Consider the following 57671-nt stretch of genomic DNA (forward strand, 5'->3'; position numbering starts at 1 on the left):
AGGCTGGGCGGCGGCGCCAGGGTCAGGATGTGCGGGTTCGGCGCCTGCAGCAGGTGCGGCAGGCAGGCCTGCGCGCACAGGAAGCTGCCGCGTGAATTCACCTGCTGCATCAGGTCGAACCGCTTCATCGGTGTGTCCAGCGTGCCGCGCAGCCAGATCGCGCTGGCGTTGTTGACCAGGATGTCGATGCCGCCAAACGTGTCCACGGTGGCCGCCACCGCGGCACGCACCTGGTCTTCCTCGCGGATGTCGCACTTCAGCGCCAGGCCCTGGCCGCCGGCAGCGGTCACCGCCTCGGCCGCACTGTGGATGGTGCCCGGCAGCTTCGGGTTCGGCACCGCCGACTTCGCCGCGATGGCCACGTTGGCACCGTCACGGGCCGCGCGCAGCGCAATGGCCAGGCCGATGCCGCGCGAGGCACCGGTAATGAACAGGGTTTTCCCTTGCAGACTGGCCATGTCGATCACTCCCGCGAATTCATGATTCGCCCAGTATGCCGCGCCTACGCGCAATTAACTGCCCCTTGACGATAGTGACACCCTGGTTACCGCTGCGAGGTCCCTGCCATGCGCCGTTCCCTGCGTCTGCTGCCCGTCCTGGGCCTATTTACTCTCGTTACCGCCTGCCAACGCAACACTGCTGAACCTGCGGACGCGCCGGCTGCGGCAGCCGCAGCGGATGCGCCTGCCCCATCGGCAGCCGCCAATGCCAACCTGCGCTGGAGCAATGCCGTGGTGTGGAGCGGCGACCTCAACAGCTGCCGCCAGGGCGAGGCCGCGGCCACCCGCGAATGCCTGATCGCCGCGATGCGCAGTGCCGGCGCGAATGCAGACGCCATCGCCGCCGCCGAGCAGCTCTCCAGCGGCGGCGAACTGGCCTACGCCAGTGCCTGGCACGACCAGGACGGCATCGGCGTCGCCACCGTGACCTATCCGTTCCGCGCCAATACCAACGAAGGCACCCGCCTGATCGATGCCAGCGGCAAGCGCATCGACGTGGACAACGTGCAGCTGGATGACACGCTGCGTGCGGACCCCGGCATACAGGCGCTGCTGGCCACCGACCCGCAGGCCATGCCGTTCGCGCCGGCGCAGGCGGCGGCGAGTACACCCCTGGACGGCGGCGGCGTTCGCCTGCTGTACCGCACGCCCCTGCGCGAATGCCACGCCTGCGCCGATGTCGGCACCGTGCAGATCGGCTACGACTTCGATGCGGAGCGTAATTTCATCGGACAGCAGGTGGTGCCGGCGACGCCGTAACCACGTTCAGAACCCAAACAGCGAATCGCGGAATTCCTTCCACCATTGCAGGGCCCGGCCACGTGCATCGCGCCCTGCGATGGCGAAGGCGGTCGCCACCACCGCGCCGATCAACAGCACCGCCGCGACAATCAGCGACAGGATGAAGATCACGGTTTTGGCCCCTGCCCTTCGTTGTCTTCCCAGTGCAGGATTTTGCGGGTGACCACGCGGTAGACCGGCTTGCCGGTGCGGAACCACAGGTCGCGCACCCACGAGTGGCGCTTGAGCACGCGCTTTTCCACCGGGGTCAGCGATTCGCGGCAGTACATGCGCTTGTGCTTGAGCAGGTGGCGCAGGTCTTCGCGGGCCAGCAGGCGCATCCAGCGCGAGCGCGGGTTGCCGATCACCGCCAGCTGGAAATCGATCAGCGCCGGGCTGCCGTCTTCGCGCACCAGCCAGTTGGCTTCCTTGGCCAGGTCGTTGTGGGCGATGCCGTGGCGGTGCACCTTCTGCAGCAGGCGGCGCGCGGCGCGGAAGTAGGCGATGTCGCCACGCGGCGGGCGCTGGTACATGGCGTCGCCGGCCATGAAGCTGCGGTCCAGCCAGCGGCCGTTCCAGGCCAGCAGCGCCGGGGTGTCGGGCATGCCGTCCAGGTGCGCCAGCGCGCGCGCTTCGCGCCGGGCCAGCCACCAGGCCGGCAGGCGCAGCCACCACGGCGTGGCGCCCAGGTCGCGACGGACGAAACGCTGGCCGCCCTGTTCCATCAACAGGATGCGGCCAAAGCTGTCGGCCTTGAGGGCGTGTGACGCGGGCGGGAGCGGACGGTTCATGCCGGCCATTCTAGGCGGGGGACCGCGTTCTTTGCCGACAACGGACGCATCCGGAGCGGACCTGTCGGGCAGTCAGTCACGTTGCCGCCTCTATAATCGGCCGATGGACTCGTCATGGATCGATGCCACGCTTGCGTGGATATCAGCTCACCCGGTGCTCGCCGGCGCGGTCATCTTCCTCATCGCCTTCTGCGATGCGGTGATCGTGCTGGGCGCCATCGTGCCCGCCCTGCCGCTGCTGTTCGCGGTGGGCGTCTTCATTGGTCTGGGCCAGATCTCCGGACCGTACGCGGTGGCGTGCGCGGCGCTGGGCGCCTTCGCCGGTGATGGCATCAGCTATTGGATAGGCCGGCGATGGGGCGACCGGCTGCGCGGGGTGTGGCCGTTCAGCCGTTACCCGCAGCTGCTCGACCGTGGCGAAACGATGTTCCGCCGCAATGCCTTCAAGAGCATCCTGGTGGCCCGCTACGTGGGCGCGATCCGCCCGTTCGTGCCGGCCATCGCCGGGATGATGAACATGCCGGCGATGCGTTACGTACAGGCCAGCGGCATCGCCAGCATTTCCTGGGCGGTGCTGTTCCTGGCGCCGGGCTGGGTGCTGGGCGAAGCCTACGACGCGGTCGCGGCGGTGGCCGGGCGGCTGGTGATGGTGCTGGCGCTGGTCGGCGTGGTGATGGGCGTGGTCTGGGCGATCGTGCTGTACGGCTACCGCTGGTCGGCCGCGCGCATGGACAGCTGGCTGGCCAGCCTGCTGCAGTGGTCGCAGCGCCATCCCACCCTGGGCCGCTATTCGGTCTCCGTGTTCGACCCGCAACGGCGCGAGTCGGTGCCGCTGGCGATGCTGGCGCTGATGCTGCTGTTGCTGGGCTGGGGCTGGTTCGCGCTGTTGATGGCGGTGGTCGCGCATGGCGAACCGCTGAGCCTGGACCTCGCCGTGCACCAGGCGATGCTGGCGCTGCGCAACCCGCTGGCCGATTACCCGATGGCCGCGCTGGCCTCGCTCGGCGCCTGGCAGGTGCTGCTGCCGCCGACCGTGCTGACCATGGGCTACCTGATCTGGCGCCGCCGCTGGATGGCCGCCGCGCATTGGCTGGCCGCACTGGCCTTCGGCCTGGCCCTGACTCGGCTGCTGGGCGCCACGGTGGACGTGGTACGACCGCCGGACGCGAGCAGCGGCTTCGGCTTCCCGTCGGTGTCGGTGACCATGGCCACCATCACCTTCGGCTTCTTCGCGGTGCTGATCGCACGCGAGCTGCCCGGCCGCACGCGGGTGTGGCCGTACCTGCTGTCGGGCATCATCGTCAGCCTGATCGGGTTCGCGCGGCTGTACCTGGGCGCGCACTGGCTGAGCGACGTGATCGGCGGCATGTTGTTCGGCACGTTCTGGCTGCTGGTGCTGGGCATTGCCTACCGTCGCCGCTTCAACCGCTCGTTCTGGGTCAAGCCGGTGTCGTGGCTGTTCTATGGCACCTTCGCGGTGGCCGCGCTGTGGTACGCGCCGCGCAACGTCGACCTGAAGCTGCAGCGCTTCGAACCGGCCCAGCCGGCGCCCGCCAGGCTGGTGGCACAGGCCTGGTGGGGCGGCCAATGGCGCAGCCTGCCGTCGCGCCGCAATGAGTTCGACGACGACCAGCGCTGGCCGCTGGACGTGCAGGTGGCCGGGCCGCTGGAACCGCTGCGCGAGCGGCTGGAAAGCCAGGGCTGGCGCGTGCAGCCGCAGGCCGGCTGGGAGCAGGCGCTGCTGATGCTGGACAAGTCCGCCACCCAGGACGAAGTGCCGGTGCTGCCGGCTACGCTGGACACCGAGGTGGAATCGCTGCTGATGCTGCGCCCGGGCAACGCGCCCAACGAGATATTCGCGTTGCGCCTGTGGCCGGCGCCGGTGCAGCTGCAGCCGGGCGACCAGCCGCTGTGGCTGGGCAGTGCGCAGACCCTTCACTACCAGCAGCACTTCAAGCTGATCGGGATGTGGCGGCCGATGCGCGGCATCGACCCGTCGCTGACGGCGGTGCGTGAAGCGCTGGAAGGACTGCCGCAGGACGTGGGCAACCATCCGGATACGGGCATGCCGGTGCTGCGGGTCAGGACGTATTGAAGGAATCACGGCGGAGTGCTGTGTCAGAAGCGACCGCCGTGATTTACACCTACCAGTTTTCGTCGAGCACGGTGGCGTTGGGCGGCATCCAGCGCAGCAGCGCGTCCAGGCGCTGGTGCGGGTCGTCCATCTGCAGCAGCTGCAGGCGCTGGGCTTCTTCCAGCGGCATCAGTTCGGCCAGCCGCCAGCCGACCCAGGCCGACTGATCCAGCAGGGCCGGATGGCTCGGCTCGAAGGCGCTGCCGGCCTGTTCGATGATGTGGGCCAGCACGGTGGATAGCAGCGCGTGTTCCGGGCGCAGTTCGTCGTCCGGATCAGGCGCGCTCCATTCGACCTCGGCCACGATCAGGCCGTTGTCGCGGATGCGCGGCGGGCGCGCGTGGAAACGCCGGTGGCCGCGCAGGCGCAGCACCAGGACGCCGTCGGCGCCCATGTCGAAGTCTTCGATGCGTGCTTCCACGCCATGCGCGGCCGGGGTGGCCGGGGCGCCGACCTCCTCGCCTTCGAGGATCAGGCAGATCCCGAACGGGGTGTCGTTGCGGCTGCATTCGCGCAGCATGTCCAGGTAGCGGCGCTCGAATACGCGCAGGCCCAGCGCGGCGCCCGGCAAGAGGGCCGAATGCAGCGGAAACAACGGCAGGGTGGTGGTGTCGGTCATCGCAGCACGCTTACTGTGCCTGCAACTGGGCCAGGAAGCGTCGCGGCGCGCCGTCGAAGCCTCCGTTCGACATGAACACCACGTGGTCGCCGGGCTGCACGATGTCACCGAGCTGGGCCAGCAGCGCGTCGGTGTCGGGTACCGCATGCGCCTGGCCGCGCACGGCGGCGATCACGCTGGCGGCGTCCCAAGCCAGTTCCGGGCGGTGCAGGAACACCACCGCGTCGGCCAGCGCCAGCGACGGTGCCAGTGCCTCGGCATGCGCGCCGAGCCGCATCGAATTGCTGCGCGGCTCCATCGCGACCACGATGCGGCGAGCGCCCACCTTGGCGCGCAACCCTTCCAGCGTGGTGTGGATGGCGGTGGGGTGATGGGCGAAATCGTCGTAGACGGTAATGCCGTCCGCGTCGCCGATCACTTCCATGCGCCGCTTGACGCTGCGGAAGTTCGCCAGCGCGGGGATCACCGTGGCCGGCGCGACGCCGACCGCATGCGCGGCCGCCAGTGCCGCCAGGCCATTGAGCACGTTGTGGCGGCCGAGCAGCGACCAGCGCACTTCGCCCAGCGCCACGCCACGGTGGTGCACGATGAAGGCGCTGCCATCGGCGTTGACCAGCTCGGCATGCCATTCCAGGCCGGGGTCGAAGCCGAAGCGTTCCACCGGGGTCCAGCAGCCCATCGCCAGCACTTCAGCCAGGTAGGCGTCCTCGCCGTTGACGATCAACCGCCCGCGCGCGGGCACGGTGCGCACCAGGTGGTGGAACTGGCGCTGGATCGCGGCCACGTCCGGGAAGATGTCGGCGTGGTCGTACTCGAGGTTGTTGAGGATGGCCACGAGCGGGCGGTAGTGCACGAACTTGCTGCGCTTGTCGAAGAACGCGGTGTCGTACTCGTCCGCTTCGACCACGAACTCGCGGCCCTGCCCGACCCGCGCGGAGACACCAAAGTCTTCGGCCACGCCGCCGATCAGGAAGCCCGGCTCGCGGCCGGCCGCCTGCAGCAGCCAGGTCAGGATGGTGGTGGTGGTGGTCTTGCCGTGGGTGCCGGCCACGGCCAGGGTATCGCGGCCCGGCAGCACCTGCTCGGACAGCCACTGCGCGCCTGAAATGTAGCGCTGGCCGGCATCGAGGACGGCTTCGACCGCGGGATTGCCGCGCGACAGCGCATTGCCGACCACGACGTCGTCGCAGTCGCTGGCGACGCTGTCGGTGCGATAGCCCGGGTCGAGGGCGATGCCCAGCTGTTCGAGCTGGGTGGACATCGGCGGGTAGATCGCCTGGTCGCTGCCACGGACCGTATGGCCCAGTTCCCGCGCCAGCGCGGCCACGCCGCCCATGAAGGTGCCGGCAATACCAAGAATGTGGATCGTGCTCATGGTTCGATTGTCGCCTATCGCCCGTCGAGATGCGCGTGGCGGCATCGCGAGGAGCCGGCCGGCGGCCGGCACTACAGCACGCATGCGTTTGCGTGCTGTAGGGGAATCCCTGATAGCGACGTACTGTGAATACGGACACAATTCATCGCGCCAGCCGCAGTACTCCCGATGGTCCTACTCCCCAAGAGGCCGTCCCAAGGGGGGCTCATATTGTGAGGCTCTGAGCAGGCCTGATCGCTGGCGTTCTACACCGCACGCCCGGTTCCGATAGGACCGGGCGTGCGCGTGTAGGTTGTTCAGCCCTTGATGGCTGCGTGGATGCGGGCTTCCACGTCTTCGAGTTCGCCTACGCCGTCAACGCGCGCCAGGGTGCCGCGACCTGCATAGAAGTCCACCACCGGCGCGGTCTGGTCGGTATAGACCTGCAGGCGCTGGCGCACCGATTCCGGATTGTCATCGGCACGGCCCTGCTCGGCCGCACGGCCGGCAATGCGCTGCACCAGCAGTTCGCTGGCCACGTCCAGCTGCACCACGGCATCCAGCGGCTGGCCGATCTTGGCCAGCAGGACATCCAGCGCGTTGGCCTGGGCCACGTTGCGCGGGTAACCGTCGAGGATGAAGCCCTTGGCCACGTCCGGCTGGCCCAGGCGCGATTCGAGCATGCCCAGCAGGATGTCGTCGGACACCAGGTTGCCGGCATCCATCACCGCCTTGGCCTGCTTGCCCAGCTCGGTGCCGGCGGCCACTTCGGCGCGCAGCAGGTCGCCGGTGGAAATGTGGGCGATGCCCAGGTGTTCCTTCAGGCGCGTCGCCTGTGTCCCCTTGCCCGAACCGGGCGGTCCCAACAGAACCAATCGCATCAACCTGACTCCAACTTGGTAAAAAAACGGAAGGGCGCGCGCCCCGGGATTGTCCACAATCACGCTGCACCGCAATACACGCACTTTACCTCATACCGGTAATGTCCCTGCAATGTCCTTCCCCCGACCAAGGTCCGACCATGTCCAAAGGTACCCTGCTGTACGCCCAGTCAGGCGGCGTCACCGCCGTCATCAATGCCACCGCTTCGGCCGTGATCAGCACCGCCAGGGCCAAGGGAATCAAGGTCTTGGCCGCGCGCAACGGCATTTTGGGGGCGCTGCGCGAGGAGCTGATCGACACCTCGAAGGAGTCGGCGGCGGCCATTGCGGCGCTGGCCCACACCCCGGGCGGGGCGTTCGGCTCGTGCCGCTACAAGCTCAAGTCGCTGGAGGCCGACCGCGCCCGCTACGAGCGCCTGCTGGCGGTGCTGCGGGCCCATGACGTGCGCTGGTTCCTCTACAACGGCGGCAACGATTCGGCCGACACCGCCTGGAAGGTGTCGCAGCTGGCCAAGGCGTTCGATTACGACCTGACCTGCATCGGCGTGCCCAAGACCATCGACAACGACCTGGCGGTGACCGACACCTGCCCCGGCTTCGGCTCGGCGGCCAAGTACACGGCGGTGTCGGTGCGCGAAGCGGCGCTGGACGTAGCGGCGATGGCCGAAACCTCGACCAAGGTGTTCTTGTACGAGGCCATGGGCCGGCACGCCGGCTGGCTGGCCGCAGCGGCGGGCCTGGCCGGCAACGGGCCGGATGAGGCGCCGCACATCATCCTGCTGCCCGAGCGCGCCTACGACGAGGCCGCGTTCCTGGCCAAGGTCAAGCAGGTGGTCGAGCGCGTGGGCCACTGCGTGGTGGTGGCGTCGGAAGGCATCCAGACCGCCGATGGCCGCTTCGTGGCCGACGCCGGTGGCGGCAAGGACTCGTTCGGGCACACCCAGCTGGGCGGCGTGGCCTCGCAGCTGGCCGCACGGGTCAAGGACGCGCTGGGCTACAAGGTGCACTGGACCCTGCCCGACTACCTGCAGCGCTCGGCGCGGCACATTGCCTCGAAGACCGACTGGGAGCAGGCGCAGGCGGTGGGCAAGGCCGCGGTGCAGTACGCGCTGAAGGGCCAGAATGCGGTGATGCCGGTGATCGTGCGCAGCAGCGACGCGCCCTACCGCTGGAAGATCGAGCCGGCACCGCTGCACAAGGTGGCCAACCATGAAAAGAAGATGCCGGCCGGCTTCATCCGCCGTGATGGCTTCGGGATCACCGACAATGCCAGGGCCTACCTGTCGCCGCTGATCAAAGGTGAAGCCCCGTTGCCGTACGGCGCCGATGGTTTGCCGAAGTACGTAACGCTGAAGAACGTGGCAGTCAAAAAGAAATTGCCACCCTTCGAGGCGTGAAGAATCCTGCTGACGTGTCCGGATCTACGGCCGTTCGGGAGAATTCGTAGGTCCGGCCGTTGGCCGGACACCGCGCAGAGCGCGGCTCAAGCGTCCGGAGCCGTGCCTGTCATCGGTTGCGGCCATGCTTCCGCGTGTACACCCAACCGAAGCCGCCGTTTGCGACACCCTCCACCGCCCCCTACAATCCCCCAACGCCGGCAGGACACGTCGGCGTTCGCAACCGCGACCCACCCTCCGCGCCCTGCGGACGATGACAAGGACAGTACCCGACATGAAGTGCACACCCCTGTTTGCCGTGCTGCTGCTCGCTGCGGCCGCCCCGGCGTTTGCCGATACCTGTGAAAGCTCGTTCCAGAAGAAGGGCAACCCGTTCAAGGGGACCAACTTCACCGCCTCGGTCAGCCATCCCGGTTTGACCGTGCCGAGCGCGATCGGCCAGATGCGCGTGATCGCCAAGAACGCCAACATGGACGTGATCGACGAAGATGCCGCCAGTGGCTCGATGCTGATCGAAGAACCGCAGACCGGCCTGCACAAGAACCTGCCGCTGATCGTCAGCGCCTTCAATGAAGGCGGCACCGGCACTGTGGCCCTCTTGCTGAAGGTCAATCCTGGCGCCATTCCGAGCACCGAGGGTGTCAAGAAAGCCATGTGCGACCTGCTGACCCAGGTCAAGCCGGGCAAGGCCGGCGAGCAGCTGGCTGCGGCTACCCCGAAGGCGTCCGTGGTGAACACCACCGCCCGTGAATTCGGTTCGCGCCTGCGCTCGCAGCACAAGGACAACCCGGGCGCGATGGAAGCGCGTTACCAGGGCAAGGAATACGCGATCACCGGTCGCGTGATCACCGTGTTCAAGGACGGCAACGGGTACAACACCGGCTTCGATGTCGGCGGCAATCCCAGCGGCGGCATCGATTTCGACAGCGTCGCCATCTCCTGCCGCTTCGCGCCGAGCCAGACCGCATATGCCATGGCGCTGCGCCCGAAGGAAAACGTCACGCTCAAGGGTGTGATCGATCACTACGATCAGAACAACCGCGTGATGTGGTTGCGGGATTGCAAGGGCAACTGAGCCTGCGGTTCGCGCGATCGTGATACCAGAACCCGGACGGCCCCGCCGCCCGGGTTTTTTCATGCCGGTTACCGGCAGGCGTTTCCTTCCATCGTCATCTGCGCGGCGAACATCGGGATCTGCGCGATCTTGCCGGCCGCAGCCTGCTTCTTTGCTTCTTCCAGGTAGATGCGCGACTGGCCCTGGCCGTCAAGTTCGGTCTTCTGGTCTACCGGCAGACGCCAGACGCGCACCACCGCCTGCTGCGCCGGGCAGGCCGCGCTCGGTACGCGGATCACGTCGTTGAGCTTCCAGCCCTTGGCTTCGCTGGGCTGCGCCTTGGCGTAGTCGACGAAGCGGGCGCGAGGCTGGCACTGTTCGCTGGTGCGGACCACGGCGAATTTGTACGGATTCGCAGCGTCGCCAGTGAAGGCGCCCTCCAGGCGGGCGCAGGCTTCGGGGATCTGGCGCAGGGTGTGGACGGCGTTCACCGCTTGCGGGGCGCCGGTGGGACGTTGGAGCTCGGGGGTTTCTGCGGCGGTGGCGGCGACGGTGGGCAGCAGGGCTAGCAGGAGGAGGTGGCGTGGGGACATGGGGCGGCGCCTGTGGGGGATGCCAGTCAAGATGGCGCGCAGCGGATGAATGTTGCGCCAAGGGCCGGGCCGGGCAGAGCCCGGCTCTACCGGTGACGTTTGGGGCGTGGCGCATCGGTTGGCGCGTCGGCGTGGTCGCTTTGGGCGTTTTCCCTGCATAATCGGGGGGCACCAGGATTGCTGAACAAAGCCACACGCTTGACGACCGGGGACGGTCTGAACGGGTTGGTCCATCGTTGCAGCCCGTTGTGCCCCGCGTGGTGAGGTTCGTCCGTCGACTGGATGCCATCCATCACCCGGGAGGGGACATGCTGGAACGTTATGGGCTTTCACTTGCGCTGTTCTGCGCCATCCTTGCGATTCTCTACGGCATCGTGTCGGCACGCTGGATCCTCCGGCAACCGGCCGGCAATGCCCGCATGCAGGAAATCGCCGCCGCCATCCAGGAAGGCGCGCGCGCCTACCTCAACCGCCAATACCTGACCATCGGCATCGCCGGCATCGTGTTGTTCGTGCTGGTCGGGATCTTCCTCAGCTGGTACACCGCGATCGGCTTCGCGATCGGTGCGGTGCTGTCCGGCGCGGCCGGCTACATCGGCATGAACGTGTCCGTACGCGCCAACGTGCGCACCGCTGAAGCCGCGCGCAACGGGCTCAGCGCGGCCATGGACGTGGCGTTCCGCGGCGGTGCGATCACCGGCATGCTGGTGGTCGGGCTGGGCCTGCTGGGCGTGGCCGGTTACTACGCCCTGCTGCTGCGGCTGGGGCTGGACACCGGCGCGGCGCTGCATGCGCTGGTCGGGTTGGCGTTCGGTTCGTCGCTGATCTCGATCTTCGCGCGGCTCGGCGGCGGCATCTTCACCAAGGGCGCCGACGTCGGCGCGGACCTGGTCGGCAAGGTCGAAGCCGGCATTCCCGAAGACGACCCGCGCAACCCGGCGGTGATCGCCGACAACGTGGGCGACAACGTCGGCGACTGCGCCGGCATGGCCGCCGACCTGTTCGAGACCTATGCGGTCACGGTGATCGCCACCATGCTGCTGGGCAGCCTGATGATCGCCGAGGCCGGTCGCAACGCGATCCTGTATCCGCTGGTACTGGGCGGGGTGTCGATCATCGCTTCGATCATCGGCGCGCTGTTCGTCAAGGTGAAACCCGGCGGCTCGATCATGGGCGCGCTGTACAAGGGCGTGATCGTGTCCGGCGTGCTGGCGGCGATCGCGTTCTACCCGATCACCCGGCAGCTGATGCCCGACAACGCGCACGGGGCGATGAACCTGTACATCTGCGCGCTGATCGGCCTGATCCTCACCGGGTTGATCGTGTGGATCACCGAGTACTACACCGGCACCCAGTACAAGCCGGTGCAGCACGTGGCGCAGGCGTCGACCACCGGGCATGGCACCAACATCATCGCCGGGCTGGGCGTGTCGATGAAGTCGACCGCGCTGCCGGTGATCGCGGTATGCCTGGCGATCTGGCTGGCGCACCTGCATGGTGGGCTGTACGGGATCGCGATTGCCGCCACCTCGATGCTGTCGATGGCGGGCATGATCGTGGCGCTGGATGCTTACGGGCCGATCACCGACAACGCCGGTGGCATCGCCGAAATGGCCGAGCTGCCGCCGGAGATCCGCGACATCACCGACCCGCTGGATGCGGTGGGCAACACCACCAAGGCGGTGACCAAGGGGTATGCGATCGGGTCGGCGGCGCTGGCCGCACTGGTGCTGTTTGCCGATTACACCCACAACCTGCAGGCCGCGCATCCGGGTGAAGTGTTTGCGTTCGACCTGTCCGACCACACGGTGATCATCGGGTTGCTGATCGGTGGGTTGATTCCCTACCTGTTCGGCGCGATGGCGATGGAAGCGGTGGGCCGCGCGGCGGGAGCGGTGGTGGAGGAAGTGCGCCGCCAGTTCCGCGAAATCGCAGGGATCATGGAAGGTACCGGCAAGCCGCAGTACGACCGCGCGGTGGACATGCTGACCCGCTCGGCGATCCGCGAAATGATCGTGCCCTCGCTGCTGCCGGTGGCGGTGCCGGTGGTGGTCGGCCTCCTGCTGGGACCGCGTGCGCTGGGCGGGTTGCTGATCGGCACCATCGTGACCGGCCTGTTCGTGGCGATCTCGATGACCACCGGCGGCGGGGCCTGGGACAACGCGAAGAAGTACATCGAAGACGGGCACTTCGGCGGCAAGGGCAGTGAAGCGCACAAAGCCGCGGTGACCGGCGACACGGTGGGCGATCCGTACAAGGACACGGCGGGGCCGGCAATCAACCCGTTGATCAAGATCATCAACATCGTGGCGTTGTTGCTGGTGCCGTTGTTGTAAGTGGATTCGGGGCCGCGACGTCCTTGGGGGCGTCGCGGTACCGGGGGTTACGTGGGCGACGGCCTCGAGAGCACGTACGCCGCGCTCGCCAGGAAAAACACGGCCACCCCCAGCAACAACGGCCACGATGGCCGCGCGCCCCACAGAAACATCACGAACCCGAAGGCCATGCCGCCGGCTGCGAAGGCCTTGCCCTTGCGGCTGATCGCGCCCTGCTCGCGCCATGCGCGCAGCGAGGGCCCATAGCGCGGGTGTTCCAGCAACTTCCGCTCGAACTTCGGCGAGCTGCGCGCGAAGCAGCCTACCGCCAGGATCAGGAAGATGGTGGTCGGCATCACCGGCAGCAGCGCGCCGATCACGCCCAGCGCGACCATCACCCAGCCCAGGCAGAACCAGAGCCAGCGCATCAGGGTGACCGGGCGCGGCCGTCAGCGCTCATGCGAATTCCAGTTCGACATGGTCGTGCACGCTGCGGAACGCCGCGTCGGCGGCGTCGATCACCTGCTGTTCCTGCTCGGCGGTGAGCAGCACGGTGTCGAGCGCGGCGGTGAACGCGCGCCAATGACCTGCGGCGCCATCGGGATGGGCGGCCAGGTGGCGGGCGCCGAAGTCGGCGTCCAGGCCGAGCTGGCCGGCCATCTTGTACAGGATGGTGCCGCCCAGGTTGGAGCCTTCGGCCACGTACAGCCAGCCCAGTGCCGCCGGCAACGGCAGGTCAGGGCCCAGCCGCATCGGCACCGGGCCGGGCAGGACCTGTTCCAGGTCATGCAGGTCGCGGGTGACCTGAGGCAGCCGCCGGCGTTCGGCCAGGTCCGGCAGCAGCGCGTCCAGCGCGGCATTGGCGTACAGCGCATCGATGTCGCGGTGGAAGCGGTACTGCACGCGCAGGAACCGGGCGAAGCGGTCGCGGTCGGCGAAGATCTCGCCGGCCATGATGCGCTTGTCCAGCGCGCCGTGGCTGGCGCGGGTAGCGGCCTTCAGGCGTTGGCTGCGGGTGGCTTCAAGGGTCTCGGTGGCGTTCATGGCGTTCTGGCAGGAAAAGGTGGCAGTGCCGCGCAGCGCGCGTCACACGGGTAAGACGCCTGCCACGCAGACTACCCCAAGCCGGATTGCCGCGGCAGGCCCGCTCCCCCATTCCGGCGATGCCATCCTCACCCCGGGGTGTTGATAATGGCCCATTCTTCCGCCCACAAGGATTGCCATGATGGACACCACCGAATCGCGCATGACCAACCTGTTCGAGCAGTTGGGACTGGACTCCAGCAAGGAGGCCATTGCCCGATTCATCCTTGACCATCAGCTGCCGGCCGATGTGACCTTGGCCGAGGCGCCTTTCTGGAGTGACGCGCAGCGGCAGTTCCTGGGCGAAGAGCTGAAGGAAGATGCCGATTGGGCGATCGTGGTCGATGAGTTGAACGAAGCGTTGCACGCGGACGCGACCAAGGCGTGAACGGAAATGGGCGCGGCGAGTGCCGCGCCCATTCGATCAATACCGCCAGGTCACTGCCAGGCGCATGATCCGGCCCGGCGCCGGCATCACGCCCAGCGCCAGCGGGTCCAGATGATAGCGGTCGGTCAGGTTGTCGACGTTGAAGTCGAAGGCAAGCTGTTCGCTGGCCTGCCAGCTCGCGAACACGTCCACCACCGTCGCCGGCTGGTACAGCTGCTGGATCGCCGACAAGCCCACGTTCCATTCCTTGTCGAGCTTGCTGATCGGGCCGCTGTTGTGGATCACGCGGGTGCCGAAGCTCAGCCGCTGGTCGAACAGGCGCGAACCCAGGGTCAGGTTGACCGTGTAACGCGGCGGGTTCTGGGTGTTGCTGTAGGAACCCTCGAAGCCGCCGTCCACGCAGTCCGGCGTCGCAGCCAGCTCGGCAATCTTCCGCTGCACGCCATAGGCGCGGCGCTCGGCGGCGATGTCCGGCGCGCAGGTCTTGGCTTCGAAGTAATAGTGCGCCGACAGATCGGCGAATACCTTGCCGGCGTCGTAGCTGGACTGGAACTCCAGGCCCGAGACCTTGAAGCGGTCGATGTTGCGGATGTAGCCGGCCGACAGCGTGCGGTAGTCGCGGGTGATCAGGTCGTCGATGCGGGTGTTGAAGTAGGCCAGCTTGAACGCAGCCTGGTCGCCGTCGGCGAACAGGTCGTGCTTCACCGTGCTGGCCCCCACTTCCCAGGTTGCGGCGCGTTCGGGCTTGAGCTCACCGTCGATCGGCTTGGCCGCGGTGAACAGGCCCAGCGTACTCTCGAAGAGGCTCGGCAGCTTCACCCCTTCGGCGTACTTGATGTACAGCAGGGTGTCTTCGTCGGCATGCCAGGTCACGCTGGCGGTAGGCATGAACGCATTGTCGGTACGACGGATCGGCTGCGACCAGGTCCAGCTGGTGGGCACGACGAGGTCTTCGGTAGCGGTGACGTCGTGGAAGTTCCAGCCGGTGATGTCGGCCACCGTGCCCTTCTTGTACGGCGAGGCCAGCAGCGAGGCTTCGGTGAACTGGCCGTTCGCGTCCGGGTACCAGTTGAGCATCGCGATGCGCTGCGCGCGCCAGGCCGGCAGCGCCGGGTTGCCGTTGAGCAGCTGGGTGTAGCGGTACTGGCCGATCACCTCCTCGCCGTCCGGCGTGGCCAGGCGGTTGCGGTCATGGATGCTGACCCGGCTGAAGCGCCCACCGAGCAGCAGGTCCCAGCGCTCGCCCGGCTGCCACTTCATCGACGCGACTGCGCTGTATTCCTTCCGCGCCGCGTTGCGCAGGAAGCGGTTGTTGATCAGGTCGTCATGCTTGATCGGCGCGTTATCGCCCGGGCCCACGTCTTCGTCGCTGAAGGCCAGGCCGTAGTCGAAGGTGAACAGCCCCGCGCTGTCGGTCACCACCACCGTGGTGTTGGACACGTCCAGGCCGAACCGCTTCTGGGTCATGTCGTTGCGGTAGGCGTCCTTGTACCCCGGATCGGTGTTGAAGGTCGGGCCGTCGTACCACTCGGTGCGGCGGTCGAAGTACCACGGGGTGATGCCGGTCAGGCCGTTGTACATCAGGCTGTCGGCCTCGGTGTACCAGAGGTTGGCCTTGAGGTCGACGATGTCGTTACCCGGGTTGAAGCGGTAGCGCAGGTTGTACGCGTCCAGGTCGACGCTGCCGGGTTCCCACTGCGGCACACGGTCGCGGTCCACGCGGATGATCTGCGAGGCCATGATCTCGCCCTGGCGACCGCTGTAATGGCGGTAGCCGGCCTCCAGGGTCTGCACATCGTCGATCCGCCAGGTGCCCTTGAGCAGCACCGAGTTGGACTTGGACGAGGTGTTGAACACTTCGGTGTTGGGCGGGTTCAACGGCGCCAGGGTGCGCCGGGTCTGCGGGAAGTCGTCGTAGCCGTGCTTGCCCGAGTAGTAGTTGCCGGTGTCACGCCAGGCGTACGCCGCCACAAGGTCGAAACGGTCCCAGTGCTTGCCGCCGGCGATGTTGAAGAACTGGCCGCCAAGGCTGTTGCGGTCGGTGCGCGGGGCGGCGTTGTAGGCCGGCAGGTCGCGGGCGCTGCCGTTGGACACGCCGCTGCGCACCCGCAGGCCGGCGTCCTGCCCGTCGCGCAGCACGTCACCGATGTTCAGCGTTTCCATTTCCACCACGCCACCGATACCGCCGGACGCGTTCGCGCCCAGGCTGGGGCCCTTGGTCACGGTCAGGCTGGAGATCAGGTCCGGGTCGAGGTAGGTGCGCTGCGACTGGCCGGCGTAGCCACGGTAGGTGTCCATGGTCGACTGTCCGCCGTCGATGATGACCGGAATGCGGCTCTGGCCCTGGATGCCGCGGATGTTGAGGTCCAGCGCATTGGCGGTGCGCGGGTCGCCGGCGGTGACGCCAACCACGCCCTTGACGATGTCGGCGGTGGAGGTGCCGCGGAAGCGTTCGATGGTCGCGCGCGGTACGTACACGCTGGAGCCGCTGCTGCGGTAGACCTCGAGTGCGCGTTCGTTGTCGCCGCCTGCTGCGCTGGACGTGTCGCCGGCAACCCGCAGGGTGTCGGTGACGATCACGCCATCGGCGCGTTGGCCGCGGGTGGCGCGTTCCAGGCTGACCGCACCCGGGCCGAGCACGCGCGGGGCCAGCCCGCTGCCGTCCAGCAGCTGCGCCAGCGCGCGCTGCGCATCCAGCGTGCCGCGCACTGCCGTGGAGGTGGCACCTTCAGCCAGCGCCGCCGGATACGCCACTTGGACACCGGACTGGCGCATGTAGCTGCGCAGTGCATCGGCCAGCGGCTGCGCCGGAATGTCGAACGACTGCACGGCGGAGAGTGCGGCGCTGTCGGCGGACTGGGCCAGCGCCGGCGCTGCGGGTGCAGCGGCCAGGCCGCACGCCAGCAGGGCGATGCACAGGCGGGACGGGCGCGGCAACGCGCGCGGTCGGGAGTTGGAAAGCATGTTGAAACCTGTAGGTAGGGCGATGCCGTGCAGACGGCGTCCCCGCAGGGACTGCGGGCGCTGCGAAGTACGTGGCGGCGGCGGGTACGTTCGGGGGTAAGACGCGTGCGGGGCGTACATCCCCAAGATCGATTTCAGTGCGCCGCTTCGCGGCTCACGATCGCCACGCCCAGCGGCAGGCGGGTGACGCGCAGGCCGGCCGACATCGCCAGCGCGTCCAGCGCCTGCTCGGGCTGGTCGACGCGCAGCGCGGCGTTGACCGGCGACAACGCCGACAGGTCGCCGCGCACGAAGGTCGGCCCGGCGCGATACCGCGCGATCTGGTCGACCGCCGCGCCCACCGGCACCGCGTCCAGCAGCAGCTCGCCCTCGCGCCATGCCGCGATCCGGTCCGGCGCGAGGTCGGCCTGGCGCAGCACCTGGCCACCGCGCGCGAAGCCGGCGCGTTGCCCGGCCAGCAGGTAGGTCCAGCCGCTTTCCGGCGTCGCCGCCACGCGGATCTGTCCCTGCGACACTTCGGCGTCCACGCCGTGTCCGGTATCGGCCACCGCGAAGGCCGTGGCGATGTCTTCCACTACCCCACCCTGCGCGCGGACCCGGAAAGGCTGCGCGTGCCCGGGCGCGACTTCGAACCAGGCGCGGCCGCGCAGCAGGCGGATGCCGCGCTCGCTGTCGTCGTAGTCCACGGCGATCGCCGAGTCGGCATCGAGCACCGCCCGGCTGCCGTCTGGCAATGCCAGTGTCACCACCTCGCTGCCGCTGCGGTGGTCGGCGCGCAGGCGCAGCCACGCGTCCGGCGACACCCACAGCAGGGCGAGCACCGCTGCTGCCGCCAACGCGATGCGCGGCGCGCGCCTGCGGGGTGCACGGTGGGCGCGCACCGGGGGCTGCGCCACCGCCTGCCACAGCTGCCGTTCGTATTCGAACGCGCGGCGGTGGCCGGGTTGCTTCAACCACTGCTCGAAGGCCTGCATGCGCTCGGGTTCGACCGCGCCGGAGGCGAGCCATGCGATCCACGCCTGCGCCTGTTCGGCAAGCAGGTCGGGCGAGTCGGGTTGGGTCCGGTGGTCGGGCAGGTTCTGCGGGCTCATTGGCTGGCAAGGGGTGCGGTGGCAGCGCCGTTACCATCAAGACGTGTGGGAACGGCACTTCCCCAAGCCCGTGCGCCTTACCGCCCGCTGCGCGCCCAGGCGAGCCGCTGCAACGCGGCCCGCACATGGTTTTCCACGGTGGTGACCGACACGCCACGGCGCCGGGCAATCTCCGCCTGGGTCAGCCCCTGCAACCGGTTGAGGCGGAAGATCGTGCGGGTCGGTTCGGGAAGATGGTCGGCGGCGGCCAGCACGCGCTGCAGCTCGTCCTGGGCCATGGCCTGTTCTTCCGTGGACAGCACTTCATCCGGCCCCCACAGGTAGTGGTCGGCCAACAGCCGCGCCTGGCGGCTGCGTTCCCGGCCCTGGTCGGTGGCCAGGTTGGTGGCCAGACGGTACAGATAGGCCCGCGGGTTGTCGATGGCCACGCTGCCATCGACGCCGCGGGCCTTGAACCAGATGGCCTGGATCACATCTTCAGCGCTGCTGTCGCTGCCCAGGATGCGGCGCACCAGGCGCAGCAGCGCAGGGCGTTCGCGGATCAGCAGCTCGGTGAGGGTCGAGGCATTGGACGACATGGGCGCGGCATCTTACCCTCCAAATGAGAATGCGTCACGTTAAGCCCGTGGTCGCCGCACCACGCGAAGTTTGCCGCTGCGTCCGCCGCCGGCATAGAACAGGCCGGCACCGTCGGCTTCCAGGCCACTCACGTGCTGGCCTTCGGGCATCTCCAGCCGCTCCAGCACCTCGCCGCTGGCAGGGTCCACGCGGCGGATGTCGCTGCGCTCGCCGTCGTCGGTGCCATGCCAGAGCTCACCGTCGACCCAGGTCACGCCGGTGACGAAGCGGTCCGATTCGATCGTGCGGATCACGCGCCCGTTGTCGGGGTCGATCTGATGGATGCGACGGTCGCGGTACTGCCCAACCCAGAGACTGCCATCGGCCCAGGCCATGCCCGAGTCGTTGCCGCCGCCGGGAGCAGGAATGGAGCCCAGTACCTTGCCGGTCTGCGGGTCGATCCGGTCGATCCGGGCTTCGGCGATCTGGTACAGATGCGTGCCGTCGAAGGCAGTACCGGCGTCGCAGGGCACGGGGAGCGAACGCACGGTCTGGCCGGTGTCCGGATCGATCGCGAGCAGGGCCGCGCCGGTGGCGGCCCAGACGTGGCGGCCGTCGAAACTGACCCCATGCACGGCGTCGGCGCCGGCAAACGGGCCGAATTCGCGGGTGACTTCAGCAGTTGCAGTGTTCATTGCAGCATCTCCTGGCACGTCGGAAGGGGTGCCTGGCCATGACACTAGTCGCCTGGCAGCGAGGCAGGGAGTAACAAGATCGTCGTGAATCCGGCCAGCGGCGCGCCCAGCCAGCGCTGCGCGCGCCCACGTCCATGGCTGCGCACCGCGCCTTCGGCTTCCAGCGCGGCCAGTTCGCGCTGCACGGTGCGCTGGCTGGCGCCCACCGCCAGCGCCAGTGCCGAGGTGGACCAGGCCGCGCCGTCGGCCAGCAGCGCTTCCAGTGCCGCCGGCTCGCCATCGCGCGGGGGCACCAGCACGGCCACGTCGATACCGGCCGGTGCGCGCAACCGGTACCCGGTGTCGGTTGCCTCGATCTCCAGCAGACCCTGCACCGCTGAACGGACCCGCCCGATGTCCACGCGCAGGCGAGCACGGTGGGTGTGGTCGCCGGCATGGGTACGGAACACCTCTGCGATCACCTGATCCCGGTCCACGTCGCCCGGCCAGGCCTGGCCGAGCGCACGCAGCAACGCGAACAGCAGCGGGCGGCGCGCCAGCGAGCGCCACTGCCCCGACTGCCAGACACCCCGCCGACAGCCGTCGATCACGCACGCAGGCGACGCGAGCAGGCGTTGCACGGCGGCCAGGTCCAGCGGCGTTGCGGCGCCCTCGCCCAGCCTGCGTGCTGCGGGCTGCGCCAGTTGTCCGCTCGCGTGCGCCACCTCGGCCTGCAGCGCCGCGATGCCGGATGCCTGGGCCGCATCGGCGGCCAGCAGCAACGCGGCCTCTGCCTGCGGCACCTGCAGCGCACAGGCCGCCAACGCGGCCTCGGTCAATGCGGCCATTGCCGCGAGCGCCGGTGCCTGCGCGCGTGCGCGGACCTGCGCCAGGGCAGTGAGCGCTTCCTGCGGGCGTCCCAGCAGCAGTGCGCGGCGCGCCAGGATCAACCACGCCTGCTGCGCGTTGTGCGGGTCACCGCGCGTCTGCAGGGCAAGTGCGGCAGCCAGTAAGGGCGTACTGGAGCCGGCGAGGTCGCGCAGCGCCAGCGCCACTTCGGCCTCGGCCACGACACAGCGGGCCCGTGCCAGCACTTCATCGCGACCAAATCCACGCTGGGCCTGGCGCAGCAGGTCGCGGGCCCGCTCCAGTTCGCCCAGCTGCGCCATGGCCACGCCACGCAGGGCAAGCGCCGGTGGGTCGCCGCGCAGGGACACGTGCCCCAGCGCGGTGAGCACATCACCGGCGGCAAGGGCACGGGCGGCGGCGGTAAGCAGTGAATCCATTCCTGAAGGCTAACGCAGGCACTCGGCCAGTGCGTCGAACAGGGTCTTTCGGGTGCCCGGCAGCGACTGGAACAAGGGCTGTGGTCCGTCGAGCGACGCCAGTAGCGCCCCCACCGAGGTGCGTGCACCGAGCGGGAAGCGGCACAGCCAGGTCGGCTGCCGGTGCAGGAGTGCGCCGCTGACGGGATCGACCTCCACCTCACTGGCGGCAAACGCCCAGCCACACGCATTCACCCTGCCGCTGGCCCGCTCGACCGAGCAGCGCAGCTTCATCGGCGCGTAGTCGGTGAACTCGCCTTCGCAGAACGTATCCGGGCAGACGTCGTCGAAGGCATCTTCCAGCCGGTGGCGCAGGTCGCGGAACGCCGCCCAGTTCGCCTGCGGCGTGGGGTAGTCGACCAGGTCGACGTGCAACGGCGCGGCAACGGGCGCGGGCGGCGCCGGCGCCTCCGCGGCCGGCAGCATGGCCAGCGCAGCGGCCAGCACGGGAATGTGGACCAACGGCAGAAAGGCGGTCATGGCAGTTCTCCTTGGCGGCGGATCAGGACAGGCAGCGGCGCAGCACGTCGAACAGCGACACCTGGCCGCCGGGCAGGCGGTTGAACAGGTAGCCGGAGCTGTCCGGTTGCAGCGTGGTCATGTGGGAAAGGAAGTCTTCGGCCGACAGCGCGTACGGAAGCGGCAGCGGGCAGTACCACTGGCTCAGCTCGGTACGCACCGCGCCGGTGCCCGGGTGCACCCAGGTCTGGCTGGCCACCACGGCATAGCGGCAGCTGTGGATGCGGTCCTGGCGGGTGTCGACCACGCAGTCCAGGCGCAGCGGACGGTAGTTGCCGATACGCCCGGCACAGAACGCGTCCGGGCAGGCGTCGGTGAACTCGTCGGCCAGCCAGCGGTCGAGCTCCCGGTAGGCGGTGTCATCCGGCGTATCGCCGGGCCCGAGACGGTCGGCCAGGTCGATGTAACGCGGCGGGCCGGCCAGCCCCTGGGCCGACACGGCCGACGACAGGGCCAGCAGGGCGAGGGACAGCGGCAGCAGATGGCGGAAACAGGCGGTGCGCAGGGTCATGGTCGGGCTCCGTGGAAGGAGCTCCACGGTGCGCCGGCGCGGGCGCCGGAAGGATCAGGCGGGTGCGCGGGCGAGGGTCGGCCCATGCCGCAACGAACGGTCGGCCACACCCCACCTGCACGGCGGCCGGCAAAGGCATAAAATGGGAGGTCTTATCGCGCCATCCCCCCTCTCGGAGCACACCATGGGTCTGGAACTCGTCTCGCCCGGCAAGAACCCGCCGGAAGAAATCAACGTCATCATCGAGATCCCGAAGGACTCGGAACCGGTCAAGTACGAAGTGGACAAGGAAACCGGCGCGATCTTCGTCGACCGCATCCTCTCCACCCCGATGCGCTACCCGTGCAACTACGGCTACGTGCCGAGCACCCTGTGCGGCGACGGCGACCCGGCCGACGTGCTGGTGGTGCTGCCGCTGCCACTGATCCCCGGTTCGGTGGTGCGCTGCCGTCCGGTCGGCGTGCTGAAGATGAGCGACGAAGCCGGCAGCGATGAAAAGATCCTGGCCGTGCCGGTGTCCAAGGTATTCAGCGGCTACGCGCACGTGGAAGACATCGAACAGGTGTCCAGCCACTGGCTGGAGCGCATCGGCCACTTCTTCGAGCACTACAAGGATCTGGAGAAGGGCAAGTGGGTCAAGCTGGATGGCTGGGGCGGCGCCGCCGAAGCCAAGCAGATCCTGGTCGAAGCGCACCAGCGCTATCTGTCCAGCGCCAGCTGAGACTGAATGAGCCCCGCTCCGGCGCTTGCCGCCGGAGCGACGCCCATCACGTTTTTACGCTGTGGCACATCACAGTTTGTGCCGGATTGGGTACATTGCGACTTCTACACCGTCCACGGTGGGGTTCACCGTGGTCACCCAGGGGATTGTGTCGTGCGTATTCTGTTAGTTGGGGACGAAGCCAGCCTGTCGGCTGAGCTGTTGGATTTCATTGCCGATCTTGGGGAAGAATGGCAGCCGTTGACCGCCGCCGATGGCCAGACGGCCATGAGCATCGTGTCGGCCTCGCCGGTCGATGCGGTCATTGCCTGCCCCACCCTGCCCGATCTCACCGCGACCACGCTGCTGGGCCAGATCCGGACGCTGCGTCCGGAAACGATCCGCATCGCGCTGGTTGAAGCGCCGCAGGGCAACCGGCCGCCGCCGGCGCGCCTGATCGGCGTGGCCCACCGTTTCCTGCCGTTGCCGCTGGCGCCGGAAGTGCTGCTTGAAGCGCTGACCAGCCTGGAAGAGCTGCGCGAGCTGCTCGACAGCGAACGCCTGCGCAGCGCCATCGGGCGCATCGAAAAACTGCCGTCGCCGCCGCACTTGTACCTGAGCCTGACCCAGGCGCTGGAGCACGACGACGACACCGATACCGCCGACGTGGCCAAGCTGGTTTCGGCCGACCCGGCGATTGCGGCCAAGGTGCTGCAGCTGTCGAACTCGGCGTTCTTCAACAGCGGGCGGACCATTTCCGACCTGCGCAGCGCGGTGACCCGGCTGGGCCTGGCCACGCTGCGCGACCTGGTGCTGGCCAGTGAAGTGTTCTCGGCGTCGGCGCTGTCCGGTGCCGAGCGCAATGCGCTGCAGCAGCGCGCGCTGCTGGCCTCGCGGCTGGCGGCCAAGCTGCTGCCGGAATCCAGCGCCGAACTGGGCGCCACCGCAGCGCTGCTGGCCGATATCGGCCTGCTGCTGCCGGGCGTGCGCAACGAGCGCACCGAGCCGGCCAGCGACGCCGACCCGCGCCCGGGGCACAGCGAAGCCGGTGCGTACCTGCTGGGCCTGTGGGGCCTGCCGATGCCGATCATCGAAGCGGTGGCGTTCCATCTGCAGCCGCAGCGGTCGAACACGCGCAGCTTCTGGGTGACCGGTGCGGTGCACGTGGCGCTGGCACTGGTCAACGGCGAGCCGGTGGACGAGGAATACCTGCAGCGCGCAGGCGTGCTGGGCAAGTTGCCGCAGTGGCGCGACCATGCCAATGGGTTGATGGGGTTGGCTACCGCTGATGCTTGAGCCGTGTATTGCGTGGAGCCGGGCAGAGCCCGGCTCTACCGGGGAAACCGACCTTTTGAGGTCGGTTTTTTTTTGCCTGGCGTTCGGGCAAAGAAAGAGGGCGGGCCTTGCGGCCCGCCCTCCTCTTATTGCACCAGTGGTTCGATGGATCAGAACTTCTGGGTGTACTTCATGTACAGGAAGCGACCGATGTCGAAGCCGCCGTAGTAGGCGAAGCTCGAGTTCGGCGCCGAGTACATCAGCGGACCCTTGTGGTCGAACACGTTGTTCGCGCCCAGGGCGATGGTGGCATCCCACGGCGCCTTCCAGCTGACCTGCAGGTCGTGGAAGGTGTTGGAGCCGGTCTTGCGCAGCGGATCCGCTTCGCCGTTGGCCATATGGTCCGGGGCATTGCACCAGAACTCGCCGGTGTCGATGCAGCCTTCCTTCATGCCCGAGTAGTAGCGCGCGGTGTAGTTCACACCGAAATCGCCGTACTGCCAGTTCACGCCCAGGTTCGAACGCACGCGGAACAGGCCGGCTTCACCGACGCGACCGATCATGATGTTGTCGCCGGCAGCGTTCTGGCCCTGCTCGTCGTACTTGGAGGTGTAGCTGGTCTGCCAGTCGATGTTGAACTGACCGATGGCCAGCTCCGGCAGGCGGTACTTGATGCCCAGGTCGTAACCTTCGGTTTCCATCATGCCGAGGTTGGCAGTGCCATAGGTGATGGCGCTGACGTGGCCGTCGTCGGCACGGACGATGCTGTCGCAACGGCCGCTGTTGCCGAGCACGTAGCAGTCACGCAGGATGCGGTCGACGCTGTCAGCAATGATCATGTTGCTGATTTCGTAGCGGTACCAGTCCAGCGAGACGTCCAGGCCCTGCACCCAACGCGGGCTCCAGACCAGACCCATGGTCTTGCTCTTGGAGGTTTCCGGCGACAGGTTCGGGTTGGCACCCGAGATGAACTGGTCACCCGACTGGCACGGCAGGGTCGAGCACGGACGGTTGCCCTGGCCCAGCTGCACGTAGTCGGCCGGCACGCCAGCGGCGGAGCAGGCGGCATTGCCGGCAACGCTGCCCGGCGCGGTGGTGCCGCACGGGTCGATGTACGACTCGAAGCTCGAGCTCAGGCCACCGTACAGGTCGCTGATGGTCGGAGCACGGAAGCCCTCGGCGTAGGTGCCGCGGACCAGCAGCTCGTCCATCGGACGCCAGGTCAGGCCGAACTTGCTGTTGGTGGTGCCACCGAAGTTGCTGTAGTCCGAGTAACGGCTGGCAACGTTCAGGGTCAGTTCCTTGGCGAACGCCATGTCGGCCAGGATCGGCACGTTCAGTTCGAGGTAGACCTCGTTCAGATCGTACTCACCCTGGGTCGGCTTCTGGCCCAGGCCGGTGGACATGCCCGACTGTGCGAAGGCGTCCGGCACGTAGCTGCCTTCTTCCTTGCGGTGCTCCACGCCCACGGCGAAGCCGAGGTCGCCGGCCGGCAGGGTCACGATGGAACCGGCCAGGTTGGCGGTGAAGCTGGTGGTCTTGGTTTCGCCACGGGTGGTGTAGGTCGGGAACAGGAAGCTCTGCAGTTCCGGATCAGCCAGCGAACCCTGGCCTGCAACGCCGTACGGCAGCAGCGGGTTCCACGGGCGGCAGTCACCCAGCGCGACCGGGTTGGCAGCGGTACCGCACTGCGCGATGCCCTGGCCGTTGATGAACGACGGGCCCAGCGCCTGCTCGGCGGCGATCAGGCTCATGTCGCCGTAGTTCGACTTGACCGACTCGTTGCGGTTCCACAGCGCGCCGACGTCCCAATCGAAGGTCTTGCCGGCCAGCTCGAAGTAGCCGCTGACGGTCGGGGCGAAGCGCAGGGTCTTCAGCTGGCTGTCGGTGGTGCGCGGCACTTCCCACAGGCGGCGACGGAAGTCGACGTTCTGGCCAACCGGGTTGAACGCGCTGGCGGCGGTCAGCGGGGTGCCGAACGAGGACGACTGGTATGGGTAACCGGCGATCTGCTGGAACGTCTTGCGCTCGTTGTAGAGCACGTCGGTGTTCAGGCTGATGGTGTCGGTGAAGTCGTAGGTGCCGTTGACGTACAGCGACTTGCGCTCAACGCCGGTCAGCAGGGTCATCTGCTGGTTGGAGTTGGCGTACTCGGCCGGGGTCAGCTCGTGGTAGTCGGCCGGGTTGTTCGGGTTGCCACCCTGGTTCAGGGTCTGCCACACGGCGGTCTTGGAGGTGCGCGAGCAGTCGTACACCAGCGGGTTGCACCAGCTGCCGTTCTGGCTGATCGGGCTCCAGTCTTCCGGGGTCGACAGCGGGCCCAGGCCGCCATCGCGGCTGTACCAGCGGTCCTTCGCCCAGACCGGATCCTGCTTGTTGTACTCAGCCGACAGGGTCAGGCTGCCGCGCTCGCCGGTTGCACCGAGGGTCATCGAGTACTGCTGGGTGTCGCCGTCGCCGTTGTCGTACTGGCCGACATAGACCTGGGCCTCGCCGCCGTCGAAGTTCTTGCGGGTGATCACGTTGACCACGCCGGCAATGGCGTCGGAACCGTAGATGGACGACGCGCCGTCCTTCAGGATTTCGATGCGCTCAACGGCCGACATCGGGATCTGGCTCAGGTCCTGCAGGCCAGCGGTGGTGGCGCCGAGGCGCTTGCCGTTCATCAGCACCAGGGTGCGCTCGGCGCCCAGGTTGCGGATGTCGACGTAGTAACCGCCCACGTTCTCGCCGGAAGCCAGCGATTCCGAACGCGAGATGGCCGGCGAACCGGCCGAGGTCAGGTTGTTCAGCACGTCAGCGACGCTCGAGAAGCCCTGCTTTTCCAGGGATTCGCGGGTCATCGTCAGGATCGGCTGCTGGGTCTCCATGTTGGCGCCGCGAATGCGCGAGCCGGTGACCGAGATGCGATCGAGGTCAGTGGTGCCGGAGGCTGCTTCCTGTGCCGAAGCGAAGCTCGGCACGAGCGCCAGCGCAATGCCGGCCGGCAGAAGACCCAGCCGCACTGCGGGAGTACGAAAATTCATCAATCTCTCCAAGGTACGTTAGTAGCGTGTTAAACCGCCTCGGAAAGTTACGATTGCGTTACCGTTAATTATTTGCGCGATGCCACCGGACTGTTTGCCGACTTTGGCGGAAGCGATCCACCGGTCTGGCGGAAGCCCGACGCAGACTGCCCATAACGGGCGCGGAACGCACGCGCGAAGCTGCAGCAGTTGTCGAAACCGCTGGCTGCTGCCACTTCGCCAATCATCATGTCGGTGTCGCGCAGCAGGTCCGCCGCGCGTTCCAGGCGAAGACGCGCCGACAGCGACTGCGGGCTTTCTTCATACAGGCTCTGGAAGGTCTTGGACAGGTACCAGCTGGAGAAGTTGGTCAGTTCGGCCAGTTCGCCGATGCGCACCACGCGGTGGCTGTTGCCTTCCAGGTACAGGCGCGCGCGCTGCATGCGCCCGAACACCTGGCGCTTGCGGATGCGCGAACGACCGGGGCAACGCTGCACGCCGGTGGCCATGCCACGCTGCATCGCGGCCAGGTGCAGCAGTACCGGACGCAGGGCCTGCGCCGGTTGGCCAGTGGCCAGTACGTCGCGCCACAGGCGCAGGGCCACCCGCACTTCGCTGCGCGACATGCTGCCGCGCCCGGCGTACAGGCTGCAATCGGCCAGTTCGCCCAGCGCGCGCAGCGCGTCCGGGGTCAGGCTCAGGCCGATGCACAGGCCATCACGGCCTGCCTGGATCATCGGCTTGGACTCTTTCTCGAATGCAATCCATTCGCGCTGGCGCAGGCGGAAGCGGCCTTCCTTGGATTCGACCCAGGCGCTGCCACGCAGCTGCATCCACACGGTGAACGTGGTGCCGGCCGTCTGTAGGCTGCCCAGCCGGGCAACACCGAGACAGGTCGGCAGCGGACCGTCGTCGACGATCTTGTCCAGGGAAAGCGATTGGCCGCGATCGGCCAGGGAAAGCTGACGCATGACGTACACCGGGGTTTGCCGTAACAGGGCTCCCGTTTTGCCAAATCAGGTCAACGCGGTCAGGAAGATTCGACGAGATTGATCCGAATTCGTCACGATGCCATCACGAAGAAAGTACGACGACTACTTTCCTTTCCAGAACAACAGGTTGGGCGCAGCCGAGAACACCGGGCGCGGCGGTTCGGGCAGCGTCATCACGCCGATATCGGCGCCATCGGCGACCGCCAGGGCCAGGTAGACGGCACTGCCGTCGGGCTGCGCGCTGAAGCCGTTGCCGGCGCTGAGGCGATCCGCATCCAGGCACACTTCTTCACCATTGGAAGGCGCATTGATGCGCGCGAACACGGTGGAGCAGTCGGCACGGCTGGACAGGTAATCCAGGCTGCCGTCGCGTGCGACCGCCCAGGTGCGGTAGCGCCAGCGCGACGGGCGGTCTTCGCTCACCTGCTGCACGCTGGCCGGATCCAGTTGCAGGTTGGCCGACCACAGGCCACCGGCGGACAAGCGGGTGAACAGCACGCGCTGATGGGCCGGATCCAGCCGCGCCTGGGATACGCCGTCCACGCTGCCGAGCAGCTTCCACGGTGTTGCGCGGCGGTCGAACAGCGACAACCGCATGCGTTCGTCGTGATCGCGTTCGACCACCAGGATGTGGTCGTTGTCGCCGGCGTACAGCGCTTGCAACGGTTGCGCCACCGGTACCGGCAACGCCACGATCTGCTCGTCGCGCGGTGAGACTTCGTAGATCACCGGCTGTGCCTGCGCGTCGCGGCCGGAGACCAGCAGGTGCCGGCTGTCGGGCGACCAGTCCGCCGACTGGCGGGTTTCCGGGCGCAGGCCTTCCACCGGACGCAGCGACTCCGGTCGGCCCAGGTCGGCCCACCACAGGCCGTAATTGCCGGAGCGATCGGAGGTGAACACCAGTTGCTGGCCATCCGGCGCCAGCATCGGCTGGCCATCGCGGCCGTTGGACGGGAACAGGCGCTCGGGGGTTCCGGGGCGTCCGTCCCTGACCGGCACGCGGAACAGGCCGAACTGCGCCTTGCGGTGCACGAACGCCAGCATGTTGCTGTGTCGCGACAGTGCCGGCGACTGCGCATCGTCCAGGCCGACATCGCGCAACGTGCGCGTTTCGGTGTCCAGTTCGTACAGGCGCGCTTCGCTGTCGACGCGCCGGCCGAACACGATGTGGCGGCTGTCGCCGCGCCAGGCCCAGCCGCGGATCTCGGCCGAATCGCTGGTGAGCTGTTCGGGTTCGCCGCCGGTGGCGGGCAGGCGCCACAGGTCGCCGATCTGCGGGTTGCGCACGAACACGATCCAGCGCCCATCGGGCGAGAACCGCGGCGCATAGTCGAAACTGTCCTCGGCAGCCGGGTAGTCGACCGGGGTCCAGGCGCCGCTGGCGATGTCCAGCACGCGGATGCCCCGGTGCGCATGGCGACCGGACAACGAACCGAACACCAGACCGCGCCCGTCCGGGGTCCAGTCGAAGCTGAGCAGCTCGGTACCGTCGCAGCGCGTGACATGGCGGATCGCACCACCGGTCGCGCTGGCGATCAGTACTTCGCAGCTGGCCTCCGGCCCGAAGCGCGCGAAGGCAATGTCGCGGCCGTTCGGCGACCAGTTCGGGAAACGGTCGGAATGCCCGGCCGGGGTGTCGGTGAGCAGGCGTGCCGGTGCATTGCCCGAGGTCTGCACCTTGATCGCGCTGCCGCCGCCGCTGGCATCGTCGGCCTCGTAGGCGACCTGCGACCCGTCCGGCGACACCGTGGGATAGGTTTCAAAGCCCGCCGTGGCGGTGATCAGCCGGTACGGGCGCTGCGGGCTGCCGACCACGCGGCTGCCGTCTTCCAGCACGCCGTTGGGCGTGGGTGCACCGGCCGGGCGCTGCAGCAGCAGCGCGGTCAGCACCAGCAGCGCCATCGCCATGGCCAGGCCGATCGCCAGGAACACGTAGCGGCGGGTACGCCGCCAGCGGCTGCGCGGACGCGGCGCGGGCGCGGGCGCAGGGGCCGCGAACACGGCGGCCAGCGCGTCGCGCTCGTCGTCACCGGGCGCGCTGTCGACGTCGGGCAGCGGTTCGGCCAGCACCGACACCGGCTGCAGCAGCCGGTACCCGGTCTTGGCGATGGTTTCGATATAGGCGGTGCCGGCCTCGTCGTCGCGCGAGAAGGCTTTTCGCAACTGGGTGATGGCCTGGGTCAGCACATCGTTGGTGGGCAGCGTGTCCGGCCAGACCTCGGCGAACAGGTCGTCGCGGGTGACCACCGCCCCGGGCACGCGCATCAACACCTTGAGCACACCCAGCGCTTTGGGCGTCAAGCGCCGCGGACGGCGCGCGCCGTCCACCACCACTTCACGCGACGACAGCGTGATGGTGCATTCGCCGATCCGGATGCGGTCGGCAGCGGGTGTCTCACTCTCTATGACGTTCATTCCGGTACTGCTGCGACAACTGAACAACTGGAACGCAGCGACCGAACCGCCAGATTCCGCACATGGCATCAGCGCAAAGCGCAAAAACACTGAAGCGCGCGAATACTAGCCTAAGCAGGTTAAACGGCGCCTGTGCGTCGGGAAGACATCAGGCCCTCTCTCGCCGACGAATCCATACAATTTGCTGCACTATTCGCGCCTTCGGGCGCGATTTTTTTATCTGCGATTCAGCAAAGTTTTATTGTTGATTCAGCTTCGTGCATTCCGAATCATGGTCAGGCCCACCAGGCGCGACACCACCAGCGCGACGTACATCACGCCGGCGAACTGTTCGAGCATCACCAGCGCACGCGCCTGCGGGTGGATGGGCACCACATCGCTGAGGCCAACGCCAGACAGCAAGCTGAAGCTCAGATAAAGCAATTCCATCCAGGTGCGAAGCTCGTTCTCGCTGGTCGCTACGAAGCTGCCCGGGTACCACTGCTGGCAGACCGCGAAGGCGAAGGCGAACGCCCACGCCAGCAGGGTGAAGGTGGCCCCCGCGGCGAACAGCTCGTCGCGGGTGACCTTGTGGTCCTGCAGCATGTAGGCAATCAGGCTGCCAGCCGTATAGAAGTACAGCAGGCATTCGAGCAGCTGCGCGGTGGTGACCAGCGCCGGGCGCCCGAGCAACGCGCCGGCGATGGAAAACACCACCGAGGGAATGGCCAGCACCAGTGCCAGCCACATCCCCAGCGGGCTGCGCCGCACCACCCAGATCGCCAGGCCCAGCACGGCGATGCCGAACGCGCCGAACAGCGCGCGACCGGCCCCGGACTCGTCCATGGCGGGGTACATCAGCACGCCCAGCAACTGCACGCCCAGCAGCCAGGCCGACGGATGCCGGCGGGCAATGGCCAGCCACTTGGTGGTGCGTGCAATCGCCATCGTCCGTCCCCGGTCCCCAGTGTGGTGCCCGGAGCTTAGCTCACTCCTGCCGATAGACCTGTGCACCCTGTGCACGGAACTGGCTGGACTTCTCGGCCATGCCTGCAGCCAGCGCGTCCTGCTCGTCCAGGCCCTGCCCGGCCGCATAGTCGCGCACGTCCTGGGTGATCTTCATCGAACAGAAGTGCGGCCCGCACATCGAACAGAAATGAGCCAGCTTGTGCGCGTCCTTGGGCAGGGTCTCGTCGTGGAATTCACGCGCCTTCTCCGGGTCCAGGCCGAGGTGGAACTGGTCTTCCCAGCGGAACTCGAAGCGCGCCTTGCTCAGCGCGTTGTCGCGCACCTGCGCACCGGGATGGCCCTTGGCGAGGTCGGCGGCATGCGCGGCGATGCGGTAGGCCATGATGCCGTCGCGTACGTCCTGGCGGTTGGGCAGCCCGAGGTGCTCCTTGGGGGTGACGTAGCAGAGCATCGCGGTGCCATACCAGCCGATCATCGCCGCACCGATCGCGCTGGTGATGTGGTCATAACCCGGCGCGATGTCGGTGGTGAGTGGCCCCAGTGTGTAGAACGGTGCCTCCCCACACTCGTGGAGCTGCTTGTCCATGTTCTCCTTGATGAGCTGCATGGGCACGTGGCCGGGCCCTTCGATCATGGTCTGCACGTCGTGCTTCCAGGCGATCTTCGTGAGTTCGCCCAGCGCTTCGAGTTCACCGAACTGCGCCGCGTCGTTGGCGTCGGCAATGCAGCCCGGGCGCAGGCCATCGCCAAGCGAGAAGGTCACGTCGTAGGCCTTCATGATTTCGCAGATCTCTTCGAAATGTGTGTACAGGAAGTTCTCGCGGTGATGCGCCAGGCACCACTTGGCCATGATCGACCCACCGCGCGAGACGATGCCGGTGACCCGCTTCGCGGTGAGCGGCACATGGCGCAGCAGCACGCCGGCGTGGACGGTGAAGTAATCCACCCCCTGTTCGGCCTGTTCGACCAGGGTGTCGCGGAAGATCTCCCAGGTCAGTTCCTCGGCACGGCCGTCGACCTTCTCCAGCGCCTGGTAGATCGGCACGGTACCGATCGCCACCGGCGAGTTGCGCAGGATCCATTCGCGGGTTTCATGGATGTGCTTGCCGGTGGACAGGTCCATCACCGTGTCGCCGCCCCACCGGATCGCCCAGACCAGTTTTTCCACTTCCTCGGCGATGCCCGAGGACACGGCGCTGTTGCCGATGTTGGCGTTGATCTTGGTGAGGAAGTTGCGGCCGATGATCATCGGTTCGCTTTCGGGGTGGTTGATGTTGTTGGGCAGCACCGCACGCCCGCGCGCGATTTCCGAGCGGACGAATTCGGGCGTGATGACTGCGGGAATGGACGCGCCGAACGATTGTCCGGGGTGCTGCGCCAGCAGCGCCTTGTCGCGCACCTGCTCCAGCCGCTGGTTCTCGCGGATGGCGACGAACTCCATCTCCGGAGTGATGATGCCGCGCCGCGCGTAATGCATCTGGGTGACGTTGGCGCCGGCCAGCGCGCGGCGTGGCTGCAGGCGCGAGGGGAAGCGCACGGCGTCCAGGCGGGTGTCGGTTTCGCGTGAGCGTCCGAAGGCAGAGCTCAAGTGCGGTAGCAGTTCGGTGTCGCCGCGTTCGGCCACCCAGCCGGCACGCAGGGCCGGCAGGCCGGTGGAGAGATCAATGCGCGCCTCCGGGTCGGTGTACGGGCCGGAGGTGTCATAGACGGTCAGCGGGGCGTTTTCCTCGCCCCCGAACAGCGTGGGGGTACGGGTCAGCGCGATTTCGCGCATCGGCACCTGCAGGTCGCTGCGCGAGCCGGGTACGTGGATCTTGCGCGAGCCGGGGATCGGCCGGGTGACCGAGGCGGAGAGTTGCTGGGCCTGCTGCTGCAGGCTGGAAGTTTGTGCGTTCACGACATCGTCCTGGGTACTCGCCCGCACGGGGTGTGCGGAACGGGGACGAAGCGGCGGCGCACGGCAGTCGCAGGGCGCACGGGTCCCGCGCGGCATGCAGCTGCTGTAGCGAAGCTTCCCTACGCCGGTATCAACCGGATCAGGTTCGATGGGACTGTCTCAACCGTGGCCCCAGGGCCGCGGTACCCCCGCTTCGGGGCGGATTAGAGCACAGCCCGGCCCGAACGTGAACACGGGTGTCATCCGGGCTTGGCTAGACTGCCCGGCATGGTCTTCAGAATCTCCATCGCGCTGGTCCTGCTGCTGGTGCTGGCCGCCGGCATCGCCCCGGATGCCTTCAATGACATCGTCCGCGGCGGTCTGGTCCACATCGTCCGCGGCGCGGGGTGGCTGTACCTGTTGGTGGTGTTCATCACCCTCTCCTTCCTGCTCTACCTCGCCTTTGGCCGGCTGGGCAGCCTGCGCATCGGCGGCGAAGACGCCGAGCCGGAGTTCTCCAACGCCAGCTGGATGGCGATGCTGTTCGCGGCGGGCATGGGCATCGGCCTGGTGTTCTGGGGCGCGGCCGAGCCGGTCTCGCACTTCGTCACCCCGCCCGAGGGCCTGCCGCCGCAGAGCATGGAAGCGGCGCGCGCCGCGATGCGCTACGTGTTCTTCCACTGGGGCCTGCACCCGTGGGCGATCTACGCCCTGATCGGGTTGGCGATGGCGTGGTTCCAGTTCAACCGCAATGGTCGCGGCCAGATCAGCGATCTGCTGCAACCGCTGATCGGTGCACACCATCGCGGCTGGATGGGCACGGTGGTGGACGTGGCGGCGGTGGTGGCCACCGCGATCGGTGTCGCCACCACGCTGGGCTTCGGCACCATCCAGATCGCCGCCGGCCTGGAGCGGGTGTTCGGCATCCACTCCGACGTGCCCACGCAGTTGACCATCATCGCCGTCGCCTTCGTGTTGTACATGGCGTCCACCACCAGCGGCGTGCAGCGCGGCATCAAGTGGCTGTCCAACATCAACCTGGGACTGGCCGCACTGCTGCTGGCACTGGTGCTGGTGCTCGGGCCCACCGGTTTCATCTTCGACACCTTCACCACGACGCTGGGCGGTTACCTCAACCAGCTGGTCACGATGAGCCTGCGCATGTCGCCGTTCTCGGGCAGCACCTGGGTGGCGGACTGGACGATCTTCTACTGGGCGTGGTGGATCGCGTGGGCACCGTTCGTGGGCTCGTTCATTGCCCGTGTTTCTCGCGGCCGTACCATCCGCGAATTCGTGCTCGGCGTGGTGATCGCGCCCACCGTGCTCGGCTTCCTGTGGTTCTCGGTGTTTGGCGGCACCGCGTTGTGGTCGCAGATCTTTGGCCATGTCGACCTCGCCCAGGCGCTGGGCAACGGCTACGAGACCGTGCTGTTCACCATGTTCGACAGCCTGCCGATGCCGGGTGTGCTGTCGGTGATCGCGCTGTTGCTGCTGATGATCTTCTTCGTCACCTCGGCCGACTCGGCGGTGCTGGTGCTGGCGAGCATGTCCACCGACCAGGCCGGCGACCCGCCGCTGGCGCGGCGCATCACCTGGGGCGTGGCGATCGCGCTGATTGCCGCGGTACTGCTGCTGGCCGGCGGGCTGGATGCGTTGCAGGGCATGATCACCATTGCGGCCCTGCCCTTCGCGCTGTTGATGCTGGCGGTGATCGTATCGCTGTATCGCGTGCTGGATACCGAGCATCAGTTGCAACGCCGGCGCGCCCAGCGCGCGCGGCGCATGATGGATGCCTGGATAGAACGCGAAATTGCCGCGCAGGAAGAGACGCGCGATGAGGCGTCTCGCGCTGAGTCCTAGAAGCAGCGTTTCAATTCATACGTGCAGGGGCGGCCGCCGGGCAGCCCCGCTCCGGGACACGCCGTGAATACGTCCATGTAGGCTGCTAGAAAACATCCATGTTTTCTAGCGTCCCTCCGGGGGCTACCCGGCGGCCGCCCCCATACATGGTCGTGTGCGGTGAGAAAGAGCAGCCGGGCAAGGCCCGGCTCTACCGCTTTTCGGTGACTCACCTGCCAACTGTCGGAGGGTCGGCGGGGGTGGGTTTGAGGGGGCACGAGCCGCATGGATGCGGCGATGAGCTTACATGGACGTACTTGCAGCGTCCCCCACAAACCCGCACCCGACGGCCCTGACCAGGGAAACTGCGCAGAAGGCGGCTGCTCGCCTGAATCCAACAGCAGCCGGGCAGGGCCCGGCTCTACCGAATTCATGCAATCCCGGATTTGGCAGTTACCCACCGCAATCCGGGAATGCCAGCCGTCAGTACCCCGCCGCCTGCCCGTCCTTGCGGCTTTCCGAAGCGCCGTAGTACACGCCCGTTTCCGGGTCGCGCATGATCGCCTGGTAGCCGCCGTAGGGGCCGTCGGCGAAGGTAACGCGATGTCCCTTGCGCATCAGCGCGCGCACGGTTTCATACGGATAGCCCGTTTCCAGGTTGACTTCGCCACCATCGCTCATCGCCGTGGCCTGACCGGTCGGTTCGGTCGAGCCCTCATGCTGGATGCGTGGCGCATCGCCCGCCTCCTGCAGGTTCATCCCGAAGTCCACCATGTTCATCACGATCTGCGCATGGCCCTGCGGCTGCATCGCACCGCCCATCACCCCGAAGCTCATGTACGGCTTCCCGTCCTTGGTCACGAAGCCCGGAATGATGGTCTGGAACGGACGCTTGCCCGGCGCATAGCCGTTCGGATGGTCCTTGCGCAGCACGAACATCTCACCGCGATCCTGCAGGATGAAGCCCAGCCCCGGCGGCGCCATGCCGCTGCCCATGCCCCGGTAGTTCGACTGGATCAACGACACCATCATCCCGTCCGCGTCCGCCACCGTCATGTAGATCGTGTCGCCCTCCTCCAGCTGCTTCGGCGTGCCCGGCTGCACCTCGCGCAGCGCCTTGTCCATCGAGATCAGCTTGCGACGCTCCGCCGCATACTCCTTCGACACCAGCTTCTGCACCGGCGCCGGCTGGAACGCCGGGTCCGTGTAGAACCGCGCCCGGTCCGCGAACGCCAGCTTCTTCGCCTCCACGAACAGGTGCACATGCTCCGGCGACCCGAACGGAATCTTCGAGAAATCGTAGCCTTCCAGCACGTTCAGGATCTGCAGCGCCGCGATGCCCTGGCTGTTCGGCGGCAGCTCCCACACGTCATAGCCGCGATAGTTGCTGCTCACCGGCTCCACCCATTCCCCGTGGTGGCTCGCCATGTCCTCATAGCTCAGGTAGCCACCGTTCGCCTTGAAGTACGTACCGATCGTGCGCGCGATGTCGCCCTTGTAGAACGCATCGCGCCCGCCCGTTGCAATCTGCTCCAGCGTGTTCGCCAGGTTCGGGTTCTTCCACAGCTCGCCCTTGCGCGGCGCATGCCCGTTGATCGTGAACTGCTCCTTGAAGCCAGGGTACTGCGACAGCTTCGGCACCGAACGGTCCCAGTAGTACGCGATCACCTCCGCCACCGGATGTCCCTCGCGCGCATAGCGGATCGCCGGCGCCAGGTTGTCCGCCATCGGCTTGCGGCCGAACTTGTCATGCAGCGCGAACCAGCCATCCACCGCGCCGGGCACCGATACCGGCAGCGGCCCCGTCGCCGGAATGTCCTTCAACCCACGCCGCTGGAACTCCGCCAGCGTCAGCGACTTCGGCGACCGGCCCGAGCCGTTGTAGCCGTACAGCTTCTGCGTCTTCGGGTCCCACACGATCGCGAACAGGTCCCCGCCCACCCCATTGCCGGTCGGCTCCATCAACCCCAGCGCCGCATTCGCGGCAATGGCCGCATCCACCGCCGAGCCGCCGCCCTTCATCACGTCCAGCGCGATCTGCGTGGCCAGCGGCTGCGACGTCGCCGCCATCGCATGCGGCGCGATCACCTCCGAACGGGTCGCGAAGTCCCGCCCGGTCACCCGGTCGGCAGCGGAAGAGAACAGCGGCAGCGCGCACAGCAGCGCAGTGGCCAGTACGGCACGGGCAAGGGGTCGGGACACGGTTCCGGATTCCAGGTAGAGAGATAACCCGCCGATGGTCGCCGCAGCGGCCGCGTTCGCACATCCGACAATGGTCATGCACGACACACGCTCAAGCCGATATTCCGCGCGGAAACCCCGCTTCAATACTTGAACCCGGGTTCACCGGAACGATTTCACCCGCAACCATCCTTATGCGACAAGGCGTTGCGCTGGATACAGGCGAAACTGTTGGAAATCGGCTTTCCACGGTTGACAGCGGCAAAACCGCTGTGGTTTTCTCGATCACATGTTGCAGCGCCACACGCCCATTTGCGAATCCATTGAGCACGCCGGACCCGGCGCGGCCTCGATCCGTTCGCTTCTTGTCCTCGTACTTATTACCCAACCAACAGGTGCGGGACGGACCGGCGTGTAAGCAGAACTGCCAGGTATCCATCGAAACCCGCACCCACCCAGGTGCGGGTTTTTTCGTTTCAGAACCCTTCGATTCTTCTTCCTTCCGCTACATCTTCCAGAGGACCTCCCCCATGAGCACCAACGACCTGCCCCAGATCAAGATCGCTGTTGTCGGCTATGGCAGCCAGGGCCGCGCCCACGCCCTCAACCTGCGTGAGTCCGGCTTCGATGTGGTCATCGGCCTGCGTCCCGGCGGCCCGACCGAAGTCAAGGCGCAGGCGGACGGCTTCACCGTGAAGGCCCCGGCCGAGGCCGTCAAGGACGCCGACCTGGTCGCCGTACTGACCCCGGACATGGTGCAGAAGAAGCTCTACGAAGACGTGCTGGCACCGAACATGAAACAGGGTGCGGTACTGCTGTTCGCGCACGGCCTGAACGTGCACTTCAACATGATCGCCCCGCGCGAGGACCTGGACGTGGTGCTGGTCGCGCCCAAGGGCCCGGGCGCGCTGGTCCGCCGCGAATACGAAATCGGCCGTGGCGTGCCGTGCATCTGGGCGGTCTACCAGGACCGCAGCGGCAAGGCCGCCGAGTACGCGCTGGCCTATGCCGCTGGCCTGGGCGGCGCGCGCGCCAACCTGATCCAGACCACCTTCAAGGAAGAAACCGAAACCGACCTGTTCGGTGAGCAGGCGGTGCTGTGCGGCGGCGCCTCGGCGCTGGTCCAGGCCGGTTTCGAAACGCTTGTGGAAGCCGGTTACCAGCCGGAAATCGCCTACTACGAAGTGCTGCACGAACTGAAGCTGATCGTGGACCTGTTCTACGAAGGCGGCATCACCCGCATGCTCGAGTTCATCTCGGAAACCGCGCAGTACGGCGACTACGTGAGCGGCCCGCGGGTGATCGACGCCGGCACCAAGGAGCGCATGAAGGCGGTGCTGACCGACATCCAGGACGGCACCTTCACCAAGAACTGGGTGGCCGAATACGAAGCGGGCCTGCCGAACTACAACAAGTTCAAGCAGGCCGACCTGGAACATCCGATCGAGAAGGTAGGCAAGGAACTGCGCGCCAAGATGGTCTGGTTGCAAAGTCAAGCCGCGTAACCGCGCGGCTCCCCCACCGCTTTCGCAAAGGTCACCGCATGAACACCTCCGCACACAGCACCGCGCCCCGCAACGGCGCACGCTGGTTGACGCAGGCCCTGGAAGCCGAGGGCGTCGACACGCTGTTCGGCTATCCGGGCGGCACCATCATGCCCTTCTACGACGCCCTGGTGGACTCGGGGCTCAAGCACATCCTGGTCCGCCACGAACAGGGCGCGGCCCTGGCCGCCAACGGCTATGCCCGCGCCAGCGGCCGGGTCGGGGTGTGCGTGGCCACCTCCGGCCCGGGCGCCTCCAACCTGGTCACCGGCATCGCCGATGCGATGCTGGATTCGGTGCCGATGGTCTGCATCACCGGCCAGGTCGCCACCCCGCTGCTGGGCACCGACGCGTTCCAGGAACTGGACGTGTTCGGCCTGACCCTGCCGATCGTCAAGCACAGCTGGCTGGTGCGTTCGGTCGACGAGCTGCCGCGCATCGTCCGCGAAGCCTTCCGCATTGCCCGCGAAGGCCGCCCCGGCCCGGTGCTGATCGACCTGCCCAAGGACGTGCAGATCGCCGACGCCAGCCACCTGCCGACGCACGTGCCGGAAACGGTCAACCCGCCGGCCGCGCCGCAGGACGAGGCCGTGGCCGCCGCCATCGCCGCGATCCAGGCTGCCGAAAAGCCGGTGATCTACGCCGGCGGCGGCGTCGCCCTGGGCGATGCGGTCGAAGACTTTCGTGCCTTCGTCAATGCCACCGCCATGCCCACCGTGCTGACCCTGCGCGGCCTGGGCGGCTTGCCGGCGCAGCACCCGCATTACCTGGGCATGCTGGGCATGCACGGCACCCGCGCGGCCAACATGGCGGTGCAGGAAAGCGACCTGCTGGTGGTGGTCGGCGCACGTTTCGACGACCGTGCCACCGGCAAGTTGAACGAGTTCGCACCGTTCGCGCGGGTCATCCACATCGACGCCGACGCCTATGAAATCTCCAAGCTGCGCACCGCCGATGTCGCGGTACCCGGCAACGTCGGCACCGCACTGCGTGCGCTGACCGCCGCGCTGCCCAGCCCCGCACCGGCACAGGACGCGTGGCGCAAGCGCTGCGCGACCCACCGCGAGCGCTTCGCCGCCCGTTACGACGCGCCCGGTGCACACATCTACGCGCCCGCCCTGCTGAAGCGCCTGAGCGAAGTCGCCCCGGCCGACGCAATCATTGCCTGCGATGTCGGCCAGCACCAGATGTGGGTGGCCCAGCACTGCCGCTTCAACCATCCGCGCAACCACCTGACCAGCGGCGCGCTGGGCACCATGGGCTTCGGCCTGCCGGCGGCGATGGGCGCGCAGTTCGCCTGTCCCGAGCGCACCGTGGTGCTGGTTTCCGGCGATGGCAGCTTCATGATGAACGTGCAGGAGCTGGCCACCATCGCACGCTGCCGCCTGCCGGTGAAGATCGTGCTGCTGGACAACAGTTCGCTGGGCATGGTCCGGCAGTGGCAGGAGCTGTTCTTCGCCGAGCGTTACAGCGAGATCGACCTGTCCGACAACCCGGACTTCGCCGCACTGGCCAAGGTGTTCGGCATTCCCGCCACCCGCATCGAGGCGCGCGACGACGTCGAAGGCGGCCTGGCCGCGCTGCTGGCCGAACCCGGCCCGGCGCTGCTGCACGTGGCCATCGACGCGCGCGCCAACGTGTGGCCACTGGTGCCGCCCAACAATGCCAACAGCACCATGCTGGAAAGCAACCCCGCCCACCAGCCGCAGGAGTTCCCCCATGCAATACCGGCTTGACCTGGTGCTGGTACCCGCCGAAGGCGCGCTGCTGCGCGTGATCGGCATGGCCGAACGCCGCGGCTTCGCGCCGCGCGCGATCGTCGGCGCACCCAATGCCGCCGACGATGGCCGCTGGCACCTGCAGCTGGTGGTGGACAGCACCCGTCCGCCGGAAACCCTGTGCCGCCAGATCGAGAAGATCTACGACTGCGTGTCGGTGCGGATCAGCGCGCTGGAGCCCGGCGCTGGAGTATCGGCATGAACGCCCGCACCGTGGTTACGGTGCCGGTACGGAGGGGTCTTCTCGCAGGCCCGTCGACGTCGCGCGACCGGGTCGTGCCTGCGTGTCATGGCCATGCCTGCTAGCCGCGCGCCCCAGGAACCGGAAGTAGGCGACGTAAGCGTCGCCGACGTGCTGGCCGCGCAGGCGCGGCTGCGCCGGTTCCTGCCGCCGACCCCGCTGCATTACGCAGAGCGGTTCGGTACCTGGCTGAAGCTGGAGAACCTGCAGCGCACCGGGTCGTACAAGGTGCGCGGTGCGTTGAACGCGCTGCTGGCCGGGCGCGAGCGCGGCGACGACCGCCCGGTGATCTGCGCCTCGGCCGGCAACCACGCCCAGGGCGTGGCGTGGTCGGCCTATCGGCTGGACATTCCGGCGATCACGGTGATGCCGCATGGCGCCCCGGCGACGAAGATCGCCGGCGTGGCGCACTGGGGCGCCACCGTGCGCCAGCATGGCAACAGCTATGACGAGGCCTATGCCTTCGCCCGCGCACTGGCCGAACAGCACGGCTATCGCTTCCTGTCCGCGTTCGACGACCCCGACGTGATCGCCGGCCAGGGCACGCTGGGCATCGAGCTGGCCGCGCACGCGCCGGACGTGGTGATCGTGCCGATCGGCGGTGGCGGCCTGGCCTCGGGCGTGGCGCTGGCCCTGAAATCACAGGGCGTGCGCATCGTCGGCGCGCAGGTCGAAGGGGTCGATTCGATGGCCCGCGCGATCCGGGGCGACAGCCGTGAGATCGCGCCGGTGCCGACCCTGGCCGACGGCGTCAAGGTAAAGATTCCCGGCCAGCTGACCCGCCGCCTGTGCAGCGCGCTGCTGGACGACGTAGTGATCGTGCGCGAAGCCGAGCTGCGCGAAACGCTGGTACGGCTGGCACTGGAAGAACACATCATCGCCGAAGGCGCCGGTGCGCTGGCGCTGGCGGCCGGCCGCCGCGTCGCCGGCCGGCGCAAGTGCGCGGTGGTCTCCGGCGGCAACATCGACGCGATGGTGCTGGCCCAGCTGCTCTCCGACATCCGCCCGCGCGCACCGCGCAAACCGCGCCGCCGCGCCAGCGAGCGAACACGGCCGCCCCTACCGACCGTGCTCGCGCCACCCCCGACTTCCCCCGTTCTTCCTTCCCCTGCCTTGCCATCCGACCTTGCCGTCGAGGAGACCTCCTGGTGACCACGCCCAACTCCCCCCGAATTCGAATTTTCGACACCACCCTGCGCGACGGCGAACAGTCGCCCGGCTGCAGCATGAGCCCGCAGCAGAAGCTGGTGATGGCCCGCGCGCTCGACGAGCTGGGCGTGGACATCATCGAGACCGGCTTCCCGGCCAGCTCGCAGTCCGACCGCGACGCGATGGCCATGATCGGCCGCGAAGTGCGCCGCCCGACCCTGGCGGTGCTGTCGCGCTGTCTGGCCACCGACATCGAGACCTCGGCCCGCGCCCTGGACGCGGCGGCCAACGCGCGCCTGCACGTGTTCCTGTCGACCAGCCCGCTGCACCGCGAGCACAAGCTGCGCATGAGCCGCGAGCAGGTGCTGGAGTCGGTGCACAAGCACGTCAGCCTGGCGCGCAGCTACATCGACGACGTGGAATTCTCCGCCGAAGATGCGACCCGCACCGAAGAAGACTTCCTGGTGGAAGTCGCGCGCGTGGCGGTGGCCGCCGGCGCCACCACCATCAACCTGCCCGACACCGTGGGCTTCACCACCCCCGAGGAGATCCGCGGCATGTTCCAGCGGGTCATCGCCGGCGTGCCCGACAGCGACCGCATCATCTTCAGCGCGCATTGCCACAACGACCTGGGTCTGGCCGTGGCCAACTCGCTGGCCGCCATCGAAGGCGGCGCGCGCCAGGTGGAGTGCACCATCAACGGCATCGGCGAGCGCGCCGGCAACTGCTCCCTGGAAGAACTGGCGATGGTGCTGAAGGTGCGCAACGCCTTCTACGAGGAAGACACCCGGATCAACACCCCGCGCATCGTCTCCACCTCGCAGCTGCTGCAGCGCCTGGTCGGCATGCCGGTCCAGCGCAACAAGGCGATCGTGGGCGCCAATGCGTTCGCGCACGAGTCGGGCATCCACCAGCACGGCATGCTGCGCCACCGCGGCACCTACGAGATCATGCGCCCGGAAGACGTGGGCTGGGAAAATTCGCAGATGGTGCTGGGCCGGCACAGCGGCCGGGCCGCAGTGGAAGCGCGCCTGCGCGCCCTGGGCTTCTGGCTGGAGGAAGAAGAACTGAAGCTGGTGTTCGAACAGTTCAAGTCGCTGTGCGAGCAGCAGCGCGTGGTCACCGATGCCGACCTGCAGGTACTGATGCAGGGCAGCTCCACCCAGAACGGCTACCGCCTGGCTTCGATGACCATCAGCGACGTCGGCAGCCGCGCCAATGCGCTGGTCGAACTGTCCGACCCGGACGGCAACCGCGTCGCCGAAACCGCGCAGGGCGATGGCCCGGTGGATGCGCTGTTCGGCGCGCTGGCGGCCGCCACCGGCGCACAGCTGATGCTGGACAGCTACCACGTGCACAGCGTGGGCATCGGCGCCGACGCGCGCGGCGAAGCGAACCTGAGCGTACGCCACGACGGCGTGGAGTACGAAGGGACCGGCACCAGCCGCGACATCATCGAGGCCTCCGCGCTGGCCTGGCTGGACGTGGCCAACCGCCTGCTGCGCCAGCGCCAGGCCAGTACCGAACACACCGCCGCCACCGCGGCCGCCTGAGGAATCCCGCATGAGCGCCTTCGACTCGCCGTTCGTCCCCGACAGCACCCAGCAATGGAACGCGCACGACTACGCCATCGACGCCGGCTTCGTGCCGGTGCTCGGCGGCGCGGTGGCCCGCCTGCTCGACCCGCAGCGCGGCGAGCTCATCCTGGACCTGGGCTGCGGCGACGGCGTGCTCACGTTCGACCTGGCGCTCAGCGGTGCAACGGTCGTGGGCGTGGACAGCTCGCCGGAGCTGATCGGTGGCGCCCGCGCGCGCGGCCTGGACGCCCGCCTGATGGACGCGCATGCGATGACCTTCGAGCGCTGCTTCGATGCCGTGTTCAGCAATGCGGCGCTGCACTGGATGCGCGAACCGGACCGGGTGATCGACGGCGTGCGCCGCGCCCTGCGCAGTGGCGGTCGCTTCGTCGCCGAGATGGGCGGCCAGGGCAACGTGGCCACCGTCACCAGCGCATTGCAAGCCGCACTGTGCAGCAACGGCCATGCGGTGCCGGCGTTCCCGTGGTACTTCCCCAGCGCCGATGAGTATGCCGAGCGCCTGCGCGCGCATGGCTTCCAGGTCCGCCACATCGAGTCCCTGCCGCGCCCGACCGTGCTGCCCACCGGCATGGCCGGCTGGCTGCGCACGTTCGCGTCGCCGTTCCTGGCCGGGCTGGACAGCACCCAGCGCCAGCGCGTGATCGACGACACCGTGGCGCTGCTCGCGCCCAGCCAGCGCAACGCGCACGGACAGTGGACCGCCGACTACGTGCGGCTGCGCTTCGACGCGCGCCTGCGCGCTTCCTGATTCGACCTTTCCGCACTATCGTCACATGAACCCGCAAGGCCATCCCATGACCCCAGCTCCCCGCACCCTGTACGACAAACTGTGGGACGCCCACGTGGTCGTGCCCGAATCGGACAGCGCGCCCGCCGTGCTGTACATCGACCTGCACCTGATCCATGAAGTGACCTCGCCGCAGGCGTTCACCGAACTGCGCGAGCGCGGCCTGTCCCCGCGCCGCCCGGACCGGACCAAGGCGACCATGGACCACTCCACCCCGACCCTGCCGGCGGCGGCCGATGGCACCCTGCCCTACGCCAGCGCCGCCTCCGAAGCGCAGGTGGCGATGCTGGCGCGCAACTGCGCCGAGCACGGCATTGAACTGTTCGACATGCAGTCGGCCAACCGCGGCATCGTGCACGTCATCGCGCCCGAGCAGGGCTTCACCCAGCCGGGCATGACCATCGTCTGCGGCGACAGCCACACCTCCACGCACGGTGCGTTCGGCGCGCTGGCGTTCGGCATCGGCACCAGCGAAGTGGGCCACGTGCTGGCCACCCAGTGCCTGCTGCAGCGCAAGGCCAAAACGATGGCGATCACCGTCGATGGCACGCTGGCGCCCGGCGTGGGCGCCAAGGACGTGGTGCTGCACATCATCGGCGTGATCGGCGTCAACGGCGGCACCGGGCACGTGCTGGAATTCCGCGGTAGCGCAATCACCGCGATGGACATGGAGCAGCGCATGACCCTGTGCAACATGTCGATCGAAGCCGGCGCCCGCGCCGGCATGGTCGCGCCCGACCAGGTCACCTTCGACTGGGTCGCCAACACCCCGCGCGGCCCGAAGGGCATCGAATTCGACCTGGCCGTGGCGCAGTGGAAGCAGCTGCGCAGCGACGAGGGCGCACGCTTCGACGCCGAAGTACGCATCGACGCCGCCGACATCCGCCCGACCCTGACCTGGGGCACCCATCCGGGCACCGCCATCGCGGTGGACGCGCCGATTCCGGCTGCCAACGATGCCGCCGACCAGAAGGGCCTGGACTACATGCACTTCCACGCCGGGCAGACCCTGGCCGGCACCCCCGTCGACGTGGTGTTTGTCGGCTCCTGCACCAACGGCCGGCTGAGCGACATGCGCGAAGTGGCGCAGGTGCTGCAGGGCCGCCACGTCGCTTCCGGTGTGCGCATGCTGGTGGTGCCGGGCTCGGAGATCGTCAAGCGCCAGGCCGAAGCCGAAGGCATCCACTCCATCGTGCGCGCGGCCGGTGCCGAATGGCGCGAACCGGGCTGCTCGATGTGCATCGCCATGAACGGCGACCTGGTCGCCCCCGGCCAGCTGGCGGTGAGCACCAGCAACCGCAATTTCGAAGGTCGCCAGGGCCCCGGCTCGCGCACCCTGCTGGCCTCGCCGATGACCGCCGCCTGGGCCGCGGTGAACGGCCGGGTGGCCGACCCCCGTGACCTGTATGCCGCACAGGAGGTGGCCTGATGAGCGGCTTCCGCACCCTGACCTCGACCAGCGTCGTGCTGCGCGAGACCAACATCGACACCGACCAGATCATTCCGGCGCGGTTCCTGTCCACCACCGAACGCGCCGGGCTCGGCAAGCACGCCTTCAACGACTGGCGCTGGCAGGCCGACGGCGCCCCGAACCCCGCGTTTGCCTTCAACCAGCCGCACAACGCCGGCCGCAGCATCCTGCTGGCCGGACGCAACTTCGGCTGCGGCTCCTCCCGCGAGCACGCGCCGTGGGCGCTGGCCGACCTGGGCCTGCGCGCCATCGTCAGCAGCGAGATCGCCGACATCTTCCGTGGCAACGCCCTGAAGAACGGCCTGCTGCCGATCGTGCTGGACGAAGCCGACGTACAGACCCTGATGCAGCGACCCGACGATGCCTTGACCGTGGACGTCGCCGCGCGCGAACTGCGCACGCCCGACGGCCGCGTGTACACCTTCCCGCTGGACGGCTTCTCGCAGACCTGCCTGCTGGAAGGCGTGGACCAGCTGGGGTATCTGCTGGGCCGTACCCCTGACATTGAACGTTACGAGAGTGAACATGCACGCTGAGATCGTCGTTTTACCCGGTGATGGCATCGGTCCCGAAGTCGCCGCTGCCGCCGTCGCGGTGCTGGGCGCCGTCGCCGAACGCTTTGGCCACACCTTCACCTTCAGCGAGCACGACATCGGTGGCATCGCCATCGACCGCCACGGCGAACCGCTCCCCGCCGCCACCCTCGACGCCTGCCGCCAGGCCAACGCCATCCTGCTCGGCGCGGTGGGCGGCCCGAAGTGGTCCGACCCCAACGCCAAAGTCCGGCCCGAACAGGGCCTGCTTGCCATCCGCAAGGCCCTCGGCCTGTACGCCAACCTGCGCCCCGTACGCACCCACCCCGCCGCCCTCGGCGCCTCGCCGATCAAGGCCGAACTGCTCGAAGGCGTCGACTTCGTCGTCGTGCGCGAACTCACCGGCGGCATCTACTTCGGCGAAAAGACCCGCACCGCCGACACCGCCAGCGACCTGTGCAGCTACAGCGTCGGCGAGATCGAGCGCGTCATGCGCAGCGCCTTCCGCCTCGCCCAGCAGCGCCGTGGCAAGGTCACATCGGTGGACAAGGCCAACGTCCTGGAGACCTCGCGCCTGTGGCGCGACGTCGCCGCACGCATCGGCCGCGAAGAGTTCCCCGAGATCGCCCTCGAACACCAGCTGGTCGACTCCATGGCCATGCACCTGCTGGCCAAGCCGCGCGAGTACGACGTAATCGTCACCGAGAACATGTTCGGCGACATCCTGACCGATGAGGCCTCGATGCTGGCCGGCTCCCTCGGCCTGCTGCCGTCGGCATCGCTGGGCGAACCCGGCGCCGTAGGCATCTACGAACCCATCCACGGTTCGGCCCCCGACATTGCCGGCAAGGGCATCGCCAACCCGTACGCCACCCTCTTCAGCGCCGCGATGCTGCTGCGCCATTCGTTGGGATTGGAAGCAGAAGCGGCAGCAGTAGAAGCCGCCGTGCATGCCGCGTTGGACGACGGCGTATTCACCGCCGACCTCGCAGCAAAGGGCCAGGCCGTATCGACCACGCAGGCCACCGACGCCGTGTTGGCGCGGTTGTAGCCCTTCCCAACCGCCCACGACCAACCATCGGGGGCGGCCGCCGGGTAGCCCCCGGAGGGACGCTAGAAAACATGGATGTTTTCTAGCAGCCTACAAGGACGTACTTGCGGCGTGTCCCGGAGCGGGGCTGCCCGGCGGCCGGCCCAGCACGTATGAATCAAAGCGCCGCTCTTCGCGCCGCAATGATCACGCCTGTTCCCCAGCCTCATCCGGCTTCACCCGGAACCAAGCCGCATACAGCGCCGGCAGGAACACCAGCGTCAACACCGTGCCCACGATCAGCCCGCCCATGATCGAAATCGCCATCGACCCATAGAACGCACTGCGCGACAGCGGAATCATCGCCAGCACCGCCGCCAGCGCCGTCAGCACGATCGGCCGGAACCGGCGCACCGTCGCATCGATGATCGCGTGCCAACGGTCATGCCCTGCATCGATGTCCTGCTGGATCTGATCGATCAGGATCACCGAATTACGCATGATCATCCCCGCCAGCGCGATCGTCCCCAGCAGCGCCACGAACCCGAACGGCGCCCGGAACAACAGCAGGAACAACGTCGCCCCGATGATCCCGAGAGGGGCCGTCACCAGCACCATCGCCGCCCGCGAGAAACTGCGCAGCTGCAGCATCAGCAACGTCGCCACCACGATCAGGAACAACGGCATGCCCGCCTTGATCGAATTCTGCCCACGCGCCGAATCCTCCACCGTACCGCCCGTCTCCAGCAGATACCCCGACGGCAGCTCCGCCCGGATCCCCTCCAGCGTCGGCAGCAACTGCTGCACCACATCCAGCGGCTGCTTCCCATCACCGATGTCCGCACGCACCGTCACCGTCGGCAACCGGTTGCGGTGCCAGATGATCCCGTCCTCGAACACATACTCCAGCCGCGCCACCTGCGACAACGTCACCGACGTACCGCTCGCCGTCGGAATCGCCAGGCTGCCCAGCATGTCCAGCCGCACCCGCTCATTGTCCGGACCGCGCAGCAGCATCTCAATCAGGCGGTTGCCCTCCCGGTACGTGCTCACGCTCATCCCCGACAACGACGTGCCCAACAGCTGGCTCACCTGCGCACTGCTCACCCCCAACGCCCGCGCACGGTCCTGGTCGATCACCAGCCGCACCACCTTGCTCGGCTCGCTCCAGTCCAGGTTCACGTTCATCACATGCGGGTTCTCCCGCACCTTCGCCTCCACCTTGCGCGCGATCGCCTGCACCTGCTCGATGTGCTCGCCCGACACCCGCATCTGCACCGGATAGCCGACCGGCGGCCCGTTCTCAAGACGCGTCACCCGCATCTGCACGTCCGGGAACTGCGGAATCACCTCCTTCAGCAACCAGCTCCGCGTCGCCTCACGCGCCTCCGCGTTCTCGGTCAACACCACGAACTGCGAGAAATTGGTCGCCGGCAGCTGCTGGTCCAGCGGCAGGTAGAAACGCGGCGACCCCGTGCCCACGTAGGCCACGTAGTTGCTGATGCCGTCCCGCCCCTTCAACAGCGTCTCCAGCTTGTGCGCCTGCGCCTGCGTCGCCTGCAGCGACGCACCTTCGGCCAGCTCGATGTCCACCATCAGCTCCGGCCGGGTCGAATCCGGGAAGAACTGCTGCGGCACGAAGCGGAACATCAGCAGCGAGAACACGAACAGCGCCGCCGTCGCCGCGATCACCCACCAGCGATGGCGCAGGCAGCCGTCCAGGAATCGCCGGAAGCGCGTATAGAACGGCCGCTGGTACGGATCATGGTCGTGCGCATGCTGCTTGGGCACGATGAACCGCGACAGCGCCGGGAACCGATCTCCCCATGCCTGCCGCCGCGCATGCCAGCGCGCCGCGAAACTGCCCGGCTTCGGCGGCTGCGGATTGAACAGGTCCGGCAGCATCTTGTCGCCCAGGTACGGAATGAACAGCACCGCCGCGATCCACGACACCACCAGCGCGATGGTCACCACCTGGAACAGCGAACGCGTGTATTCGCCCGTGCTCGACGCCGCCGTGGCGATCGGCAGGAAGCCCGCCGCCGTGATCAACGTACCGGTCAACATCGGGAACGCCGTCGACTCCCACGCAAAACTGGCCGCACGCAGGCGGTCGTAGCCCTGCTCCATCTTGGTGGCCATCATCTCCACCGCGATGATCGCATCGTCCACCAGCAGGCCCAACGCCAGCACCAGCGCGCCCAGCGAAATCTTGTGCAGGCCGATGTCGAAGTAATGCATGACGAAGAACGTCATCGCCAGCACCAGCGGAATGGTCACACCCACCACCAGGCCGGTGCGCAGGCCCAGCGAGAAGAAGCTGACCAGCAGCACGATCACCACCGCCTCGGTCAGCACCTGCACGAACTCGCCCACCGACTCTTCCACCGCATGCGGCTGGTCGGAGACCTTGCGCAGCTGCATGCCGGCCGGCAGCGTCTTCTGCAGGCGTTCGAACTCCGCATCCAGGGTCGAACCCAGCTTGAGGATGTCGCCACCGTCCTTCATCGCCACCGCAATGCCGATCGCGTCCTCGCCCATGAAGCGCATCTTCGGCGAGGCCGGATCCGCGAAGCCGCGCTTGATCTCGGCGATGTCGCCCAGGTGCAGGGTGCGGTCGCCGGCCTGGATCGGGAAGCGGCGGATGTCGTCCACGCTCTGGAACTGACCGGTCACGCGCAGCTGCACACGGTCGGTCGGCGTTTCGAAGAAGCTGGTCGCGGTGATGGCGTTCTGGTCGGCCAGCGCCTGCTGCACCTGCTGCAGCGACACGCCCAGCGTGGCCAGCTTGGTGTTGGACAGCTCGATCCAGATCTTCTCGTCCTGCAGCCCTTCCAGCTCGATCTTGCCCACGTCCGGCACCCGCTGCAGCTCCAGCTGGATGCGGTCGGCGTAGTCGCGCATCACCGCGTAGTCGAAGCCCTGCCCAGTCAACGCATAGATGTTGCCGAAGGTGTCGCCGAACTCATCGTTGAAGAACGGCCCTACGATCTCGCGCGGCAGGGTCGGCTTGATGTCGCCCACCCGCTTGCGCACCTGGTACCACAGGTCGGGAATCGCCTTGGAACGCAGGCTGTCGCGCGCCACGAAGATCACCTGCGACTCGCCCGGGCGCGAATACGAGCGGATGAACTCGTACTGCCCGGTGTTCAACAGCGCCTTCTCGATCGGCTCGGTCACCTGCCGCGACACCTGCTCGGCAGTGGCGCCCGGCCACAGCGTGCGCACCACCATTACCTTGAAGGTGAACGGCGGATCCTCGGACTGGCCCAGGTGCTTGTACGACCACGCACCGATGATGGCGAAGGCGAGCATGGCGAACAGCACCAGCGCGCGGTTGCCCAGCGCCCATTCGGAAAGATTGAAGCGGCGCACGGGTCAGTGCGCCTTGGCCGCGGCAGCCGGCGCGGCGGCCGGCTTCAGCACCGGCCGGTTCTGCCGGTCGACCGGGGTCACCACCTGGCCTTCGCGCAGCAGGTGCCCGCCGGCGGCGACCACCCAGTCCTGCGCGGCCACGCCGGACAGCACCGGCACCGACTCCGGACCATACGCGCCTACCGTGACCGGCGTGGATTTCAGCGCCCCGTTGGTCGGGTTTACCACCCACACGCTGGGCGCGCCGTTGGCGCCGCGCAGCACCGCACCCAGCGGCAGCTGCAGGGTGCCGCTGCGGCCGGCGGCGGCGAACACGCGCGCGCTCTGGCCCAGCTCCACTTCGGCCAGCGCTTCCGGCGCCAGGCTGACCCGGGTCGCATAGGTACGTGCCTGCGCGTCGGCGGCCGGCGCGATCTCGCGGATCGTGCCCGGCAGCATCTGGCCCGGACGGTTCCACAACTCGACCTGCACCTCCTGGCCGACCTTGTAATCGCGGATGGTGCTTTCCGGCAGCGCAATCAGCACCTCACGACCGCCGTCGGCGGCCAGCGTGAACACCGTCTGCCCGGCGCCGACCACCTGCCCGGCTTCGGCCTGGCGGCTGGCGATCACGCCGTCGGTCGGCGCGCGCAGCTGCGCGTAACCGGTCTGGTTGCGGGCCACCGCCAGGTTGGCGCGGGCGGCATTGGCCTGGCCCTGCGCGGCCTTGAATGCGGCGGTCTGCGCGTCCAGCGTGGATCTGCTGACCAGCTGCTGCTCGGCCAGGGTGGCGTAGCGCTTCTGGTCATCGCGGGCGCGCACCAGGTCGGCCTCGGCGGCGGCCAGCTGCGCCTGCAACGCACTGGCCTGGGCGGCGAAGTCGGCCGCGTCCAGTTCGGCCAGCAGGTCGCCCTTGCGCACGCGCTGTCCGGCGTCGACATGGCGCTTGATCAGGTTGCCCCCGACCCGGAACGACAGCGGGCTTTCCTCGCGGGCATGCACCTCACCCGGATACGCGGCCACTTCCTGCCCGCTCACCGTACCCGGTTGCACCACCAGCACCGGGATCGGTGCGGCCGGTTCGGCGTCCTGCTTGCCACACGCTGCCAGCATCAACGCCAGCAGGCCACTGCCCATCCATTGCAACTTGTTCATGAGGTCTCGGACCTTGGAAGTACCCGGGGGAGCCGTGCGGAACGCGACACTCTATTCCACGACGGATAATAGTGAACCAGCCGGTATAGTATAAATATCGAACCGATTGGTCTAGTATTGTTTGCATGACCGATCCCACTGCTGCCGCCGCCTCGTCCAAGCCCGCCGCCAAGGCCGCCGGACCCGGCCGCCCGAAGGATCTGGGCAAGCGCGCGGCGATCCTGGACGCAGCCAAGGCATTGTTCGTCGAACAGGGGTACGGCGGCGTCAGCATGGACAGCATCGCGGCCCAGGCCGGGGTGTCCAAGCTCACCGTTTACAGCCATTTCGGCGATAAAGAGACGCTTTTCACCGAAGCTGTGAAGTCCACCTGCGTTGAGATGCTGCCCGACGCCCTGTTCGTCACCGACGCCGAAGGCGCCCTGCGCGAGCAGCTGCTGGGCATCGGCCGGGCATTCTTCAACATGATCACCTCACCGGCGGCCGTGGCCGTGCAGCGGGTGATGATGGCCCCGGATACCGACGACCGGATCCGAGAGATGTTCTGGGAAGCCGGCCCGCAGCGCACCAGCGATGCCCTGGCCGAGTTCCTGCGCGCCCGCACCGAGCGTGGCGAACTGGAGATCACCGACTTCCACACCGCCGCCCAGCAGTTCTTCACCCTCATCAAAGGTGAGCTGCATACGCATATGATGTGCGGGCTGCGACCGGTCCCGGCCGAGTGCGACGCCACCACCCACGTGGAGGAAAGCGTCACCTTCTTCCTGAGGGCCTACGCCACCCGCCCCGCGCGGTGACACCAAGATGAATGGCTGGAGGTCGCGGTGACTTCCGGCACTGCGACCCCGGCGCGACGGCAGCGATGCTCCCAGTGCGCCGCCGGCTCCCGGCACCGGTAAAATGGCCGGCCCACTGCGCTGGATTAGAACCTCATGACGATCGATTACGCCCACGCCCGCGAACTGATGGTTGAACAGCAGATCCGTCCCTGGGACGTGCTGGACATCCGTGTGCTCGATGTACTGGCACAGTTGCCGCGCGAGGCGTTCGTCGCCGAAACGCACCGCAAGCTCGCCTACACCGACGTGGAACTGCCGCTGGGCTTCGGCCAGAAGATGATGAAGCCGGTCATCGAAGGCCGCACCCTGCAGGCGCTGGACCTCCAGCCCGGCGACGAAGTGCTGGAAATCGGCACCGGCAGCGGCTACCTGAGTGCCTGCATGGGCGCGCTGGCCCGCGAAGTGCTGAGCCTGGAAATCCAGCCGGAACTGGCCGCCACCGCGCGCGCCAACCTGGACGCCAAGGGCCTGGGCACCAATGTCCGCATTGAAACCGCCGACGCGCTGACCTGGGATACCGAACGCCGCTTCGACGCGATCTGCGTGACCGGTGCGGTCGACACCATCCCGGCCCGCTTCACCCAGTGGCTGCGCCCGAACGGCCGCCTGTACGTGATCCGTGGCCAGTCGCCGGTGATGGAAGCGGTCCTGGTCAAGGCCGACGGCAGCATCGATTCCCTGTTCGAAACCGATATCGACTACCTGCGCGGTGCCGCGCCGGCACCCCAGTTCCAACTCTGAGTCCAAGGAAGCCGCAATGATCCGCCGATCCCTCGCTATTGCGCTGGCCGCCGCACTGCTGCCCATGACCGCCTCTGCCGCCGACCTGCTGCAGGTCTACGAAATGGCGCGCAACGGCGATCCGCAGCTGTCTGCCGCAGAATCGACCCGTCTGTTCGACAAGGAAGGCGCCGTGCAGGCGCGTGCGGCATTGCTGCCGCAGATCAACGGCGAGGCGTCGCTGACGCAGAACCGCACCAACCCGAACCACGACATCAGCTCGAATTCGTACACCACCAAGAACCGCAACTACGGCGTCAACGCGTCGCAGACGCTGTTCAACTGGACCCAGATCTCCAACCTGCGTGCGCAGCGCGAGCTGAGCCAGGCCGCGGACTTCACCCTGGATTCGGCCAACGACGACCTGATCGTGCGGACCTCGGCGGCGTACTTCAACGTGCTGGTGGGCATCGAATCGCTGTCGGCCGCACAGACCAACGAAGCGGCCGCCAAGAAGCAGTTCGACTTCGCCGACAAGCGCCTGGAAGTGGGCCTGGCCCCGATCACCGACGTGCATGAAGCACGCGCCCAGTACGACCAGGCCCGCGCCAACACCATCGTGGCGCAGAACACCCTGGCCGATTCCTACCAGGCACTGACCGAACTGACCGGCCAGCCGGTCACCGACCTGCGCGCCCTGCCGACCGACTTCCGTCCGGAACTGCCGGCCAAGTACGCCACCGTCGACGAGCTGGTGAACCGTTCGGTGGAACAGAACCCGGCGCTGAAGGCGCAGGAGCTGAAGGTCAGCGCGGCTGAATCCAGCGTCCAGGCCGCACGTGGTGGCCACTACCCGACCCTGTCGCTGGGTGCCAGCGCCGGCCGCCAGGCCAGCTGGGGCGACGTGGTGGGCAGCGGTTCGAACTTCAGCCCGGATGCGCGCAGCAACAGCATCGGCCTGACCCTGAGCGTGCCGATCTTCTCCGGCGGCGCCACCCAGTCCGGCGTGCGCCAGGCCCTGGCCCAGCGCGACATCGCCCAGGACGGTTACGAGCAGCAGAAGCGTGCCCTGGACCGCAACACCCGCAACGCCTACCAGACCCTGAAGGCCGGCATCAGCGAAGTGGAAGCGCGCCGCCTGGCGGTGGTCTCGGCACAGAGCGCGTATGACGCCTCGCAGGTGGGCCTGGAAGTGGGTACCCGCACCGTGCTGGACGTGATCCAGAACCAGCGCATCCTGTTCGCGGCCCAGCTCGAGTACGCCAACGCCCGCTACACCTTCCTGCAGAACCGGCTGTTGCTGGGCCAGGCGGTGGGCGTGCTGGACATCGCCGAACTGCAGGACATCAACCGCCTGCTGACCCAGCAGGCGGCCACCCCGAGCACCACGGTCAACAACTGACCGCGGCGTAACGCAGGAACCAGAAAAAGCCACCCGGACGGGTGGCTTTTTCGTAGCGACACGCCATGCGTGTCCCACGGATCGCCGGCACCGCGCGGACACGCATGGCGTGTCACTACGCCGAGGTCACCCCAGCGGCGGCGGCAATTTCGGGGCTATCAATTCCACCGTGCGCTTCAACGCGCCACGCCCGTTGCTGACCAGCGCGCAGCCGGCACTGGCCATGTCTTCGCGGGCTTCGGGATCGCGCAACAGCGCCAGCAGAGCATCACCCACGCCAGCCACATCCTCTTCAATCAGCACCGCGCCGGCTTCGCGCATGCGCCGGGAAATCTCGGCGAAGTTGTGCAGGTGCGGGCCGGTCACCGTCGCAGTACCCATCGCAGCCGGCTCAAGCAGGTTGTGCCCGCCGATCGGCTGCAGGCTGCCACCGACGAAGGCGACCTGCGCGCAGCCGTAGAACGCCATCAACTCGCCCAGCGTGTCGATCACGAACACATCGCTGTCGGCCTGCGGCCACTGCTGCTGGCGGCGCGTGCTGACCTTCCAGCCCTGTTCGCGCGCCAGCGCTTCGACCCGGGGGAACCGCTCGGGATGGCGCGGCGCCCACAGCAGCAGCAGGCCGGGAATCTCCGCGCGCAGGCGCCGGTGCAGGTCGATGGTGGCCTGCTCCTCGCCCTCATGGGTGCTGGCGGCGATCCACACCGGGCGTGTGCCTGGCACGGCCGCGTGGAAGTGGGCGGTGAACTCGCGCACGTTCGGGGTGGCGATGTCGAACTTCAGGTTGCCCAGCGGTTGGACCTGTTCGGGCAGTGCACCGAGCTGGATGAAGCGTTCGGCATCGTCGGCCGACTGCGCGGCCACGCAGGTCACGGTGCGCAGGGTGCGTCCGATCAGCGGTCGCAGCAGGCGGTAGCCGCGCAGCGAGCGGGCCGACAGCCGAGCGTTGAGGATGTACACCGGAATGCCACGGTCGCGGCAGCCGAACAGCAGGTTCGGCCACAGCTCGGTTTCCAGGATCAGCGCCAGGCTGGGCTTGAAGTGGCCCAGGAAGCGGCCGACGCTGCCGGGCACGTCGTAGGGCAGGTACACGTGGTCGACCGCATCGCCCCACAGCGAACGCACCCGTTCAGAGCCGGTCGGGGTGATGGTGGTGATCACCCATCGGATATCCGGGCGCAGCTGGCGTAGCGCGTTGACCAGCGGCGCGGCGGCGTTCACTTCGCCCACCGAGACCGCATGCAGCCAGACCCGGGGCTGGGCGCTGGAATGCGGGTAGGACGCGTAGCGCTCGTCCCAGCGCTGGAAGTACTCGCGCACCCGGAAACCCCGCCAGACCAGGTGGTACACCGTGATCGGCAACAGCAGGTACAGCACGACCGAATACAGGCCGCGCAGGATCCATTCGACAGGGCTTTTACGCATGTATGGAGGATACGGGAGCGGCACCGGGAAAGACATGCGCGGCCGCCGCATGACTTAGAATCGGGGCATGTCCGATAACGCTTCCACCGCCACCCGGCCGTCCCTGCGCAATCCCCGGCACTGGCCCACCTTCGCCTTCATCCTGGCCGCCTTCGTGATCGCCCGGCTGCCCTGGGGCCTGCAGCGCGCGCTGGGCCGTGGCGTGGGCACCGTGGCCTACCACGTGGCCAGCAGCCGCCGCCGCGCCGCCGAAGTGAACCTCAAGCTGTGCTTCCCCGAAAAGGACGACGCCTGGCGCCAGCGCCTGCTGCGCGACAGCTTCGACGCGCTGGGCGTGGGCATCTTCGAATTTGCCCGGGCCTGGTGGGGCAGCATCGACAGCATCCGCCCCAAGGTCGAGGTGGAAGGGCTGGAGCACCTCAAGCGCATGCAGGCTGAAGGCCGCGGCGTACTGTTGGTGTCCGGCCACTTCATGACCCTGGAGATGTGCGGACGGCTGCTGTGCGACCACGTGGACCTTTCGGGCATGTACCGCAAGCACCGCAACCCGGTGTACGAGTGGGCGGTGAAGTTCGGTCGGCTTCGTTACGCCAAGGCGATGTATGCCAACGAAGACATCCGGGCCACGGTGCGGCATCTGAAGAAAGGCGGCTTCCTGTGGTATGCGCCGGACCAGGACATGCGCGGCAAGGACACGGTGTTCGTGCCGTTCTTCGGGCATACCGCCTCGACCATTACGGCGACGCACCAGTTGGCGCGGATGACCGGGTGTGCGGTGATTCCGTACTTCCATCGCCGCGAAGGTGGGAAGTATTTCCTGAAGATCGGTGCGCCGCTGGAGAACTTCCCCAGTGAGGACGTCGAAGCGGATACTGCGCGGGTCAACCAGGCGATCGAAGCGATGGTCCGCGAGGCCCCGGACCAGTATCTGTGGATCCACCGGCGGTTCAAGCGGCAGCCGGGTGGGCGGAGCGACTATTACAAGTAACGATTGGGCGTAGGCGTCGCGCGTTGCCGGGACCCGCGTTGACACGCACGGCGTGTCACTACCCGCATGCACCGCCCGTAGCGACACGCCATGCGTGTCCCACGCACCGCCAGCCACCCCGCGCAGACACGCGTGGCGTGTCCCTACGCGGAATTGCGTCCCTTGCCGATATGTTCGCTGCCGCCGTCGCGGCAACCTTTCCGCATGTCCAGTTCACGCCTCCAACGCGGGCGGGTCTCGGCCGTGGGGGCCATCTACGTCGTCACCACCGTCACCCACGGTCGGCAACCTCTGTTCGAGGTTCCCGGCAACGCCCATGCCGTGATCGATGCCCTGCGCCACATCGAACGCAGCGGCCGCAGCCGCACACATGCCTGGGTGGTGATGCCCGACCACGTCCACTGGTTGATGGAGCTGAAATCGGGAACCCTCGCCACCTGCATGAACATCTTCAAATCGCGCAGCAGTCGGCTAATCGGTGGCGATCGGGTGTGGCAAAAGGGGTATCACGACCATGCGCTGCGGCGTGAAGAGTCGTTGATCGAGGCCGCACGTTACATCGTGGCCAATCCCCTGCGCGCGGGGCTGGCAGAACAGGCAGGCGAATACCCCTACGCCTGGTGCAGAGGCCTGTAGGGACACGCCATGCGTGTCCGCGCGGTGCCGACCGTCCATGGGACACGCATGGCGTGTCGCTACGCGTCAGTGCGCACCGCGGGGTACCGTTTGCGCGGGATCACCCTGCGTCGGGGCTTCGCTGGCAAGAAGGCTGCCTGCGTACAGGGCGGCCAGCAACAATGTCAGGCCGCCCCAGAAGGTGGAATAGAACGCCAGGTGGGTGTTGAGCGGGAACACGGTGACCGCCAGCGCCAGCATGGCCGGGCGCGCGCGTTCC

The 57671-nt window shown here is 67.7% G+C and carries 49 protein-coding genes and 1 riboswitch (2 of these 50 cut by a window edge); of the genes, 23 read left to right on the top strand and 26 right to left on the bottom strand.

The annotated features are described in order from the left end of the window. Positions 1–458, bottom strand: partial view of an SDR family oxidoreductase gene (locus PDM28_RS15405; protein ID WP_311182718.1) — the 5' portion only. It extends 361 nt beyond the left edge of the window; the window shows 458 of its 819 coding nt (coding positions 1–458); it begins with the start codon at positions 456–458; its stop codon lies off the left edge, out of view. Positions 459–566: 108 nt separating this feature from the next. Here PDM28_RS15405 and PDM28_RS15410 point away from each other — a divergent pair, with 108 nt between their 5' ends. After that, entirely contained in the window at positions 567–1259 is a 693-nt protein-coding gene (locus PDM28_RS15410; protein ID WP_311182720.1) for a hypothetical protein, read from the top strand. Positions 1260–1265: 6 nt separating this feature from the next. On the opposite strand, the gene PDM28_RS15415 is transcribed toward PDM28_RS15410, so the two are convergent. Together PDM28_RS15415 and PDM28_RS15420 are read right to left on the bottom strand one after the other, a co-directional pair. After that, positions 1266–1412, bottom strand: coding sequence for a hypothetical protein (locus PDM28_RS15415; protein WP_311182721.1), 147 nt, complete (start codon positions 1410–1412; stop codon positions 1266–1268). Beyond that, positions 1409–2071: a phosphotransferase gene (locus PDM28_RS15420; RefSeq protein ID WP_311182722.1), complete on the bottom strand. Its 663-nt coding sequence runs from the start codon at positions 2069–2071 to the stop codon at positions 1409–1411. The genes PDM28_RS15415 and PDM28_RS15420 overlap by 4 nt, the downstream gene beginning before the upstream one ends. Before the next feature lie 103 nt (positions 2072–2174). Here PDM28_RS15420 and PDM28_RS15425 point away from each other — a divergent pair, with 103 nt between their 5' ends. Next, positions 2175–4166 (top strand): bifunctional DedA family/phosphatase PAP2 family protein, encoded by a 1992-nt coding sequence (locus PDM28_RS15425; RefSeq protein WP_311182723.1) that lies wholly within the window; start codon positions 2175–2177, stop codon positions 4164–4166. Positions 4167–4215: 49 nt separating this feature from the next. Here the strand turns inward: PDM28_RS15425 and PDM28_RS15430 are convergent, their stop codons facing one another. The 3 genes from PDM28_RS15430 to PDM28_RS15440 form a co-directional block, all read right to left on the bottom strand. Beyond that, positions 4216–4824, bottom strand: a complete 609-nt coding sequence (locus PDM28_RS15430; RefSeq protein ID WP_311182724.1) for an LON peptidase substrate-binding domain-containing protein — start codon at positions 4822–4824, stop codon at positions 4216–4218. Between the two features lie 10 nt (positions 4825–4834). After that, complete coding sequence (gene mpl, locus PDM28_RS15435) at positions 4835–6199, bottom strand: UDP-N-acetylmuramate:L-alanyl-gamma-D-glutamyl-meso-diaminopimelate ligase (RefSeq protein ID WP_311182725.1); 1365 nt, start codon at positions 6197–6199, stop codon at positions 4835–4837. Between the two features lie 296 nt (positions 6200–6495). After that, complete coding sequence (locus PDM28_RS15440) at positions 6496–7059, bottom strand: adenylate kinase (RefSeq protein ID WP_311182726.1); 564 nt, start codon at positions 7057–7059, stop codon at positions 6496–6498. A gap of 140 nt (positions 7060–7199) precedes the next feature. Between PDM28_RS15440 and PDM28_RS15445 the strand changes: the two genes are divergently transcribed. Together PDM28_RS15445 and PDM28_RS15450 are read left to right on the top strand one after the other, a co-directional pair. Continuing rightward, the gene (locus PDM28_RS15445) at positions 7200–8456 is read left to right on the top strand and encodes a 6-phosphofructokinase (RefSeq protein ID WP_311182727.1); all 1257 of its coding nucleotides are present in this window, start codon (positions 7200–7202) and stop codon (positions 8454–8456) included. Between the two features lie 274 nt (positions 8457–8730). Then, a complete protein-coding gene (locus tag PDM28_RS15450; RefSeq protein ID WP_311182728.1) occupies positions 8731–9531 on the top strand; it encodes a hypothetical protein in 801 nt (266 codons plus the stop codon). A gap of 68 nt (positions 9532–9599) precedes the next feature. On the opposite strand, the gene PDM28_RS15455 is transcribed toward PDM28_RS15450, so the two are convergent. Continuing rightward, the gene (locus PDM28_RS15455) at positions 9600–10103 is read right to left on the bottom strand and encodes a hypothetical protein (RefSeq protein WP_311182729.1); all 504 of its coding nucleotides are present in this window, start codon (positions 10101–10103) and stop codon (positions 9600–9602) included. A 308-nt stretch (positions 10104–10411) separates the two neighbouring features. On the opposite strand from PDM28_RS15455, the gene PDM28_RS15460 reads away from it, so the two are divergent. Continuing rightward, complete coding sequence (locus tag PDM28_RS15460) at positions 10412–12439, top strand: sodium-translocating pyrophosphatase (protein WP_102945139.1); 2028 nt, start codon at positions 10412–10414, stop codon at positions 12437–12439. 47 nt (positions 12440–12486) lie between these two features. Here PDM28_RS15460 and PDM28_RS15465 read toward each other — a convergent pair whose 3' ends face one another. Continuing rightward, positions 12487–12846 carry a YbaN family protein gene (locus PDM28_RS15465; RefSeq protein WP_311182731.1) on the bottom strand — a complete coding sequence of 120 codons (360 nt, stop codon included), beginning with the start codon at positions 12844–12846 and terminating at the stop codon, positions 12487–12489. A gap of 28 nt (positions 12847–12874) precedes the next feature. Beyond that, on the bottom strand, positions 12875–13462 hold the full coding sequence (locus tag PDM28_RS15470) for a biliverdin-producing heme oxygenase (protein WP_311182733.1): 588 nt from the start codon (positions 13460–13462) through the stop codon (positions 12875–12877). A gap of 181 nt (positions 13463–13643) precedes the next feature. Here PDM28_RS15470 and PDM28_RS15475 point away from each other — a divergent pair, with 181 nt between their 5' ends. After that, entirely contained in the window at positions 13644–13889 is a 246-nt protein-coding gene (locus PDM28_RS15475; protein ID WP_311182734.1) for a DUF2789 domain-containing protein, read from the top strand. Between the two features lie 36 nt (positions 13890–13925). Here PDM28_RS15475 and PDM28_RS15480 read toward each other — a convergent pair whose 3' ends face one another. From PDM28_RS15480 to PDM28_RS15510, 7 genes are all read right to left on the bottom strand, one after another. Beyond that, positions 13926–16853 (bottom strand): TonB-dependent receptor, encoded by a 2928-nt coding sequence (locus tag PDM28_RS15480; RefSeq protein WP_311182735.1) that lies wholly within the window; start codon positions 16851–16853, stop codon positions 13926–13928. A 134-nt stretch (positions 16854–16987) separates the two neighbouring features. Further along, positions 16988–17944 carry a FecR family protein gene (locus PDM28_RS15485; RefSeq protein ID WP_311182736.1) on the bottom strand — a complete coding sequence of 319 codons (957 nt, stop codon included), beginning with the start codon at positions 17942–17944 and terminating at the stop codon, positions 16988–16990. Positions 17945–18021: 77 nt separating this feature from the next. Further along, entirely contained in the window at positions 18022–18522 is a 501-nt protein-coding gene (locus PDM28_RS15490) for an RNA polymerase sigma factor (protein WP_311182737.1), read from the bottom strand. Positions 18523–18561: 39 nt separating this feature from the next. Then, positions 18562–19197, bottom strand: coding sequence for a Vgb family protein (locus PDM28_RS15495; RefSeq protein ID WP_102945134.1), 636 nt, complete (start codon positions 19195–19197; stop codon positions 18562–18564). A gap of 44 nt (positions 19198–19241) precedes the next feature. Then, complete coding sequence (locus tag PDM28_RS15500; protein ID WP_311182738.1) at positions 19242–20462, bottom strand: helix-turn-helix domain-containing protein; 1221 nt, start codon at positions 20460–20462, stop codon at positions 19242–19244. 9 nt (positions 20463–20471) lie between these two features. Further along, positions 20472–20981 (bottom strand): hypothetical protein, encoded by a 510-nt coding sequence (locus PDM28_RS15505; RefSeq protein ID WP_311182739.1) that lies wholly within the window; start codon positions 20979–20981, stop codon positions 20472–20474. Between the two features lie 22 nt (positions 20982–21003). Then, on the bottom strand, positions 21004–21531 hold the full coding sequence (locus tag PDM28_RS15510) for a hypothetical protein (protein ID WP_311182740.1): 528 nt from the start codon (positions 21529–21531) through the stop codon (positions 21004–21006). A gap of 184 nt (positions 21532–21715) precedes the next feature. Between PDM28_RS15510 and ppa the strand changes: the two genes are divergently transcribed. Both ppa and PDM28_RS15520 read left to right on the top strand, forming a co-directional pair. Continuing rightward, the gene (ppa, locus tag PDM28_RS15515; RefSeq protein WP_070207300.1) at positions 21716–22252 is read left to right on the top strand and encodes an inorganic diphosphatase; all 537 of its coding nucleotides are present in this window, start codon (positions 21716–21718) and stop codon (positions 22250–22252) included. A 153-nt stretch (positions 22253–22405) separates the two neighbouring features. Further along, positions 22406–23527, top strand: a complete 1122-nt coding sequence (locus tag PDM28_RS15520; protein WP_070207299.1) for an HDOD domain-containing protein — start codon at positions 22406–22408, stop codon at positions 23525–23527. Positions 23528–23676: 149 nt separating this feature from the next. Here the strand turns inward: PDM28_RS15520 and PDM28_RS15525 are convergent, their stop codons facing one another. From PDM28_RS15525 to thiC, 5 genes are all read right to left on the bottom strand, one after another. Continuing rightward, entirely contained in the window at positions 23677–26532 is a 2856-nt protein-coding gene (locus PDM28_RS15525) for a TonB-dependent receptor (protein ID WP_102945130.1), read from the bottom strand. Between the two features lie 68 nt (positions 26533–26600). Then, positions 26601–27482, bottom strand: coding sequence for a helix-turn-helix transcriptional regulator (locus PDM28_RS15530; protein ID WP_102945447.1), 882 nt, complete (start codon positions 27480–27482; stop codon positions 26601–26603). 123 nt (positions 27483–27605) lie between these two features. Next, the gene (locus tag PDM28_RS15535) at positions 27606–29918 is read right to left on the bottom strand and encodes a winged helix-turn-helix domain-containing protein (protein WP_311182742.1); all 2313 of its coding nucleotides are present in this window, start codon (positions 29916–29918) and stop codon (positions 27606–27608) included. Between the two features lie 249 nt (positions 29919–30167). Further along, a complete protein-coding gene (locus PDM28_RS15540) occupies positions 30168–30845 on the bottom strand; it encodes an ion channel (RefSeq protein WP_102945128.1) in 678 nt (225 codons plus the stop codon). 40 nt (positions 30846–30885) lie between these two features. Further along, the gene (thiC, locus tag PDM28_RS15545; protein ID WP_311182743.1) at positions 30886–32763 is read right to left on the bottom strand and encodes a phosphomethylpyrimidine synthase ThiC; all 1878 of its coding nucleotides are present in this window, start codon (positions 32761–32763) and stop codon (positions 30886–30888) included. Positions 32764–32861: 98 nt separating this feature from the next. Continuing rightward, positions 32862–32963, bottom strand: a riboswitch (TPP riboswitch). Positions 32964–33030: 67 nt separating this feature from the next. Here thiC and PDM28_RS15550 point away from each other — a divergent pair. Beyond that, entirely contained in the window at positions 33031–34602 is a 1572-nt protein-coding gene (locus tag PDM28_RS15550) for a BCCT family transporter (protein ID WP_311182746.1), read from the top strand. 462 nt (positions 34603–35064) lie between these two features. Here PDM28_RS15550 and ggt read toward each other — a convergent pair whose 3' ends face one another. After that, positions 35065–36783 carry a gamma-glutamyltransferase gene (ggt, locus tag PDM28_RS15555; protein ID WP_311182747.1) on the bottom strand — a complete coding sequence of 573 codons (1719 nt, stop codon included), beginning with the start codon at positions 36781–36783 and terminating at the stop codon, positions 35065–35067. 509 nt (positions 36784–37292) lie between these two features. On the opposite strand from ggt, the gene ilvC reads away from it, so the two are divergent. The 9 genes from ilvC (at position 37293) to leuB (ending at position 46914) form a co-directional block, all read left to right on the top strand. Then, positions 37293–38267 carry a ketol-acid reductoisomerase gene (ilvC, locus tag PDM28_RS15560; RefSeq protein ID WP_070208856.1) on the top strand — a complete coding sequence of 325 codons (975 nt, stop codon included), beginning with the start codon at positions 37293–37295 and terminating at the stop codon, positions 38265–38267. Between the two features lie 38 nt (positions 38268–38305). Continuing rightward, positions 38306–40042 (top strand): acetolactate synthase 2 catalytic subunit, encoded by a 1737-nt coding sequence (gene ilvG, locus PDM28_RS15565; RefSeq protein WP_311182748.1) that lies wholly within the window; start codon positions 38306–38308, stop codon positions 40040–40042. Then, entirely contained in the window at positions 40026–40286 is a 261-nt protein-coding gene (locus PDM28_RS15570) for an ACT domain-containing protein (protein ID WP_070208854.1), read from the top strand. The genes ilvG and PDM28_RS15570 overlap by 17 nt, the downstream gene beginning before the upstream one ends. Before the next feature lie 93 nt (positions 40287–40379). Next, positions 40380–41477, top strand: a complete 1098-nt coding sequence (locus PDM28_RS15575) for a threonine dehydratase (RefSeq protein ID WP_102945445.1) — start codon at positions 40380–40382, stop codon at positions 41475–41477. After that, positions 41474–43027 carry a 2-isopropylmalate synthase gene (locus PDM28_RS15580; RefSeq protein ID WP_425507608.1) on the top strand — a complete coding sequence of 518 codons (1554 nt, stop codon included), beginning with the start codon at positions 41474–41476 and terminating at the stop codon, positions 43025–43027. The genes PDM28_RS15575 and PDM28_RS15580 overlap by 4 nt, the downstream gene beginning before the upstream one ends. Before the next feature lie 10 nt (positions 43028–43037). Next, the gene (locus PDM28_RS15585; RefSeq protein ID WP_311182749.1) at positions 43038–43820 is read left to right on the top strand and encodes a class I SAM-dependent methyltransferase; all 783 of its coding nucleotides are present in this window, start codon (positions 43038–43040) and stop codon (positions 43818–43820) included. 46 nt (positions 43821–43866) lie between these two features. Then, the gene (gene leuC / locus PDM28_RS15590) at positions 43867–45288 is read left to right on the top strand and encodes a 3-isopropylmalate dehydratase large subunit (protein WP_311182750.1); all 1422 of its coding nucleotides are present in this window, start codon (positions 43867–43869) and stop codon (positions 45286–45288) included. After that, positions 45288–45866 carry a 3-isopropylmalate dehydratase small subunit gene (gene leuD / locus PDM28_RS15595; RefSeq protein ID WP_311182751.1) on the top strand — a complete coding sequence of 193 codons (579 nt, stop codon included), beginning with the start codon at positions 45288–45290 and terminating at the stop codon, positions 45864–45866. The genes leuC and leuD overlap by 1 nt, the downstream gene beginning before the upstream one ends. Continuing rightward, positions 45856–46914, top strand: a complete 1059-nt coding sequence (gene leuB, locus PDM28_RS15600) for a 3-isopropylmalate dehydrogenase (RefSeq protein WP_311182752.1) — start codon at positions 45856–45858, stop codon at positions 46912–46914. The genes leuD and leuB overlap by 11 nt, the downstream gene beginning before the upstream one ends. A 186-nt stretch (positions 46915–47100) precedes the next feature. On the opposite strand, the gene PDM28_RS15605 is transcribed toward leuB, so the two are convergent. Beyond that, complete coding sequence (locus PDM28_RS15605; protein WP_311182753.1) at positions 47101–50268, bottom strand: efflux RND transporter permease subunit; 3168 nt, start codon at positions 50266–50268, stop codon at positions 47101–47103. Between the two features lie 3 nt (positions 50269–50271). Further along, positions 50272–51402 (bottom strand): efflux RND transporter periplasmic adaptor subunit, encoded by a 1131-nt coding sequence (locus tag PDM28_RS15610; protein WP_311182754.1) that lies wholly within the window; start codon positions 51400–51402, stop codon positions 50272–50274. Positions 51403–51527: 125 nt separating this feature from the next. Here PDM28_RS15610 and PDM28_RS15615 point away from each other — a divergent pair, with 125 nt between their 5' ends. From PDM28_RS15615 to PDM28_RS15625, 3 genes are all read left to right on the top strand, one after another. After that, positions 51528–52199 carry a TetR/AcrR family transcriptional regulator gene (locus tag PDM28_RS15615; RefSeq protein ID WP_102945117.1) on the top strand — a complete coding sequence of 224 codons (672 nt, stop codon included), beginning with the start codon at positions 51528–51530 and terminating at the stop codon, positions 52197–52199. Positions 52200–52334: 135 nt separating this feature from the next. Next, on the top strand, positions 52335–52982 hold the full coding sequence (locus PDM28_RS15620; protein ID WP_311182755.1) for a protein-L-isoaspartate O-methyltransferase family protein: 648 nt from the start codon (positions 52335–52337) through the stop codon (positions 52980–52982). Between the two features lie 16 nt (positions 52983–52998). Then, positions 52999–54363, top strand: coding sequence for a TolC family outer membrane protein (locus PDM28_RS15625; RefSeq protein ID WP_311182757.1), 1365 nt, complete (start codon positions 52999–53001; stop codon positions 54361–54363). A gap of 126 nt (positions 54364–54489) precedes the next feature. On the opposite strand, the gene waaA is transcribed toward PDM28_RS15625, so the two are convergent. Further along, on the bottom strand, positions 54490–55788 hold the full coding sequence (waaA, locus tag PDM28_RS15630) for a lipid IV(A) 3-deoxy-D-manno-octulosonic acid transferase (RefSeq protein ID WP_102945114.1): 1299 nt from the start codon (positions 55786–55788) through the stop codon (positions 54490–54492). Positions 55789–55855: 67 nt separating this feature from the next. Between waaA and PDM28_RS15635 the strand changes: the two genes are divergently transcribed. After that, the gene (locus PDM28_RS15635) at positions 55856–56776 is read left to right on the top strand and encodes an LpxL/LpxP family Kdo(2)-lipid IV(A) lauroyl/palmitoleoyl acyltransferase (RefSeq protein ID WP_102945113.1); all 921 of its coding nucleotides are present in this window, start codon (positions 55856–55858) and stop codon (positions 56774–56776) included. Positions 56777–56980: 204 nt separating this feature from the next. Then, positions 56981–57412, top strand: a complete 432-nt coding sequence (locus PDM28_RS15640) for an REP-associated tyrosine transposase (RefSeq protein WP_311182759.1) — start codon at positions 56981–56983, stop codon at positions 57410–57412. A gap of 66 nt (positions 57413–57478) precedes the next feature. On the opposite strand, the gene PDM28_RS15645 is transcribed toward PDM28_RS15640, so the two are convergent. Further along, a protein-coding gene (locus PDM28_RS15645; protein WP_425507673.1) for an O-antigen ligase family protein crosses the window boundary here: on the bottom strand, positions 57479–57671 show its end. The gene runs 1172 nt beyond the window's last position; 193 of the gene's 1365 nt are visible here — the last part of the coding sequence; the start codon falls outside the window, past its right edge; its stop codon occupies positions 57479–57481.

It is taken from the genome of Stenotrophomonas aracearum, assembly GCF_031834615.1.
Taxonomy (GTDB): Bacteria; Pseudomonadota; Gammaproteobacteria; order Xanthomonadales; family Xanthomonadaceae; genus Stenotrophomonas; species Stenotrophomonas aracearum.

What these genes read in the sequence shown, in the direction of transcription:
- PDM28_RS15495 (WP_102945134.1), bottom strand. Translation starts at nt 19,197, where the DNA reads ATGAACACTGCAACTGCTGAAGTCACCCGCGAATTCGGCCCGTTTGCC.
- PDM28_RS15530 (WP_102945447.1), bottom strand. Translation starts at nt 27,482, where the DNA reads ATGCGTCAGCTTTCCCTGGCCGATCGCGGCCAATCGCTTTCCCTGGAC.
- PDM28_RS15465 (WP_311182731.1), bottom strand. Translation starts at nt 12,846, where the DNA reads ATGCGCTGGCTCTGGTTCTGCCTGGGCTGGGTGATGGTCGCGCTGGGC.
- PDM28_RS15420 (WP_311182722.1), bottom strand. Translation starts at nt 2,071, where the DNA reads ATGAACCGTCCGCTCCCGCCCGCGTCACACGCCCTCAAGGCCGACAGC.
- PDM28_RS15570 (WP_070208854.1), top strand. Translation starts at nt 40,026, where the DNA reads ATGCAATACCGGCTTGACCTGGTGCTGGTACCCGCCGAAGGCGCGCTG.
- PDM28_RS15430 (WP_311182724.1), bottom strand. Translation starts at nt 4,824, where the DNA reads ATGACCGACACCACCACCCTGCCGTTGTTTCCGCTGCATTCGGCCCTC.
- ilvC (WP_070208856.1), top strand. Translation starts at nt 37,293, where the DNA reads ATGAGCACCAACGACCTGCCCCAGATCAAGATCGCTGTTGTCGGCTAT.
- PDM28_RS15525 (WP_102945130.1), bottom strand. Translation starts at nt 26,532, where the DNA reads ATGAATTTTCGTACTCCCGCAGTGCGGCTGGGTCTTCTGCCGGCCGGC.
- leuC (WP_311182750.1), top strand. Translation starts at nt 43,867, where the DNA reads ATGACCCCAGCTCCCCGCACCCTGTACGACAAACTGTGGGACGCCCAC.
- PDM28_RS15475 (WP_311182734.1), top strand. Translation starts at nt 13,644, where the DNA reads ATGGACACCACCGAATCGCGCATGACCAACCTGTTCGAGCAGTTGGGA.
- PDM28_RS15585 (WP_311182749.1), top strand. Translation starts at nt 43,038, where the DNA reads ATGAGCGCCTTCGACTCGCCGTTCGTCCCCGACAGCACCCAGCAATGG.
- PDM28_RS15460 (WP_102945139.1), top strand. Translation starts at nt 10,412, where the DNA reads ATGCTGGAACGTTATGGGCTTTCACTTGCGCTGTTCTGCGCCATCCTT.
- PDM28_RS15410 (WP_311182720.1), top strand. Translation starts at nt 567, where the DNA reads ATGCGCCGTTCCCTGCGTCTGCTGCCCGTCCTGGGCCTATTTACTCTC.
- PDM28_RS15455 (WP_311182729.1), bottom strand. Translation starts at nt 10,103, where the DNA reads ATGTCCCCACGCCACCTCCTCCTGCTAGCCCTGCTGCCCACCGTCGCC.
- PDM28_RS15425 (WP_311182723.1), top strand. Translation starts at nt 2,175, where the DNA reads ATGGACTCGTCATGGATCGATGCCACGCTTGCGTGGATATCAGCTCAC.
- PDM28_RS15440 (WP_311182726.1), bottom strand. Translation starts at nt 7,059, where the DNA reads ATGCGATTGGTTCTGTTGGGACCGCCCGGTTCGGGCAAGGGGACACAG.
- PDM28_RS15490 (WP_311182737.1), bottom strand. Translation starts at nt 18,522, where the DNA reads ATGTCGTCCAATGCCTCGACCCTCACCGAGCTGCTGATCCGCGAACGC.
- mpl (WP_311182725.1), bottom strand. Translation starts at nt 6,199, where the DNA reads ATGAGCACGATCCACATTCTTGGTATTGCCGGCACCTTCATGGGCGGC.
- ppa (WP_070207300.1), top strand. Translation starts at nt 21,716, where the DNA reads ATGGGTCTGGAACTCGTCTCGCCCGGCAAGAACCCGCCGGAAGAAATC.
- PDM28_RS15445 (WP_311182727.1), top strand. Translation starts at nt 7,200, where the DNA reads ATGTCCAAAGGTACCCTGCTGTACGCCCAGTCAGGCGGCGTCACCGCC.
- PDM28_RS15510 (WP_311182740.1), bottom strand. Translation starts at nt 21,531, where the DNA reads ATGACCCTGCGCACCGCCTGTTTCCGCCATCTGCTGCCGCTGTCCCTC.
- PDM28_RS15620 (WP_311182755.1), top strand. Translation starts at nt 52,335, where the DNA reads ATGACGATCGATTACGCCCACGCCCGCGAACTGATGGTTGAACAGCAG.
- PDM28_RS15575 (WP_102945445.1), top strand. Translation starts at nt 40,380, where the DNA reads ATGCCTGCTAGCCGCGCGCCCCAGGAACCGGAAGTAGGCGACGTAAGC.
- waaA (WP_102945114.1), bottom strand. Translation starts at nt 55,788, where the DNA reads ATGCGTAAAAGCCCTGTCGAATGGATCCTGCGCGGCCTGTATTCGGTC.
- PDM28_RS15615 (WP_102945117.1), top strand. Translation starts at nt 51,528, where the DNA reads ATGACCGATCCCACTGCTGCCGCCGCCTCGTCCAAGCCCGCCGCCAAG.
- PDM28_RS15640 (WP_311182759.1), top strand. Translation starts at nt 56,981, where the DNA reads ATGTCCAGTTCACGCCTCCAACGCGGGCGGGTCTCGGCCGTGGGGGCC.
- leuB (WP_311182752.1), top strand. Translation starts at nt 45,856, where the DNA reads ATGCACGCTGAGATCGTCGTTTTACCCGGTGATGGCATCGGTCCCGAA.
- leuD (WP_311182751.1), top strand. Translation starts at nt 45,288, where the DNA reads ATGAGCGGCTTCCGCACCCTGACCTCGACCAGCGTCGTGCTGCGCGAG.
- PDM28_RS15610 (WP_311182754.1), bottom strand. Translation starts at nt 51,402, where the DNA reads ATGAACAAGTTGCAATGGATGGGCAGTGGCCTGCTGGCGTTGATGCTG.
- ilvG (WP_311182748.1), top strand. Translation starts at nt 38,306, where the DNA reads ATGAACACCTCCGCACACAGCACCGCGCCCCGCAACGGCGCACGCTGG.
- PDM28_RS15550 (WP_311182746.1), top strand. Translation starts at nt 33,031, where the DNA reads ATGGTCTTCAGAATCTCCATCGCGCTGGTCCTGCTGCTGGTGCTGGCC.
- PDM28_RS15485 (WP_311182736.1), bottom strand. Translation starts at nt 17,944, where the DNA reads ATGAGCCCGCAGAACCTGCCCGACCACCGGACCCAACCCGACTCGCCC.
- PDM28_RS15625 (WP_311182757.1), top strand. Translation starts at nt 52,999, where the DNA reads ATGATCCGCCGATCCCTCGCTATTGCGCTGGCCGCCGCACTGCTGCCC.
- PDM28_RS15480 (WP_311182735.1), bottom strand. Translation starts at nt 16,853, where the DNA reads ATGCTTTCCAACTCCCGACCGCGCGCGTTGCCGCGCCCGTCCCGCCTG.
- PDM28_RS15470 (WP_311182733.1), bottom strand. Translation starts at nt 13,462, where the DNA reads ATGAACGCCACCGAGACCCTTGAAGCCACCCGCAGCCAACGCCTGAAG.
- PDM28_RS15535 (WP_311182742.1), bottom strand. Translation starts at nt 29,918, where the DNA reads ATGAACGTCATAGAGAGTGAGACACCCGCTGCCGACCGCATCCGGATC.
- PDM28_RS15505 (WP_311182739.1), bottom strand. Translation starts at nt 20,981, where the DNA reads ATGACCGCCTTTCTGCCGTTGGTCCACATTCCCGTGCTGGCCGCTGCG.
- PDM28_RS15500 (WP_311182738.1), bottom strand. Translation starts at nt 20,462, where the DNA reads ATGGATTCACTGCTTACCGCCGCCGCCCGTGCCCTTGCCGCCGGTGAT.
- PDM28_RS15540 (WP_102945128.1), bottom strand. Translation starts at nt 30,845, where the DNA reads ATGGCGATTGCACGCACCACCAAGTGGCTGGCCATTGCCCGCCGGCAT.
- PDM28_RS15635 (WP_102945113.1), top strand. Translation starts at nt 55,856, where the DNA reads ATGTCCGATAACGCTTCCACCGCCACCCGGCCGTCCCTGCGCAATCCC.
- PDM28_RS15450 (WP_311182728.1), top strand. Translation starts at nt 8,731, where the DNA reads ATGAAGTGCACACCCCTGTTTGCCGTGCTGCTGCTCGCTGCGGCCGCC.